The following is a 57671-nucleotide window of genomic DNA, read 5'->3' as shown; positions in this document are numbered from 1 at the left end:
CAGTTCTACCCCAAGCCGCAGCCGACAGCGGTTATCACGCAGCAGACGCTGGGGGAAATCACCCGCTACTTCAATGAAGCCCTGCGTCGTGAAATCGGCAGCGTGATGCCGCTCGCCCAAGGCCCCGGCCCGGGTGTGATCGTGGTGCGCCCGGCAATCACGGCAGTGTCCACCAGTAATGAAGGGCTCAAACCCTACGAAGTGATCCCCATCGCGCTGATCGCGGCAGGCGTGAACACCGCAACGGGCGGCCGTGACCAGGATGTGGATGTGGGGGTGGAGGCAGCGTTCCTCGATGGGGCCAGCCAGAAGGTACTGGCCCAGGTGGTACGCAAAGGTGCGGGCCAGGAGCTGGAGAACGATACCCAGAAGCTGACTCTGAATGACGTCAAACCGGTGCTGGATGGCTGGGCCAAGGACATGCGCGCGAGCTTCCTGGAAGCGAAGCAGAAAGCCCGCTAAGAGTCGGCCGGACGCAGAACCTGTGGGAGCGGGTTCACCCGCGAAAAATCCAACACAGTGTATGGCACCGGCTTCGCCGGTGTTCGCGGCTAAAGACGCTCCCACAGGGTCCGCCCGTCAACGGCTCAGCACTCTACAAAAGCTACTGCCAAACCGCCGCGCGAGGTCTCTTTGTAGTTGGCATGCATATCCGCCCCGGTATCACGCATGGTGCGGATTACCCGGTCGAGCGAGATGAAATGCTCACCATCTCCACGCAACGCCATCTGCACGGCGTTGATCGCCTTCACCGCCGCAATCGCATTGCGCTCGATGCAAGGCACCTGCACCAAGCCACCCACTGGATCGCAGGTCAGCCCAAGGTTGTGTTCCAGAGCAATCTCGGCCGCGTTCTCCAGTTGCGGCGGCGTTGCCCCCAAGAGCTGGGCCAGGCCAGCGGCAGCCATCGAGCAGGCCGAGCCCACTTCACCCTGGCAGCCCACCTCAGCCCCCGAAATCGATGCGTTCTTCTTGCACAGGATGCCAACCGCCGCTGCCGCCAACAGGAAGTCCACTACATCTGCATCGCAAACCGTAGGGTTGAACTTCATGTAGTAGTGCAGCACCGCCGGGATAATGCCAGCCGCACCATTGGTGGGCGCTGTGACCATGCGCCCGCCTGCCGCGTTCTCTTCATTGACCGCCAGGGCGAACAGGTTCACCCACTCCATGGCGCTGAGGGTAGAGCCAATCACGTTGGGCTTGCCCAGCTCCTGCAGGCTGCGGTGCAGCCGAGCGGCGCGGCGTTTGACGTGCAGCCCGCCAGGCAGGATGCCTTCATTGCGCAGGCCGTTATCAACGCACTCACGCATGGCCGCCCAGATGCGCAGCAGGCCTTCACGTACTTCCGCTTCCGGGCGCCAGGCAAGTTCGTTAGCCATCATCAATTGCGCCACGCTCAAGCTGTGGGCTTTGCACAAGGCCAGCAACTGGGCAGCGCTGTCGAACTCATAAGGCAGCTCAATGGCGTTGCTTTCGCCTGCCGGGGCGTCGAGTTCGGCTTGCTCGACGATGAAGCCGCCGCCCACCGAATAGTAGGTCTGGTGCAGCAGGCTGCCTTGGCCGTCCATCGCTTCCAGGCTCATGGCATTGGGGTGGTAAGGCAGGTTCTCGTCGAGCAGCAACATGTCACGGCCATATTCGAATGCCAGCGGGTGGCTGCCATCCAGCATCAGGCAATGCTCCTGCAGTACCTGGCCAATGCGCGACTCGATGGTGGCCGGGTCGACACGGTCCGGCCACTGGCCCATCAGGCCGAGCAGGCAGGCACGATCGGTGGCGTGGCCAACCCCGGTGGCCGACAGTGAGCCATACAACCGCACTTCAACGCGCGTTACCCGCGCCAGCAGCCCCTGCTCACGCAGGGCCTGGGCAAACGTCGCCGCTGCCCGCATCGGGCCGACGGTGTGAGAGCTGGACGGCCCGATGCCGATTTTGAAAAGGTCGAAAACACTGATAGCCATGCTAATGCCTGACCGTGCCCTGATATGAATCCACAGCACGGTTATCTGAAGAAATTGAGCGGTATTGACATTTTGGGCGATACTGACGCGCTGGCTCACGGATGACCAACGAAAATTTCTAAGCAAGCCTTTAGCAGGACTAAACAATGCGACGACAACTCAATGGTCAGATGTTCGTCTGGCTGCATGTATTCGCCTGTGCAGCCCGGCACCTGTCCTTTACCCGCTGCGCCGAAGAGCTGCACATCACCCCAGGCGCGGTCAGCCAGCAGATGCGCCAACTGGAAGAACGCCTGGGTTACCGGCTGTTCCTGCGCCGGGCGCGCGGCGTAGAACTGAGCGCCGAGGGGCAACGCCTGGCCCAGACGGTGGCCGAGGCCTACGGCAGCATCGAGGCTGAACTGCTGCGCCTGGACGCCGGTGAAATTCGCGGCACCTTGCGCGTGCGCTCGATTCCGTCATTCCTGGCCAAATGGCTCACCCCGCGCCTGCCACGCTTCCAGCAGCGTTACCCGGACATCGAACTGCGCCTGGTGGCTGAAGACAGCGCCCAGGCCTTGACTCTGGGCGACTTCGACCTGGCAATCGACCTGAACGATGGCAGCTACCCTGGCATGCTTTCGACACCGTTGCTGGACGAACAGATCTTCCCGGTGTGCTCCCCCACCTTGCTGCGCGGGCGCCCTCCACTGCACGGGCCGGCGGACCTGGTGCACTACCCGCTGCTGCACGACATCACCGCCTGGCGTGGCAGTTCGGAGTATGCGGAGTGGGAGTTCTACCTTGAGGGGATTGGTGCCGCCGGCCTGAATGTGCGACGTGGGCATACCTTCAACCGCAATCACCTGACCATCGAGGCGGCGATAGCCGGTATCGGTGTGGCGATCGCCCGGCGCACGCTGCTGAACGACGAACTGGAGCGCGGCGCGTTGATCGTGCCGTTCGGCGTGCCGATCGCCAACCACAAACGCTACGTGGTGCATTACCCCCCAGGCGGGTTGAACCAGCCGGGTGCGCGGGCGGTGCATGACTGGCTGGTGGAGGAAGCGCGGGGGTTCAGGGAGTTGCATCCGCTGAACAAGGATTAACTTGCTCTCAAGGATAAATGCGATTCCTGTGGGAGCGGGCATGCCCGCGAAGCAAGCGACTCGGTACATGGCACCGGCTGCGCCGGTGTTCGCGGGCATGCCCGCTCCCACAGAGGTTGCGCATGCTGCTCATATTTTCTGCATGCCAGTTACCTGCACATCACAATGAGGCCAGCCGGAGGCCGCTCAATACGCCTGCTTGCCAGTAAAGGCGTTAAGGGTGCGCACCAGTATCACGAAGTCGAGCCACAGCGACCAGTTGTTGATGTACTCGATGTCCGAGTCCACGCGCTGGATCATCTGTTCGATATCCTTGGTCTCTCCCCTGAAACCGCGCACTTGCGCCAGGCCGGTCATGCCCGGTTTGATATTGTGGCGGGCAAAATAATCGACGATGTCCTGTGAGTATAACGTGTCATGTTGCAACGCATGTGGCCGCGGTCCAACCAGTGACATCTCCCCCGTCAGCACATTGAACAATTGCGGCAGTTCATCGAGGCTGGTGCGGCGGATAAACGCACCAATTTTAGTCAAGCGCGGGTCATTCTTCTGCGCCTGTTTGACCACGCCTTGATCCGGTTGGTGAACGTGCATGCTTCTGAACTTCCAGATACGGAACGACTCACCCGTCCAGCCCGTGCGTTCCTGGCGGAAGAATACGGGCCCGCGGCTGGTGAGTTTGATAGCCAGTGCAACGCCCAGCAGTACAGGCGACGCACACAGCAGTATCAATGCCGCCAATACCCGGTCTTCAATGTTCTTCAGGAACAGGCTCATGCCCGTCAGTGGTGTTTCAGACAACGTCAGCACAGGAATGCCGGCAATTTCCCGCACGCTGTGGTTGATCAGGCGTAATGAGAAAATATCCGGCACCCAGTTTACAGCGATGCATTTGTCGAGCAGCTTGAAGTACACATCGTTGATCACCTCTGAGCCCCCCAGCGGTGTCACCAGGTACACCGTGCGAATGCCATGCTGGGCAACGATTTCATCCAGGTCTGCAATGTGCCCGAGCACGGGCAGGCGCTGCTTGCCCTCGGCACTTTCGAGCACCTGCTCGCCTGTTTTGTCCGTCAGCACGCAGCCCAATACCCGTTCGCCAAACCAGGGGTTATTGCTGATTTTCTGATAAAGAAAATTGGCCAGGTCGCCATTGCCAATAATCAGAGCGTTGTCCAGGCGCGCATGCGCGGTAAAGCGCTTTTGCAGTTCACGTACCGCAAAATGCAAGAACAACTGGGCAATATAACCAATGATAAATAACTGCACGACCAACAACCGTGAATAGGTTTCACTCTGCTTGGTCAAAAAAGCCATCACCACAAGAAAGCAGAACGTTGCCGACCACGCCTTGAACAGGCGGAACGCTTTGATCGAAAGGCCAACGTTAGTGCGGTAGATTGCATAATGATCGTAAATGACCGCCAATGCGCCGATCAGCAACAGCAGCATGATTACATAGTCTGAGGTAATGTAACCGAACTGATCATAGATGAGGTACCAGGCAATACCGGTTACTGCAATACCGTCGAGCCCCGCCTGAATGGCGTTACTTACACTGCTTCTTCTTTGGAGTAAGGAACGACTGCTTCTGGGTTCGAAAACCATTTCAGACCTCATCTATTTGAGCGTAGCAAGTGCCGTCCACCAAACATCATGTCTTGAAAACAGCTGGTTCAACGCCAGTGAAGCAGGATCGTGCAGCCCCCAAGCCAATGCTCTCACTGTAGCAGCCACCCGCCATCAGCGCGGATTTTGGCCGATTCATACGGTGCCCCTGGCCGAATCGGCTGCCTTGCGACACAACAAGGTGCGTAGCAAGAACAATGGATTCCCAACCACGTAACGCATGAACAGACGTTTTGGCTCACGTAACAGCCGGTACGCCCACTCGCCACCCAAGTGCCGCAGCCACTGCGGTGCCCGGCTGACCTTGCCACCGAGGAAATCCAGGATCGCCCCGCCGCACACAATCAGGCATGGCCCGCCGACGGCTGCCAGCCTGGCGGCCACCGCTTCCTGCTTGGGCATGCCCATCCCCAGCACGATCAGTTCCGGTTGCTGCTCGCTGGCCAGTTGCAGGTAGGTGTCGATGCTGGCAAAGCCGTCGTGGACCGACACTGGCACCACGCCAAACAAGGCTTCGCTGCGCTGCACGGCCTGGTTCAGGTACGGCTGCTGAGTACCCCAGAACGCTACCCGTCGCCCGCGGTACGCTTCCATGAGGCTGGGGATGAAGTCGGTGCCATTCATGTTGAGACCAGGCTCCAGCCCCAACCGGCGATACAGGATCGCCATGCCAGAGCCGTCGCGCAACAGCACATCGGCCGCCGACAACGCCTGGCAATACGCGCCGTCGCGCACCACCAGGTTCATGGCGTGGGCATTGACGAAGCCCAGCACGGTTGCACAGGTCGGTGTGGCAAGCCTGTCGAGCAGGTGCTGCGCCGCGGCGTTGTCAGGCACCACTTCAAGGGTGTCAATAATACGCTTCCAGCGTTTCTGCCATTGCCATTGGGCCATCAGTCATCATCCCGTTTGGAGCGCACCCATTCGACCTGGCGCTTGATCAGGAACCCCAGGTACAGGGGGATCTTCCTGGCGGCGTAAAAAGGCGCATACAGCAGCACTGAAAACGGGACGAGTTCACGGCAGAAGCGTGCCCACGCCAGCAGCACGGCAAGGCCGAGCATGACCAGCGCAGCAAGCGCGATCCACGCAGGCGTCCCATGGCCTGTCAGCAGGTACGCCAGCCAGGTCACCAGATTCAGCCCGAGCAACGTCAGCACCAACAACGCCAAGGGTGGCACCAGCAAATCCAGCGTCATGGCCAGCAGGCTGCCGTTGCGCTGGCTGATAGCGACCAGCGCACGCTTGGGCGCATCGGCCAGCATCAATCCCAGGTGGCCATGTTCCCAGCGGGTGCGCTGGCTGTTCATGCCTTGCTGGCTGGCAGGAAACTGGCTGGTAACCAGCGCTTCAGGGCAAAAAAGCGGCGGCTTGCCTTGCTGGCACAGGTCCAGGCCCAGCTTTACATCTTCCACCAAGTGCCCATTGGCCAGGTTGATCAAGGCCAGGTCGTGCCAACCGAACGCCATGCCTGCCCCCATCAGCTGGCATGGTAGCCCCAGCCGCGCCCAGCCACGCGGGCGCACCAGGTTCTTGACCCGCCAGGCAAACTCGGCCACCTGCACCTTCAGCCCGCTACCGGCAGGAGCGCGCATCAGGTACAGCGCTTGTACCGGGCGCTGGGCCTGATGGTATCGACGCGCCAGGCAGTCAATCGCCCCTTCGCTTACCTGGCAGTCGGCATCCACCACAATCACCACCTCGGGCGGCAACTCGGCCAGGTGGCGTACGCCGAAGTCCAGGGCGTAGCCTTTGCCACGCAGCACCGTATCAAAGCGCTCCACCACCTCGGCGCCGGCCTCGCGGGCCAGCTGCGCCGTGTCATCAGTGCAGTTGTCGGCCACCACCAGCAAGCGGTCACCTGCCAGTAACTGCGGGGTAATGCTCGCCAGCGTTGCACGAATGATTGCAGCCTCATCATGTGCCGGGACCAGCACAGCCACCCGAGGGCGCACACTGATGCCCAAGGGCCGGGTGCGCGGCGGCAGGCAAGCCAGCAGCATCTGCAGGAAAAATACCGACACAGGCACAAGGGCGATCACCGCCAACAGGCCCAGTAACCAACTCAATACACTCATCATGCGGATGCCTTGAAGTAACCGGCCAGCTTGGCTGCCTCGGTGTCGATATCATGCCGTTGCAGCACGCGCTGGTAGGCCGCCTCGCCCATGCGCTGCAGTTCTTCGGCGGGTTGCGCAAGGCATTCGGCCATGGCCTGCGCCAGTTCGTCCACGGCGCCAGCGGGGAACAGCCAGCCGTTCTCGCCCGGGCGCACCAGCTCCGGGATACCAGCCACATAGGTGGTCAGCACCGGCCGACGCAAGGCCATGGCCTCCATGATCACCACCGGCAAGCCCTCGGCGAAGCTGGGCAATACCAGTGCACGAGCGGCAAGTATTTCCTCGCGCACCTGCGCGCTGCTGATCCAGCCGGTGATGCGAACGTGCTGCTGCAAACCGTGCCGGGTAATCAGCGCCTCGATCTGCTCGCGCATCTCACCATCCCCCGCCAGAACCAGCTCGAAGGCGATCGACTGTGCCGCAAGCTGACGCGCCCCCTCCAGCAGCAACAGCTGGCCTTTCTGTTCACAGAGCCTCCCGACGCACACCAGCCGTGGAGTTGCCGGCAGATTGACCGGCGCTACCTCATGGAAACCTGGTTCCAGGCCGCAATGCACCACTTTCACCTTGGCCCAATGCTCGTGTGCCACCCAGCGAAACAGCTGGCTGCGCCCGTAAGAACTCACCGCTGCAACAAAGGCCGCACGCCGCACTTTCTCGCCCAAGTGCAAAAACTGCGGTTTATCGAACTCTTCCGGCCCATGCACGGTAAAGCTGTACGCTGGGCCACCCAGCAAATTGGCCAGCATCACCACCTCGGTAGAGTTGGTGCCAAAATGGGCATGCACGTGTCTGGCCTCACCAGCCTGCAGCCACTGCAATACCTGGCAAGCTTCGGCCAGGTAGACCAGGTGGTAGGGCCACGCGCGATCAGCGCGCAGGCCAAGGCGCAGGGCCAGTCTCAAGGCCTGGAAAAAGCGCTGCGGTTGCGCGCGCAGCACCTGCAATGTAGGCGTCAGCAACCCCTTGATGCCGCCTTGCAACACATAACGGGTCTTGGCCCGCTCGGCTGTGTCCTCGGGGTCCTGCAACTCGGCGTCCCACCCCCGCAGCGCAATGCGTTGTACCGCGACGCCCTGGCGCTCCAGCGCCAGTATCTCGCGGCGGATGAAACTGTGGCTGACCTTCGGGTACTGATTGATGAAGTAAGCGATGCGCATACGTATCCAGATCCAAACCCGCTTGATGACCTACCTCCCCTGCCAACCTTCACTTCAGGCTGTCGACTATGGGCGGTCTGTCTACTGCCGATGCACTCACAGCAAATGCATCCCCCTGTTTTCCTTGTAGTCCAAGGTTGTGACTGCTGCTTGGCAATGCGGCCTGCAAGTGCGCGAAAACATCGTCGAGCATTGCCTGGCGACGTCGGTACATCGCCCGTTTCTTCGCTGGAATGTCGGTTTCCGCCCGCTGCGCCGGGGCCAGCGGGAGGGTGAAAAAATCTGCATGATTCGATGCACTGGCGCCGTGTTCCTGCCAGATGACGTCATAGTTGGCCGCAAGGTCCTGCCCCTTGTCGTTGCCAAAATACGCATGCCGATGGTGCCGGCACTCATCGCTGACCGCGTACAGGTGCGCGACGCCCAGCGCTCGGGCAAGGTATTTCAGTGCTTCGAGCACCAGGCTGCGTGGGCGTAGGCCCTCAAAGTCCTTGGTCAGGTCGCGGTAGATCGCCAGCGAGGTTTCGCTGTCGATGCCTTTGTGAATACCCTGCACGGCCCCGATGAACATGGACAGTTCGCCTTGGCTGCGGCACAGGGTGAACGCCAGTGACGCCACGCGCAGGTCGCCTTGAAACAGGTTCAGTACCAACTCGCCTTCTCGCTTGAACCAGATCGGCCGGTCCAGCACCAGGCGGCAGCCGGGTGAATGACTGGACAGCTCGCACAGCGTCAGGCTTTCGTCCCGCCCTAGCAGCAACAGCGTAGGGAACTGACCGGCCAGCACCTCGAAGTGCGAAGCTACCACCGCCAGGCGCTGCGGGGCTTCCCAGCATTTGCTGAGATAAGGCCACTGCACGACACCAATGCAGTCCACGCCCAGCCGCTGCATCCCTTGCTCGCCAAGCGCTGCCGTCATGCGCTGCATGAAACCATTCAGCTCAGGCCATTGCCTGGCAATCTGCCGTGTCAACTTGTACTTGTTGTTCAACGCCCGCAACGAGTAGCCCGGTTGCAAGGTAAACACGCTTTTCACGAGGGTGCCGAGCATCATGGTCATCTCTCACTTGTACTCGATCAAAGCCGATTTGCCGGCCGCGAAGCGGTGGCGCAAGAACTTCAGCTGGCCGAGCATCTCCGGGAACTTGCCCAACACCAGGAACACTGCCTGCAGCCAGTTTTCCCGCGCCGACTTGCCACCGCGGCGTGCCAGGCGCACAGCCTGCAGCGGGTAGATCAGCAGCAGCAGCAGGCCCCAGCTACCCAGCAGCAGGCAGGCCAGCGCGATCACCAAGGGTATGCCCAAACCCCATAACCAGGCCCGACGCGACTCGCGCAACCAGTGTTGCTCGGGCGGCTGGCCATGCAGGTAGGCGCCTTCGGCATAGGCATGGCCGGCACGCAGGCTACGCCGCCACCATTGGCTGAAACGGGTCATGGCGGCGTCGTGCAGGGTCATCTCGGCGGCCAGGCGCCAGACCTTCCAGCCCTTGGCCCGCAAGCGCACGCACAGTTCAGGCTCCTCGCCGGCAATCAGATCGGCGCGAAAGCCCCCGACAGCGGCAAAAGCGTCTGCCCGCATCAGCGCATCGCCACCGCACGCCTTGGCCTCACCAATGGGGGTATCCCACTCCAGGTCGCACAACAGGTTGTACACCGACCGTTCCGGGAAGCGCTCCCGCCGGCGGCCACACACCACCGCCACCTCGGGATGGTGCTCGAGAAACAGCTGCGCCGTGGCCAGCCAGTGGGCATCCACCTCGCAATCGCCATCAACAAACTGCACCAGCTGCATCGCAGGCATTAGCTGCTGCAAGGCGCTGAAGCCTTCGTTACGGGCGCGCGCGGCGGTGAACGGAATGGTCATGTCCAGCGCCAGTACTGCCACCCCCAAGCTGCGGGCCAACTGCAGCGAGCTGTCGGTGGAGCCCGAGTCGACATACATGACCTTGCCCGCACCGTTTACCAGCGAACGCAGGCAGCGCTCCAGGCGCGGGCCCTCGTTGCGGCCAATGACCACCACACCGATTGCTGTCGCCATGGGCCTCACTCGACGGGCGCCGTAGCGGCTGGCTGCCTGGACTTGATGGTGGCCGGCACCCCTACTGCCAGGGAGTTGTCCGGCACATCTACCAGCACCACAGCATTGGCGCCGATGATCACGTTGTTGCCAATCCGGATGCTGCCCAGCACCTTGGCCCCTGTTCCAATATCAACGTTGTTGCCAAACACCGGGGCGATCGGCTCGTCGACATTCTTCAAACCCACCACCACACCGTTGCGGATACGGCAGTCATCGCCAAACCGGGCATAGCCACTGATGACGATGCCGCCAAAATGGTCGATGACGAAGTTGCGGCCGATCACCACTTCGCACGGCAGTTCGATACCGGTGATGATCTGCACGAACTTGAACAGCACCTTGTAGATCAGCGAGAGGATTTTGCGCAGCAGTGCCGGGCGCACGGTGTAGCGCCAGCGGCCAAAGCGGTACACCAGCAATACCCAGAAACCCTGGGCGCCCCAATCTCCGCCATGGGCCCGCAGATCGGCACGAATATTCTCGAACATGGCTCTACCTACCTTGTCGGTTGGCTGGCGTAGCGGGTCTTGAACAACAGAGACCAGGTCGCCCGGCAATGACGCCAGCAGGCGTTAATCGCGCCCCAGCCGCGTCGCTTCAACAGCGCCTTGAGTGCCAGCACCATGTCCCCCAGGGTGACCAGCAGCATGTGCAGGGCAAGCCCCGCTGCTCCGTGGTGTTTGCGGAAATACAACAGCTCGCTTTCAATCTGGTAGGACGATATCTGCCGGCTGGCCGCCTCCAGCTCCGCCACAGACTTGGAGCTTTCACCACCGATGTGCACGACCGTGGTATGCGGGTAGTACACCACTTTCCACCCCGCCTCCTTCACCCGCTTGCAGTGGTCCACCTCTTCGTAATAAAGGAAGTAGCGCGGGTCAAACAGGCCAACCTTGTCGAGTACTTCGCGGCGAACCAGGTAGAAGCAACCCGGCAACCAGTCGCACTCGCGCACCGAGGCGTGGTCCCAGGTCATTTCATCGACCATCTTCAACCCCGGGAAGAACCGCCCCAACCCGGTACGCCCGACGAAGACATTGAGCGGCGTAGGGAAGTAGCGGCAGCTGGGCTGCAGATCGCCGTCGCGGCCCTCCAGGCGCACCCCCAGCACGCCGCACTCCGGGTGCGCGTCCATGTAGTCGAGGGTTTTTTGCAGGGAGTCGACGGCAACGAAGGCATCGGTATTGAGCAGCAAGGCGTACTTGCCCTTGAGGTGCGCCAGCAACTGGTTGTTGGCCCGGCCAAAACCCACGTTTTGTTTATTGCTCAGCAGCAGTGCTTCGGGGCACACCTGCGCCATGCGCTGCACCGAATCATCGCGCGAGGCGTTGTCCACCACCAGATAGCTGGCCAGCCGCTCGCTGTCGGCCCGGCGCAGCGCATCGAACATCGGCTGCAGCAGCCCGGCGGTATTGAAGTTGACCACCATGACATCCACCGGTTTGCTAGCCATTTTTGCTGTCCCCGAAGAAGTATTGGCGCCTTTGCGCCATCAGCTGCGGTTCCACTTCCGGGTCGTAGGCGCCATTGCGCTGCTTGACCAGGTCGATCCATGGGTAGGATTCACAACGTGCCTCGACCCGCTGGATCAGCTGTTCGGTGGTACAGATGAACACGGCCGGGTTACCACCATAGACAGTGCCGGGGGGCACGTCCTTGGTCACCACTGCACCTGCAGCCACGATGGATTCAGGCCCGATGGTCACCCGGGGCATCACGATCGCACCATGGCCGATGAAGCAGTTGTCCTTGATATCGATAAAACCGACCGAATCAAGGTGCTTGCCGAAGCGGTGCTCGATCAGCAGTACCACCCCGTCATGACCAATCAGCGTGCAGTCAGACAAGCCTACGCTGTTACCGATGCGTACCAGCGAGGGGTCGAGAAACTTGCAGCCTGTATTGACGAAAAAGTTGCTGCCGACCGAGTGAAAATTACCCCAACGGGCGAGGTAGGCGCCCCATTCAAGCCCTGAAGGCTTGCAGAACCTCCTGTAGAAGGTGCCCCACCGCCCTGTTGCATGGGCATAGTGCGCCACTGCCTTGCGTATCCATCCCTTCATACTCCCTGGCCTCGCGATCTGAACAATCTTAAGTGTCCTGAGGCGTTCCGGTCTCGTTCTTTTAGGTGCTGACCGCAGCGCACTCTCCATGTACAACCTGCATCACGCAGCGGCGCCGCTGGCCGCTCTCATCTTGGTATCGAGGTGGTCGGCCAGCCGCACGGCAAACTGCAACAGCGGCATGGTCGGGTTGGAGGCGCCGCCTTTGGCGAAGATACTGCTGCCGGCGACATACAGGTTTTCGGTACCGAACACCTTGCAGTTGGCATCGACAACGCCGAACTGCGGCGAAGCAGCCATGCGTGTGGTGCCCATGTGGTGGGCGTGCGGTGCCATCTTCAGTGGGATCGAAGTGTCGTAGACAAAGTCGTTCAGCTTGATGAACCCCAGGTCCATGTCAGCGAACTGCTTGGCCAGCTCGCTGCCAATGCACTTGATGGTGTGCCGGTCATCGGCGGTCAGCGCCCAGTTGACATTGACCTTGGCCACGCCCAGCGCGTCCTTCTCGCCCAGCAGCGAAATACGGCTGTGCAGGTTGGGGAATTGCTCGATCATGGTGCTGATCACGCCGTCACCGGGGCAACTGAACTTGGCCACGAACGCCACCTTGCTGGCAAAGCCCCAGTCACAGGCCAGGTTTTCGAGAAAATGCTTTACCTCGGCAGTGCGCCCATAGGTTTGCACGTCGGCCAGCAAGGCGGCGGTGACGTTGCCTTTACCCGCCTTGTACTCGTCGACGAACGCATCGGTCGTGTAGTACTGGCGTGGCTCCGGATCCTGCCCTGACTTGAGGATGAACGTGCCCAGGTCGATGTTCAGGTGCTCCATGAAACATCCGCCAGTCAGGCCGTCCTTGCTCACAAGCCCCGCCGCTTGCAATGACTCGCTGTTGAGCAGTTGCCGGGCATTCTCGATTGCGCCCGTGGCCAGAATGAATTGCCGGGCAACCAGGCGCTGGCGATTACGCTCATAGTCAGACAACACCACCGCAGTGAGGTGCCCGGACCTCTTGTCGAACTCCAGGTCCACGCAGTTGCAGTTGATGAATACGTCCAGGCCTTTGGTCTGCTCCAGGGCGGTGGCGTATTTCTGGGCAAATCGCGTGGGCGTGCTGAGCAGGAAGCGGTCAGGCTCGAAATCACCGCCGTTGAGGCCGGTGTTCATCGCATGAAAGTCCGACCCGGGCGGCAAGTCGACGATGTCCATGGCGGCCGGCAGGTAGCCTTCGATCTCCGAGTAAGGGATCGGCCAACCCGGCAGGTCTCCCGGGGGAGCGATGGTGAAATCGGAAGGGGTAAAGGGCCGGCAGCGGCCTGCCCAGTGGTTCGAGGTGCCCCCCAGATAACGCAGGCGGGTTTCCTCGGCATATAGCTCCAGGCCGGTAGAAGCACAGGCATACAGGCCTTGCGAGTGCGGCGAGTACTCACGCCCCCCGCCTTCGGCGAGCAATACGCTCCAGCCGGCAGCGGCCAGTCGCAGGCCAAGGGTAATCCCGGCCGGCCCTGCACCAATGATGCAGAAATCATAGTGGTCACGAAGGGTTTGGTGCTGCTGATAATCCTTGATCATGCGTGCTCGTTCCGAAAGTAGCGGGACGGCAATACCCAGCCGTTGATCACCACGTACCCGGTCTTTTCGGCAGGCTTGCCCGCAATAGCCGTGGCAGCGCTGAACACCGCGCTACCCACGCCCAGCAAGACACAACTCTGGAGAAAGCCTCTACGCCCCAACTGCCCAGAACAAAAAGTGAGCTTCCCCATGATTCCGTGCCCTGTCCCCGTAAATGTTTCACTCAGCCGGCCTGTCACAGCCAGTTGAAAAAGCTTGTCAGCAATGCCCCGCACAGCGCCCCGACCGCCAACATCGGCAATACCACCAGCTCACGCTTGAGGCTGAAGATATCCAGCTTGCAATTGACGTACACGATCAGCACCAGCGTCGGCACGGTATGCAGGGCAACCCCCCAGATCGCCCAATCAACGCCGCCCATCGCCTGCAACAGCGGTAGCAACGCCCACAGCGAGACCAGGCGGATAATGTTGTCCATGGCCTGGTACTTGGTCAGCCCCAGGGCAATCCACACCTGATGTGCCAATGTATAGCGCAATGTGAGGAACGACAGCGAAAGAATTGCCAGCATCGGGCCAGCTTCACTGTAACGTTCGTCGTACATCCAGCCGATCAGCAGAGGGCTGGCGGTCAAAAAACCGCCGCAGATGAACAACACCAGCAGGTCGACCAGCAAACGGAAGCGATGATAAAGCGCCTTAAGGCGCTCCTTGTCGTCGGCACGGGCTGCTTCGCTGAAGGCGGGCAGCGCCACGGCCCCGACGATTTTCATCAGTGCCGTCTGCACCGCGCCAAGGATCAGCACGGCAATCGAGTACACGCCCAGCTGCGCCGCCGACATGCTGGCGCCAAACAGGATACGGTCACCGTACATGGCCAGCACACCCACCATCGACGACAACAGGATCCAGCGGCCGAACACAATCAGTTCAGTCAGCGCCGTGCGGTCCCAGCGCAGATGGTTATTCGGCCCTTCAAGGGCGGTATGGCCCAACACGGTCCACGCCACGGCCGAAACCACACCGGCGATCACCAGCGCCCAGATCGAGTGAGTGAGCAAACCGAGCACCAGCATCACCACCAGGCCGGCCACTTGCGACGCAAGGTCCACCAGCACCACGCGCTTCTGTTGGAAAGTTCGTACAGCCACATCTATCTTGGTGGACTGGAAACCCCAGATCACCGCCGACAGCCCGGTCACCGCCAGCACCATCGGTAATACAGGAGCGGCATAGGTGGAGTCTGCCGGCCACAGTTCGGCCACTTGGGCCAGCCATGCACCGAGGGCCAGCAGCAAGGTCAGGCCGAACAGCAGGAAGCCGCGGATGATCTGCACGGTCCATGCGGTATTGAGAAAGTCCGGGTCGTCACCCCGGTGGCTCTGGATGATGTTCTGCCGCAGCCCGACGTCTGACAGCAAATGCAGGAGTACCGAAACGGTGGTGGCGATGACCATCACCCCGAACATTTCCGGTAACAGCAAACGGGCCATGATCAGGTTGCCGCCAAGGCGCATGACCTGTGATGCCACCTGCGATACCAGGTTCCACGACCCGGCCCTCATGGCCCGCTGGCGCAGGCTTGCGGAGGCTGACACATCAATCGACGGCATGACTTCAATCTCTGACTGATTGGCTAAAAGTCACTATAGTTTCAATTAGCCACGATGCTAGCCGTTGCCCACCAAGGGAAAGGTGTACATAGCTGATGCCTGAACATTTTCGTGCGTTGATCGTCATCCTGTTTCTGGCAAGCGTGGTGTTTCTGCTGGCACGGCGGCCTGCCACCGACCTGATCCCGCTGGGCGACTTCAAGCGCCGGCGCAATTTGTGGTTCCTGCTCACCGTGCTGGCCTTCGTCTCGCACAGCTTCTGGCTGTACCTGGGCGCGGGCGCTGTGATCCTGTTCATTACCGGGCGCCGCGAGCATAACCCCATGGCGCTGTTCTACATGCTGCTGTTCCTGATCCCGCCGGCGTCGGTACAGGTGCCCGGGTTTGGCGTGGTCAACTACCTGGTCGACCTCAACCACATCCGCCTGCTGACCCTGTGCGTACTGTTACCCGCGGCGCTGGAGCTGCGCCGGCAACCCGACACGCTGCGCTTCGGCCGCACCTGGGCCGACAAACTGCTGGCAGCCGGCCTGCTGCTGATGAGCGTGCTGTACCTGCGCGAAACCACCCTCACCGACACGCTGCGCCAGGCGCTGTACCTGTATGTCGACGTATTCCTGCCGTATTACGTCGCCAGCCGTGGCCTGCGCCAGATCAGCGACTTCAAGGACACCCTGCTGGCGTTCGTGCTCGCCTCCTTCGTGCTGGCCTTGATCGCCGTAGCCGAATATGTGCGCCACTGGCTGCTTTACAGTGCCCTGGTAGACGCCATGGGGGTGCCGTGGAGCATGTCGGGCTACCTGAGCCGTGGCGGCGCGCTGCGTGCCAGCGCCACCACCGGGCAGGCCATTGCCCTGGGCTATGTGATGAGCGTGGCCATTGGCCTGTTCCTGTTCGTTCAGGGTTATGTTCGCCGGCCCCTGCAGCGGGCGATGGGCGGCCTGCTGCTGGCCGCCGGGCTGTTCGCGCCCTTGTCCCGTGGCCCGTGGATCGGCGTCGTGGTCATCGTGGTAGTGTTCATCGCCCTGGGCAAAGGCGCCGTCAAGCGCCTGACGCTGCTGGCGGCTGCCGGGATGCTCGCCCTACCCTTGCTGACTATCGTGCCTGGCGGCGAAAAGGTGCTGGACCTGCTGCCATTCATTGGCAACCTGGAGAAAGAAAACATCACCTACCGCGAGCGGCTGATGGACAACTCGTGGATCGTCATTCAGCAGAATCCCCTGTTCGGCTCGTTCGACTTCCGCAATACCCCGGAAATGCAGTCGATGATCCAGGGCGAAGGCATCATCGATATCGTCAACACCTACATCAACCTCGCACTGCGGGTCGGGCTGGTCGGGCTTGGCCTGTTCGTGGCGTTTTTCGCCGTGGTGCTGTTGGGTATCCGCAAAGCCATGCGCAGCTTCACCGACAAGGACGACGAGCGACGGCAGCTTGGGCGGGTGTTGCTGGCAACACTGATCGGCATTCTGGTGATCATCTTCACCGTCAGCAGCATCACCTTCATCCCGGTGGTGTACTGGTCAATCGCAGGCCTTGGCGTTGCCTACATCCAGATGGTTCGCCGGCTTGACGACAACCCGGCCACCGAGCTGGCCGACAGCGGCCTTCAACCCAGGTAAAGTCAATGAACGTGCTCACCCTGCGTCACCTTGTGCAGGCTTCGGCCATGGCTGGCCTGGCGTTGCTGCCATTAGCCGGCTGGGCTTCGCAGTGGCAGGCCAGTGTCGATGAGCAGAATGGCCTGCCTATGGTGACAATCGGCGGCGGGCCGGTGATGAAAGCCAAGTTCGACTTCTGGGCGGGTAACTGGAGCTGGACCGGCTTTTATACCCAGTTCAAGGTCAATGGCCCTTACCAGTACACGTTGCAGGGCAAGAACAAGGAGCTGGACTTCGACCTGACGGCGGATATCCGTAAGGAACAGGCACAAACCCTGAGTTGGGCCTTCGACCTCACCGCACACAGCCGCCAGGCAGGGGTGATGGGCGGCGGCATGGTGTTCCAGTTCGACCCGGCGCAAATCGCAGGCGACATGGGCGCCCCGCAATTGCTGCCCGACAACCGCGGCTGGTCGTGGGGCAAGGCAGACCAGGGCCGGCGCGTCGAGATGCGCTTCGACCCGCCATTGGCCAAGGTCTATTTCGAGCGCGGCAACCCGTCCGAGCTGCGGGCGTTCCTCTACAAAGACCCGATCAATGCCGGCCGCCAACAGATCAAGGCGGTGCTCAACGTTACCGGCGACATCGAGCTGGGGCCCACCCCCACCGAGCGTTTCGGTCTTGCCGACCCCGCCAGCTGGCCCGATGACCAGCTGGACTGGCGCACCTCGCCGGTGGACCTGTCGTTCCTCAACGCGGCGGAAAAGCCCGCTGGCAAGCGCGGCTTCGTCAAGGCGGTCGGTGAGCAGTTGATGTTCGAAGACAACACCCCGGTGCGCTTCTGGGGTACCAACCTGTCTGCCTATTCCTTGTTCAAGAGCCCCGACGAAGAAATCCGCCAACAGGCCAAGCGCCTGTCGGCACTGGGCTTCAACCTGGTGCGCCTGCACCATCACGATTCGCCGTGGGTTAGCCCGAACGTGTTCGGCGACGCTACCCTGGTACGCGATACCCGGCAGCTCAGCGCCGAGTCGTTGCGCAAGCTCGACCTGTGGATCAAGGCACTCAAGGACGAGGGCCTCTACATCTGGCTGGACATGCACGTGCAGCGTGCCTTTACCGCCAACGACAATATTGAAGACTTCGATGAGCTACCCGAGAAAGAAGGTCGCGCTGACCTGAAGGGTTATGCCTACGTAAACGACAGTATCCAGAAAGCAATGAAGCGCTTCGCCGAACAGTATCTGACCCATGTGAACGAATACACCGGCCTGGCCTACAAGGACGACCCGGCCATCGCCGCCGTGCTGATCACCAACGAAAACGACCTCACCCAGCACTACGGTAACGCGCTGCTGCCGGACAAGGATGTACCGCACCATAGCGAGCGCTACATGGCAGCAGCCAAGGCGTTCGCCAGGCAGCATGACTTGACTGCCGACCTCACCTGGCGCGCCTGGGAGCATGGCCCGTCGAAGCTGTTCCTCAACGACCTGGAACAGCGTTTCAACGCCGACATGATCGCCCACCTGCGTGGTCTGGGGGTGAAAGTGCCGATTGCCACCACCAGCACCTGGGGCGGCAACGGCTTGAGCGCACTGCCGGCGCTGACCGCAGGCGATGTAGTCGATGCCCACAGCTACGGCGCCATTGGCCAGTTGGAGAAAAATCCGTTGACCAGCGACGGCATGATCGACTGGATCGCCGCCGCCCAGGTGGTCGGCAAACCGCTGACCGTCACCGAGTGGAACGCCGAGCCCTTCCCGCTGCCCGACCGCCACTCATTGCCGCTGTATGTAGCCGGCACCGCCAGCCACCAGGGCTGGGATGCCATGATGCAGTACGCCTACAGCCAGCAAGGTTTCAACCCGGGCTGGCGCACGGCGGACAACTGGCACGCCTACAACGACCCGGCCATGATCGCCACCCTGCCCGCTGCCGCCCTGCTCTATCGCCGTGCGGACGTGAAACCGGCAACTACCCGCTATGTGTTCGCGCCAACGCCCGCCACCCTCTACAACCAGGAGATCACCCCGCGCAATTCAGTACTGTTGCGCACCGCCATGGAAAAGGGCCAACTGCAGATCGCCCTGCCACCCACACCGGAGCTACCCTGGCTGAAACCTGCCGCCATCCCGCCTGGAGCGCAAGTGTTGCAGGACCCAGGGCAATCGCTGCTGGCCAGCGATGCCACAGAGTCGGTCACCGACACCGGCGAGCTCAAGCGCAACTGGCAACAAGGCATTTACACCATCGACACGCCACTGACCCAGGCCGCCACCGGCTGGCTGGGTGGCCGCTCGATCAGCCTGGGTGCCGTGCAGTTGCAGACCAAAACGCCTTACGCCAGCGTCGCAGTACAGAGCCTGGACGGCAAACCCTTGGGCCAGTCGCGGGACCTGCTGCTGTCACTGGGCACGCGTGCCATGCCCAAGGCCGATGACAAGACCCCCTTCAACGTCGAACCCCTTGAAGGCAGCTTGACCATCAAGGCGCCCGCCGGCCTGAAACTGTTCGCCCGCGATGCACAGGCACAACTAAAAGCACTGCCGGTGGCCTACAAGGATGGGTATTACAGCATTACGCTCGATAACAACTACATGTCCAACTGGCTGTTCTTGAAATAGGGTAATTGGCCATCTACGCTCAGGTCACCGGTAGCTGATCATCCCGCCTGCACGTTTCAGGGACGGTTCACTGCGTCTGTAAACAGCAGATTCCAGGAGGTGCGGATGAAATTTCTGGTAGTGGGTGGCGCGGGCTACATTGGCTCGCACATGGTCAAGCACCTGCTCGGTGCCGGCCATGAGGTGGTGGTGGCGGACCTGGTTTCGCCTGGCCCCGGCATACAGTGGGCCAAGCTCGATATTGCCGACGAAGCTGCTTTGGATGTGCTGTTCGGAGTCTGTCACTTCGATGCAGTGTTCCACTTTGCCTCGTTCATTCAGGTGGGTGAGTCCGTCAGCGCTCCCGGCAAGTACTACCAGAACAACGTCGCAGCCACCCTTGCCCTGCTGCAGGCCATGGTGAATGCAGGTATCAAGCACCTGGTGTTTTCTTCCAGTGCAGCCGTTTACGGCAACCCACAGTACGTGCCAATCGATGAAGCGCATGCCAAAGGGCCGATCAACCCTTACGGGCTGAGCAAATGGATGGTCGAGCAGATTCTTGAGGACTTCGACCGGGCTTATGGTTTGAAATCCGTATGCCTGCGTTACTTCAATGCCGCCGGGGCTGACCCCGATGGCCAGTTGGGTGAGCGCCACGAACCGGAAACCCACCTGATCCCGCTGATCCTGCAGGCCGCATCAGGCCGCCGCGAGGCGGTAACGGTGTTTGGCCGGGATTACGATACGCCGGATGGCACCTGTATCCGTGACTACGTGCATGTGGCCGATCTGGCCACTGCGCATGCATTGGCGGTGGATTACCTGCTGGCAGGTGGCGAGCGGACTGCCTTCAACCTGGGCAATGGCCTGGGCTTTTCGGTGCAGCAGGTAATCGATACGGCCCGCGCGGTGACCGAGCGGCAGATCAATGTCCTGGATGCCCCGCGCCGCGCTGGCGACCCGCCCCGGTTGGTGGCGGACGCGAGCAAGGCGTTGCAGGTGCTGGGCTGGCGGCCGGAGTTTGCTTCGCTGGAGCAGATTGTACGGCATGCGTGGCAGTGGGAATTGCAGTATCCCTGGGCCCTGCATCAGAGCTGAGATCTTTGGGGGCGCTTTGCGCCCCATCGCCGGCAAGCCAGGCTCCCACAGGTACAGCCTAGACCTCAAGTATTGCGCGGTCCCTGTGGGAGCCTGGCTTTCCGGCGATGGGCTGCGAAGCAGCCCCAATGGCTAACGGCTTAATAATAGGTTCGCGGCTGCTCGTCAGCCTTGTTCAGCACCGTCCCGATCAGGTTCACCGTGGCCAGGTGATGCAGGCAGTCCTCGATTTCCTTCTTGTTGTTCATGCCGTTGGCCACCACCAGCAGCACACAATCAAACTTGGGGATGACGGTGATCGCATCGTCAGAGCTGAGCAACGGCGGCAAATCGAAAATGCAGATGCGCGACTCGTAGCGGTTGCGCAAATCGCTGATCAGGTTGTTCACCTTGGGCGACGACAGCATCTCGGTCGACAACGGTACCGGTACCCTCGTCGGCAGCACCACGAAGCGGGGCAACGTCGGGTTGACCAGGCATTCCTGAAGCTCGGCCTTGTCCGTCAAAAACTCGTTCAGTGCCTGCTCCATCGGCAGGCCAAGGGTGCTGCCGACCTTGGGCCGGCGCAGGTCGAAGTCCACCAGCAACGCAGTCTTGGTGGTATGGTGAGCAATACTCATCGCCAGGTTGACCGCCAGCACCGTCTTGCCCGCTTCCGGCGTTGGCGAGGTGATGGCCAAGGTACGCCAGCCGTTCTCCTCCATGGTCCTGAGCACCTGTGTGCGCAGCAGGTCGATCGGCCCGTTCATGTTGGAGTTCTTGTTGTACGCCACGATACGGTGGCGCTCCAGATGGTCCGCCCGCAGAGGCACCACTTTGGTGTTCACATAATCGAACTGCCCAGGCACTTCGGCCAGCGCCGTGCCTGGGGCGGGTGACAATACCTGGGGGGTGCCTGGGGTAACCTGATGAATGTTATTGCCAACAGCCGGCTTGGTCCTGTCCATCACTGCTTTCCCTATGCAAACCGCGATATGAGCTTGAACAACAGCACATCCAGTGGCATGTAGAACACGTGCACCAGCACTACCATGATAGCCGCCAACGCCAGTGCTGCCAGGATCAGCCAGTTACGCCAGCGTTTGCGCCTGGCCACATCCGCCCTGGTATCGATGTAGGGCAGCGCCACCAGTACCCGTTTGCCCAGCAGGTTTTCCAGAGCGCCAACGCCGCGTACGCGCTGGTTGAGCATCTCCAGCAGCATTACCAGGGCGCCACCGCCTGCCGGTGCCAGCACCAGGCCCAACGCAGCGATCTTCTTGCGGTTAGGCTTGATCGGTTTCTCTGGCATCAGCGGTGGTTCCAGCAGTACAAAGCGCTCGGCCTTGTTCTCCTGCTCCAGGCTCTCGGTAATTTTCGCACCCATTTCCTTGGCACGGATTTCTTCGTATTTCTTGCGCGCATTATCGTGGTCACGCATCAAGGTCACCAGGCCACGCTCGACCTGCGGTGCCTCGAGGATTTCGGCCTCGTAGCCGTCCATCTTTTTGGTCAGCTCGCGCTTCTGATCGGCCAGCGAACTGATACGGTCCTGGGCCGCGCTCATCTTGGCCCGAACGCGCGCCACATCAAGGCTGACCGTAGACGCTGCGGCCGTGCGACCACCGCTGGCTTCAAGCGCCTGGATCTTGCGCTTCACCGCCACCACATCAGGGTGGGCATCCTTGTAGCGGGTCAGCAAGCGGGCGTATTCGGCCTTCAGGCTTGGCAAGTCCTGAGGCTGGTCGGGACTGGTTGGCTTGCTGCCTTCGGTAGCGTTGGTAGCCAGACCGGCATTGGCAGCAGACAACTCCAGCTCCAGGTAGCGCAGCTCTTCCTGGGCGGCCTTGTAGTCACGGTCGACTTCGCGGAACTCCAGCTCCGAACGCGAGAGCATGTTCATGCGCAGCGTCTGGTGCTCTGGCAAAGCATTGGCGTGGGCCTGTTTGAAGTCGGCCAGCTGGTTTTCCAGGCTGGCCAGTTCGGCACCCAGCTTGTTGGCTTCCTGGGTCAGAAACTCGGTGGTTTCGTTGGCCCGTTCGGTGCGCTGCTTGAGGTTTTCGTTAAGGAACAGGGTGACCAGTTCGTCGGCCACTTCCTTGGCGACTTCTGCCTGCTTGTGTTCGAAGGACACATTGAACGCAACTGTCGCCTCGCCCCGCCCGCGCACAAACGTGGTGAGGGTTTCGACCACGATGGCATTGCGCATCTGGTCGATCTTGTCGGACTCGCTCAAGCGCTTGTCGGCGAACAGGTTGTACTTACCGATGATGCGCAGCAGGTTCTCGCGCGTCATGACCCGCTGGCGAATCACCTCGATGCGCTCATCGGCAAAGCTGGTGGTGTTGGTCGACACCAACTCGGGAGAAATCTGTTGCGACTCCACGAGGATGGTGCCGGTCGACTGGTAGATCGGCGGCACCATCAACGCCACAGCCACGGTCGCGGCAAGAATGACTACGGCACTCACCCCTAACACCAGGGCCCTGTCCTTGATAATGGCGATGTAATCTCTGATGGAGAGTTCGTAGTCAGACTTCATGGGGCCACCTGCCTGAAGTTCAGATGTCGGGGTACCTGTACGTCAACGTCAAACCAACGATCGTAGCGGTTGCATCGGGGGTTCGGTCCTGTTGCCGTTCCTTGTACATGAGCGAAAGGCGCAGGTCCCAGTACGGTGAAAACTGGCGGCCGGCCCAAACGCTGTAAGTCTGCAGTGTGTTCGGGCTCTGCCCTTTGCTGTCTTGCCAGGCGGCATCAGCGCCCACCCGTGTGAGTTCGGTAACCGCGTAACTCCACACGCCACGCACCTGGTCCAGCTCGGCGAAGCCGCCTTCGGCACTGGCCACCGTGCTGCGCTCGGCGGTCAGGCTGGCATCGGCACGTGTGCCGGTGTACAGCAACGCCACCCCACCCTCCCCGCGCCGGCCGCCGTCATCGCCAGACACCTGGTTGACGCCAATGTGGGCGTCGGCGCTCAGGCCTTCGGCGAGCTGGTACTTGATGCCGACTGCCGGGGTATAGCTATTGGAAGCGGTCGCAGTAAGGTCCTGCTCAGGCTCATAACGCCGGGCGCCAAAACGGCTGTATACATCAGCCCGCTCGCTCCAGGCGTAGGTCCAGGTAAATACGTTTGCCAGTTCGTCGTAGCCCGTCAGCGTACTGATGTCATAACGGGCGCGGTTGAAGGTGGTTTCGTTGCTCAGGGTGCTGCGCTCGGTCACCGCCTGGCTCCAGTTGCCGGTCAAGGTGTAGAGCTTTTGCGTACCGTCGGTGGTGATCACCCCGGTATCCAGCACCGTCCCCGACAGCGTCGAGCTTTCGTTGTAACGCGCCACCAAGCCGAAACGCCCGCGCTCGGTGGTGCGCTGCCAGCCAAGGCTGATATCAGGGTCTTCACGGTCATCGACCACATCCGTGTCGGACGAGCGCAACACATGCATGCCCAGCCCCAACCTCAATTCGTCCTGGTCGAAGGTACCGATCAGGGTGTAATCCGGCGCGATGATCGTGCGCGTTACGCCCTTTTCGCCCGACGTCAGCAACAAGGGGTTGCTGTCATACTCGACGGATGTCGGTACCACCACCGTAGACTGCCAATTTGCCGCCAGGACCGCGTCCGTGAACGGCAAAACCAAGATTGCCGTTGCAATGCGAGTTGTTCTAAGAAGAGGCATTAAGTGTTCTTATTAAAGGCAAGATCAAGGAACGACCAGCGTATCGCCAGCCTGAAGTTGGATGTTGGTGGACATGTCCCGCCCAGACACCAGGTCCTTATATCGCACGGGCAGGATCTTTTGGGAAGCGCCAGTACCGCGGACCACCTTGATATCGCTTTCGTCAGCAAACTTGTCCAGTCCGCCCGACATGCTCAGCGCCTGAAGCACTGCGGTAGGGCCTGCCATCTGCACGGCGCCCGGCTTGATCACTTTGCCTTGGACATAGACCAGATTGCCGGCGATGCTCTTGACGACAACGCTGACGTTCGGGTCAGGGAGGAATTTTTCGAGTTTGGCGGCCACTTGCTTTTCAACCGCCGTTACATCCAGCCCGGCAACGTTGATGCGCCCGGCCAAGGGGAAGGTAATACTGCCATCAGGTAGTACGGTGGCTTCTTGACGCAGGCTGTCTTCCTGCCACACCGAAACCATCACCACATCACCGGGGCTGAGCAGGTAGGCCGCACCATTCTGGTCGGCGTTGCCGGCACTGGACCACACGGTCAGCACGCAGAATGCGGCAATCAATGAACGCATCATGAGGGTCCCTCCGGCCAAATGGCCCGACAAAGAGCACTGAATGAGAACAGCACACCAACTCTCGCTCCGCTTCGCGGTGTAAACCCGCCGCGATGGCCTCGACCTTCCTGGAGGCCCCAACCTTGACGGTTTATACGAAGGCTGCAGTGTTCTGCAACCAAGGCCTCTGAAGGGCTACTGGGAATATAGCAACGGTTGGGAAATTCACAAGCCAGGCCCTGGGCTTGCAACAACCTGGGCCCGCTTTGAAAAGGGGCCGATCTGCCTCAGACCTTTCTTCTGTTTGCTACCAGCACGAAGCCGACTACCGCGAATGCCAACAACCAGCCGGCGGTTGAAACAGGAATGATACTGTTTTGATTTACATACGAATCTGCGGCACGCGCAGCCCCACTCAACAACACCATCAAGAACATCGATTTGATAATCAGAGTCGTGCGCATACGCCCCTCCTAAAATTAGGAAAATCAATCAGTTATTTGCATGGTGTGGCGGGATTTGTTTCGCTTCTGACTTGAGCTTATGGGCACAATGACACTACGTCAATGATCCGACACCATAATAAAAATCAATGGGAGATGGGCGCATTCGTCAAAATATCGACATGCAAAATATGCAAAGGGATACTGCTGTGATGGGGGCTGCGTTTCACGGATGAGAACAGGTGGGGGCGTGCCCTGCCCCCCTGTCGATTCAGTCGTCTGTGTGGTGAACCACTACCAGCAATTGCGCCGGTCGGGCACCAACCGAGCGTAGTCGATGCGGTGTCTGGGCGTTGAAATGCAGGGCGTCACCCTGCTCCAGCAGCACCCGCTCGCTCATGAAGTCCACCTCCACCTGGCCTGCGTGCACGAACAGAAACTCCTCGCCCTGATGCTCCTTGAACGTGGGGTCGCTGAATTCGGACGGCGGCTGGATCAGGAACGGCAACAGGCTGCGCTGCCCGACCTGGCTGGTGAGGGCGGCATAGCCTGGCCCTTGCCCGTCACCTACCAAAGCCTGGCGCTCGCCATGGCGCACCAGGCTGTAGCGGCTCTGGCCTGTCTGCTCTTCGGCGAACAGTTCTTCGACATTGACGTTCAACGCCCGTGCCAGCTTTAACGCGGCAGCAATCGAGGGTGTATTCAGGTTGCGCTCGACCTTGGACAGGTAGCTTTTGGTCATGCCGGTCTTCTCGGCAAGCATTTCCAGGGTCATGCCCAGTTTCTTACGCAGCAGTTTCAATCGGATAGACATGTGACGCGGGTTTCCCAGGCGAAGGCAGCCTGGCAATGATACGTGGACTGCCGAGGAAATGCTGGGCAACACAAAAACCTGTGGGAGCGGGCGTGCCCGCGAATACGCCGGTAAATTCACCGCAGCATTCGCGGGCACGCCCGCTCCCACAGGGTAGGATCGCGTGATGCCTTAGAAGGTCATTTCCTTGACATCATCCGGCACGATCAGTTTGCCGGCGGTTTTCGCGATGATTTCTTCAACGCTTACCCCCGGCGCGGTCTCGCGCAGGATGAAAGCGCCGTCTTCGATTTCCAGGTAGGCCAGGTCGGTCAGCACCTTGCGGATGCAGCCGGCACCGGTCAGCGGCAGGCTGCATTGCGCCAGCAACTTGGATTCGCCGTCCTTGGAGGCGTGGGTCATGGTCACGATGATGTTCTCGGCACCCGCCACCAGGTCCATGGCACCGCCCATGCCCTTGACCAGCTTGCCGGGGATCATCCACGAGGCGATGTTGCCCTGTACGTCCACCTCGAACGCGCCAAGCACGGTAAGGTCGACGTGGCCGCCACGGATCATGGCGAACGACTGTGCCGAATCGAAAATCGAGGCGCCGCGGCGGGCGGTGACGGTTTGCTTGCCGGCGTTGATCATGTCGGCATCAAGGGTGCTTTCGGTAGGGAATTCGCCCATGCCGAGCAGGCCGTTCTCCGATTGCAGCATCACATCCATATCGGCGGGTACATAGTTGGCCACCAGGGTTGGAATGCCGATGCCGAGGTTGACGTAGTAGCCGTCCTTCAGTTCACGTGCGACGCGTTGCGCCATCTGTTCGCGGGTAAGTGCCATGGTCAGGGTCTCTTTGTTGTTCTGGTGGATGGCGCTCAGGCCTTGACGGTGCGCTTTTCGATACGCTTTTCAAAGGTGCCGACGATGACGCGATCCACATAAATGCCCGGGGTGTGGATTTCGCTGGGCAACAGCACGCCGGGTTCGACGATCTCTTCCACTTCGACCACAGTGATCTTGCCGGCGGTGGCCGCCAGCGGGTTGAAGTTTTGCGCGGTGTTGCGATACACCACGTTGCCGTAGTGGTCGGCCTTCCAGCCTTTGACAATGGCAAAGTCACCGGTGATGGATTCTTCGAGGATGTACTTGCGGCCCTTGAACTCACGCACTTCCTTGCCCTCGGCAATCGGGGTGCCGTAACCAGTGGCAGTGAAGAACGCCGGGATTCCGGCACCGCCTGCGCGCATTTTCTCGGCCAGGGTGCCTTGCGGGGTCAGTTCCACGTCCAGCTCGCCGCTGAGCAACTGGCGTTCGAACTCGGCGTTTTCGCCCACGTAGGAGGCAATCATTTTACGAATCTGCCGGTCTTCCAGCAAAACGCCCAGGCCAAAGCCGTCAACGCCGCAGTTGTTCGACACAACGGTCAAGCCTTTGACGCCGCGCCGCTTGATTTCGCTGATGAGGTTTTCCGGGATGCCGCACAAGCCGAAACCACCGGCCAGTACTGTCATGTTGTCGGTCAGGCCTTCAAGGGCCTGTTCATAGGTTGCAACGCGCTTGTCCAGTCCGGCCATGCTGATCCGCCTTTTGTAGTTGTAGAACCGACGAGGCTGTCGGTGAGCGTGTGAATACATCTTCACCGCACGTGACTGATTTGTTAATTTTGTTTTCTTCATCGATTGATAACTTTTACAAAACAGACAATAGGCCTGTCATGAACGTCAAGCAACTGCGTGCCTTTGTCGCCGTGGCCAAGTACCAGAGCTTCGCCCAGGCCGGTGAACACCTGCATATCTCGCAACCTGCCCTGAGCCTGACCATCAAGGCCCTGGAAGAAAAACTCGGCGGCGCCCTGCTCAGCCGCACCACGCGCAGCGTCAGCCTGACCGCCGAGGGCGAAGTGCTGCTGCCGCTTGCGCGGCGCCTGTTGGCAGACTGGGACGACACTGAAGAGATGCTGCGCCAACGCTTCACGCTGCAACTGGGCCGCGTGTCGGTGGCGGCAATGCCGGCCTTTGCCGGCAATCTGCTGCCCCACTCGCTCAAGGTGTTTCGCCAGCGCTACCCCAAGGTCAACGTCACGGTGCATGACGTGATCAATGAACAGGTGCTGGAACTGGTACGCCATCGCCGCGTCGAACTGGGCATCGGCTTCGAACCGGACAACACCGACGGGCTGGATTTCCACCCGTTGTACCTGGACCGCTTCGTTGCGGTGGTGCCCGCCGATTCACCCTTGGCGCTGCTGCCCCAGGTCAGTTGGGCACAGCTGATGGCCGAGGACTTTGTAGCCCTGCAACGGCCCTCGGCGGTGCGCCTGCTGATGGAGCAGAATGTGGCGGCCCACCACGGCAAACTGGCAGTGGCTTTCGAGAGCCACCAGCTGGCAACCATCGGCCGCATGGTAGCCAGCGGCCTGGGGGTCAGTGCCGTACCGGCGCTGTGCATCAACCAGATGCAGGAGCTCGGCGCCCGCTGCATCACTTTGGTGGAGCCAACGGTCGAGCGACGCATCGGCGTTATTGCCCTCAGCGAACACAAGCTTTCCACGGCGGCGCAAGCGCTGCTTGAGGTGCTGCTTTCCAATACCCGGATCCCGGAGGTGACATGCGTTACGTGAAACTGGCAGGTTCGAGCGTGCCGGCCATCGGCCAAGGCACTTGGTACATGGGTGAAGACCCAGGCCGCAAGGCCGACGAAGTGGCGGCCTTGCAACAGGGCATCGAGCTGGGCCTGACTCTGATCGACACCGCCGAAATGTATGCCGAGGGCGGGGCGGAAGAGGTGGTTGGCCAGGCCATTGCCGGGCGCCGCGACCAAGTGTTTCTGGTCAGCAAGGTATACCCGCACAATGCCAGCCGCAGCAGTACGGCGGCAGCCTGCGAGCGCAGCCTCACCCGCCTGGGTACTGACTGCATCGACCTGTACCTGCTGCACTGGCGTGGCCAACACCCGCTGGAAGAAACCGTCGAAGCCTTCGAGCGTTTGCGCGAGCAAGGCAAGATCAAGCGCTGGGGCGTGTCCAACTTCGACGTCGACGACCTGCGCGAACTGCACAACCCTGACTGCGCCACTAACCAGGTGCTGTACAACCCGGCCCAGCGTGGCATCGAGTTCGACCTGCTGCCCTGGTGCGAAAAGCGCACGTTGCCGACCATGGCCTACTGCCCGCTGGCCCAGGCCGGGCGCTTGCTGCAGCACCCGGTACTGGCAGAAATCGCCGAGCGCCATGGCGCCACGCCGGCTCAGGTCAGCCTGGCCTGGGTGACCCGCAGTGATGGGGTGATTGCCATCCCGAAAGCCGCGGCGCCAGAGCATGTACGGCTGAATGCGGCCGCAGGCGCACTGACCTTGAACAGCGAGGACCTTCGAGCGATCGACCGGGCGTTCCCGGCGCCGACGCGCAAGCAGCGGTTGGCGATGGTGTAATCAACAACATCCCTTGTAGGAGCGCAGCATGTGGATTTTTCAATGGAAATCCCGGCTGCGCACATCCAGCCCGTGCAGCAGCGGGCTTACATCCTCCAACCGCCGCGCAATCAGGTGCCGCACGCCATCCTTCTGCTCCAGCCGCCCACTGACCTTGAGCAACTGCGACCCCACGAGCGCCCGCCGCTGCCGTTCGGCAATGTCCCGCCACACCACCACGTTGACCATCCCGTGCTCATCTTCCAGGGTGACGAAGGTCACACCACTGGCGGTCTGGGGCCGTTGGCGGCCTACTACCAGTCCGGCCACGGCAATGCTGTCGCCATGCTCGACACCTTGCAGCTCATTTGAGCTGCGACACCCCAGCGCCCTCAGGCGTGAGCGCAACAGGGCCAACGGATGTGGGCCCAGCGTAGTGCCCAAGGCCTGGTAATCGGCCATCAGGTCTTCACCTACGGTTGGCGCAGGCAAATCCACGGGTGTTTCAGGTGCCGCTTGTACATCAGCGAACAGGGGCAGCTGCGGCTGCACCGCCGCTACCTGCCAGCGTGCCTGGTGCCGGTCGCTGGCCAAGGCACGTAATGCCCCGCTATCGGCCAGGCGGGCACGGGCGCGTGAGCCGAGCGCGGCACGCAGGCACAGGTCTTCGACATCGCGCCATGGCCGTTGCGCCCTCGCCTGCTCCAGGCACCTGGCATCGGCCTCGGCCAAACCGCGCACCAGACGCAAGCCCATGCGAATAGCCAATGTGCCTTCAGCATCAGGCTCAAGGGTGCAGTCCCACTCGCTGTGGCAGACATCTACCGGCCGCACTTCGATACTCTGTCGCCGGGCCTCTTGAAACAGCTGGTCAGGGCTATAGAAGCCCATGGGCCAGCTGTTGACCAGCGCGCAGGTAAAGATTGCCGGTTCATGGCACTTCAGCCAACTGCTGGCGTAACACAGCAAGGCAAAGCTGGCCGCGTGCGACTCAGGGAAGCCATAGCTGCCAAAACCTTTGATCTGCTCGAAAATGCGCTCGGCAAACGCCAGGTCGTAACCATTGCGCAGCATGCCTTGCACCAGCCGCTCGCGGTGCGGTTCCAGGCCACCGTGGCGCTTCCAGGCTGCCATGCTGCGGCGTAGCTGGTCGGCCTCGCCTGGTGTGTAGTCGGCAGCGACCATGGCCAGTTCCATCACCTGCTCCTGAAACAACGGCACGCCCAAGGTGCGCTCGAACACCTCCTTGAGCTGCGGCGATGGGTAGGTCACGGGTTCCTGCTTCAAGCGCCGGCGCAGGTACGGGTGCACCATGTCGCCCTGAATTGGCCCGGGGCGGACAATCGCCACCTCGATGACCAGGTCATAGAACGTTTTGGGCCGCAGCCGGGGCAGCATGGCCATTTGCGCGCGCGACTCGATCTGGAACACCCCCATGGTCTCTGCGCGGCTGATCATCGCGTAGGTCGCCGGGTCTTCGTCGGGGATGGTGGCCAAGGTCAGCTGCTGGCCACGATGGCGCTGCAGCAGGTCGAAGCAGCGGCGCAAGGCACTGAGCATGCCCAGCGCCAGCACGTCGACCTTGAGCAACCCGACCATGTCCAGGTCGTCCTTGTCCCACTGGATCACCGTGCGCTCGGCCATCGCGGCATTCTCCACCGGCACCAGCTGGTCGAGTGGTTGCTGGGAGATGACAAAACCACCCGGGTGCTGCGACAGGTGCCGGGGGAAGCCGATCAGCTCGCCCGCCAGCACCAGTACCCGCCGCAGTGAAGGGCTGTTGGCCTCAAAGCCGGCTTCGGCCAGGCGCTGGTCATCGGGAATGCGGTCGCTCCAGCGACCACAGCATTTGGCCAGCGCATCCACCTGGTCTGCCGGCAACCCCAATACCCGCGCCACATCGCGCACCGCCCCCGCCGCATGGTAGGTATTGACCACCGCCGTCAGTGCCGCACGGTGCCGGCCGTAGCGGCGAAACACGTACTGGATCACTTCTTCGCGCCGGTCGTGCTCAAAGTCCACGTCGATATCAGGCGGCTCGTTGCGTTCACGCGACAGGAAGCGCTCGAACAGCAGGCGATGCTGCATGGGGTCCAGTTCAGTAATGCCCAGCACGAAACACACCACCGAGTTGGCCGCCGAGCCGCGCCCCTGGCACAGAATGCGTTGGCTGCGGGCGAAGGCGACGATGTCGTGCACGGTCAGGAAGTAGCTGTCGTAACCGAGCTCCTCAATCAGCGCCAACTCCGTGGCCAGCACATCACGCACCTTGTCACTCGGCCCGCCTGGCCAGCGTAACGGCAAGCCCTGCTCGCACAGTTCACGTAACCAGCTTGCCGGGGTATGACCCTGGGGCACCAGTTCGCGCGGGTATTGGTATTTCAGCTCGCTCAGCTCAAATTGGCAGCGCTCGGCAATGGCCAGGGTCTCGGCCAGCAGGTCGGCAGGGTAGAGTTCGCCCAACTGTGCCTGGCTGCGCAGGTGGCGTTCGCCATTGGCAAACAGAAAGCGCCCGGCCTCGGCCACCTGGCAATGCTGGCGGATGGCGGTCATGCAGTCCTGCAAGGCACGGCGACCGCGCACATGCATGTGCACATCGCCACAGGCCGCGGCGCGGATACCCACTTCAGCCGCCAGGCCTCGCAAGCGTTGCAGGCGCAGGGCATCGTCACTGCCTCGGTGCAGGTGCACGGCCAGCCAAAGGCGTTCGCCGAATAAACTACGTAACCACTCACCCGTGGCCACATCGGCGAAGTCATCGGCTACCCACAACGCCAGCAGGCCTTGATGGTGCTGCTGCAGGTCGTCGCGAAACAGCTGGTACTCGCCCTTTTGCGCCCGCCGGCGGGCACGCGTGATCAGCGCGCACAAACTCTGGTAACCCGCGAGGTTTTCAACCAGCAGCACCAGCTTGGGGCCGTCCTGCAGACGCACTTCACTACCCACGATCAACCGGAGCTGATGCTCTTTGGCGGCCTGCCAGGCCCGAACGATGCCAGCCAGGGTGCATTCGTCAGTGATCGCAAGGGCCTGGTAGCCCTGCTCACGCGCGCGCCGGAACAGCTCGTCGGCGCTCGACGCGCCGCGCTGGAAGCTGAAGTTGGACAGGCAATGCAGCTCGGCATAACCCGGCCTGCTCATGCGAACCAGCCTTGCAGCCACAGCGGGCCGGCCTGGCCCAGATCACGGTAGGCCCAGCCGCGCAGGCCGTCACGGGTTTCGATGCGGTAATAATCGCGACGCACATCGCCACCATCCCACCACCCCGACTCAATGCGTTCGGCCTGGCCTTGTACCTGGTAGCGGGTGGCGTCCAGCGCCATCGGGGCTGACAGCAGCCAGCCCGGGCGGCTGCCCGGAGCAACCGGCATACTGCCTTGGGCGCCTTGTTCTGCCAGCTGCCAGGCGCATTCGGGCCGGTGATCGGCAGCCGCGCTCACCCCCTTCACGGCCTCATCCCCCAGGCGAGCGCGCAGCCGTTCACGCAATTGGTCCCAGGGTTGCGCCTGCTGGGCACGGGGGTCGAACAATGCCTGGTGCTGTGGCACGAAGGGTGGCAGGTCGTCGGCAACCAGGCGCAGGTTGCGAACGGGTGCCGGGATGCGCAGCGGCTCCAGGCGCCCACGGGCCAGTTCGAACAGCACGGCGCCATCGCGCTCGGCAGCCAGCAGGCCCACCTTGAGCAGGGTGTCTGGCCCCTCGGCATGTTCAAGGTGCAGGCAGAAACGCTGCACGCCACAGTCTCGCCCGGCCAGGAACGCGGCAAGGTCGTGGAGCATGCGCCGCAGCGGAAACAACAGCGCCTGATGCGACTCGACGTCAAAGTTCAGCTCCAGCCGGGTTTCGAAACGGTCCGGTGGCTGGTAGAAGTCCAGCCCTGGAGTGCGCAGGCCAAGCAGTTGGTCGATGTGCAGCTGCACCTGGGCTGCAAATCGCCTAGCCAATGTATCGCGCGGCAAGGCCAATACCTGGCCGAGCTGGCGTAAGCCCATGCCGGCAAAGGCTTCAGCGGCGTCTGCCGGCAGGCCGATACGGGTGATGGGCATGCCTAGCAAGGCCGCACGGGTAGCATCGGCATCGCCCACGGCCAAGCCATCATGACCATTGGCAAGCATGCGAGCCGCCACCGGGTTGCTGGCCAGAACGATGCGTTGGCGCAGGCCCAGATCTGCCAGCTCCTGGCGCAGGCGGGCCTCGAACAAGGGCCAGGGGCCGAACAGCTGCAGGCTGGAGCCTACTTCCAGTAGTAACGCCCGCGGGTAATGCAGGCTGACCTGAGCACTGAAGCGATAGGCCCAGGCGGCCAGCAACTGCTGGACCTGCTCGATACGCCTGGGGTCGGCTTCGACGCAGGTGAAACCATCCGCCAGGGCACGTGCCGCCGTCAGGGTCTGCCCTGCCCGCAACCCGAGTGCGGCCGCAGCCGGGCTGACCGCTTGCAATACCCGACGCTGGGTAGGCCCGCCAAGCAGCACCAAGGGTGTGTCGGGGTTGTCACGCTCACGCAGGACCGTGTCCAGCGCCAGCTGCGGGAGCAGAATGCAGGCCCAAAGCATGGTGCATCAGCCCCGCCCAGGGCAGGCGATGGGCAGAGCCGGCGGCATGCCACCCCGGCTTTTCAGCACACGCCACTGCGCCGGACGGGTGTCGACGGCAACCCGCAGCGCTGCTGGCGATGGGTTGTGTGCTGCCTGCTGCGGCCGGCAGGCGAAGGCCAGCGCCTGACCGGTTTCCGCAGCCACCTGCAAACGCCGCAGGGCCCGGTCATCGGCACGTTCAGGCCAGCACAGCACCGCCGCGCAACTGCCCGAGCGCAGGCACTGCTCGGCCGCCCACAGGGCATCTGCAGGGGCGGCATCCACCTGCACCAGCCAGCGCAGGTCCACCCCCGCGGCCTGCCAGGCCGGTGCGTAAGGAATGAAAGGCGGCGCCACCAGCACCACTCGGCTTCCTTCAGCACTCAGCCGCGCCAGGGTGGGCCACAGCAATTGCAATTCGCCGCAACCGGGGCTGGCCAGCAGCAACTCACTGAGTGCCGCCGCCGGCCAGCCGCCTTCGGGCAGGCGCTCGTCAAGGGCAGCATGGCCGGTCGGCTGCAAACCGAGTGGCCGTGCCTGGGCGTGTCGGCCGCGCCATACACGGCGCTGGTCGAGCAGCCTGTCGAGGTCGACCACCGCGCCCATCAGTCACGCCTCAGCAAGCCGCAGAAGACGCCTTCGATGAAAAATTCCTGTTCAGGCTTCACATCGATGGGGGCATAGGCCGGGTTGCGTGGCAACAGCCGGTAACTGCTGCCCTGGCGTTGCAGGCGCTTGATGGTCACCTCGCCGTCCAGGCGCGCAACCACGATCTGGCCATCGCGGGCGTCGGCCTGTTGAAGGATGCCGACCAGGTCACCGTCGAAGATGCCGTCGTCGATCATCGAATCGCCACGCACTTTAAGCAGGTAGTCAGGGGTGCGACGGAACAGGCTGGGGTCGAGCAGCAGCTGTTCGTGGATGCCCAGGTCCGGGCCGATAGGTGCGCCCGCCGCCACCTGGCCCAGCACTGGCACTTCGAGGATTTCCGGCCGGCGCAGCGGTTCGGCCAGGCGAATGCCCCGTGCCTGGTTGGGTGTGACATCTATATAACCGGCCTGGCACAGGGCGGTGATGTGCTTGCGTGCGACGCTGCGCGAGGCGAAACCGAAGCGCGTGGCAATGTCGGCCAGACTGGGTGGCTGACCATGATCGGCGATGCGCTCACGGATGAAGTCGAAGATGGCGCGGCGTTTTGGGGTGAGGTTGTCCATAGAGCACATTTGTACTCTTTTCAGGGCGCGCTGAACAGCCCCCTTTGTCGCCAGCTTTGGTTATGATCCCCTGGCTTGTGTTTTCTCGATCTGGATATCCCATGCTGACCGCCCTGCTGTTCGACCTCGACGGAACCCTCACCGACACTGATACCCTGCACCTGCAGGCCTTTCGCCAACTGCTGCGTAAGCACGACGGCCGCGAGCTGAGCCAGGCGCAGTTCGATGCCCAGGTCAGCGGCCGTGCCAACGGTGAGCTGTTCGCCGAACTGTTCAGCGGCGCGAGCGTCGAACAGTGCCGTGCGCTGGCCGACCACAAGGAAGCCTTGTTCCGCGACCTGTCGCCGTCTCTTGAACCAATGCCAGGCCTGTTGCGCCTGCTGGAACATGCCCAGGCCCATGACATCGGCATGTGCGTGGTAACCAACGCACCGCGGCTGAACGCCGAACACATGCTGAACGCCATGGGGCTTGGCCATCAGTTCGAGCATGTGCTGGTGGCCGAGGAACTGGCGCGGCCCAAGCCAGACCCGCTGCCTTACCTCACCGGCCTGCAGCGGCTGGGCGCCAAGGCCGCGCAGGCGCTGGCCTTCGAGGATTCACTGCCAGGGGTGGCGGCAGCCAGTGGCGCAGGGATCTTCACGGTGGGCGTGGCCACCACGCAGACGCCGGAGCGGTTGCTGCAGGCGGGTGCCAGGCTGGTAGTGAATGACTTCAATGACCCGGCATTGTGGGTGTTGATCGAGTCCATGCAATGACCATTCAAGGCCACCCATGCTCATCGACGAAGAACTGACGCTCAAAAAGCTGGAAACCTTTCTCGCCTTCATGCGCACCGGCAACCTCGGCCGCGCGGCGGTCGAGTTGTCTACCAGCGCCGTCAGCGTGCACCGCGCCATCCACTCGCTGGAAAGCGCCCTGCGCTGCCCGTTGTTCAAGCACGAAGGCCGCCAGCTGATTCCGCTGGAAAGCGCCTATGTGCTGGAAAAGAAAGCCCGCCAGTTGATCCAGGACGCCGAGCAGATGGTGCGCCAAACCCGCGAGGCCGCCGGCTTCTACGCCGAGCGTTTCCGCCTGGGTGCGCTCTACTCGTTGACGGTAAAAACCGTGCCCAAACTGGTCATGGGCCTGAAATTGCGCCGCAGTGAGCTGAACATCGACCTCACCCTGGGCTCCAACGTCGACTTGCTGCAGCGCCTGAAAAACCACGAGCTCGAAGCCATCCTGGTGTCACTCGACGAAAGCGTCAGCGACCCAGGCTGCGAGCAACTGCCGCTGTTCTCCGACGATATCTTCCTTGCTGTGCCCACCGACTCACCCTTCGCCGAACAGGCCGAGGTGGACCTGGCGGACCTTGCCGACTCCACCTTCATCACCCTGACCCAAGGCTTCGCCACCCACCGTGATGGCGCGCGGGTGTTCCAGCAGGCCGGCTTTGAACCCAAGGTGGCCATGCAGGTGAACGATATCTTCACCCTGCTGAGCATGGTCAGCTCGGGTGTGGGTTTTGCCCTGCTGCCCGGGCGCATCGCGGCGGTGTACGAAAACCGCGTCAGGCTGATTGCCTTGAAGCCGCAATACCGATTGAAGCAGCACATAGGTGTAGTGTTTTTGAAGGCGCGGGAGCGGGAGCCCAACTTGCTGGCACTCCTTGCAGAGTGCCGGATGTACAGCCGGGATAACTGAAGCTGCGCCAGCACCGGCCGGCGCAGCTTCAATGGGGCTCAAAGGTCGTAACGCAACGCCAGGCCCACGGTGCGCGGTGCGCCCACATCGAGGATGTCGCCGCTGCGGTTGTTGGTGATGTATTCCTTGTCGAAGGCGTTCTTCACAAAACCGGACACGGCAATGTTGCGGGTGATCTTGTACTCGGTATTGAAGTTGACCAGCCAGTAATTGTCGCTGCGACGCTCGTCGGTGACCTGCCCGGCGTCATCAAACTCATACTCGGACGGCGACGTACTCTGGTAGACGACGTCGGTATTGAGGGTAAGGCGCTCGTTCCAGCGGTAGGTGGCGCCCAGCGCCATCTTGTACTTGGGTGAATAGAGGAACGCTTCCCCACTCATGTCGCGGCCGTCGCCGGTGACAAAGTCCTTGTACTTGCCGTCGGTCACCGAGGCTGCGGCATTGAGGGTCAGCTGTTCGCCGAAGTCCTTCTCGACAGACACTTCCAGGCCTTTGATGTCACTGCTGCCGGCGTTGAACACATGGACGAACTCGGTGTTCGGGTCCAGCACGCTGACCTGCTGGTCTTTCCAGTCGGTGTAGTACAGGTTGGCGCGGGTGCGCAGCGTATCGTCGTAGAACGAGCCACGGTAGGAGAACTCGTAGTTGGTGGTGTATTCCGGGTCATAAGCCTCATGCCCGCCACCGGCACGCATGTTCACGCCGCCGCCGCGATAACCCTTCTGCACCATGAAGCCCAGGTACTGCCCATCAGCCAGTTCATAGTCCAGGCCGAGCTTGGGCAACACCGCGTCAAACGATTTGCTGACCTTGCCGGGGCTGGAGAAGTCGTCCTGGTCAATGTCGGTGTCGTTGGTTTCGTGGTCGTAGCGCAGGCCGGTGATCAGCGTCCAGCGCGGGATGAAGGTCCAGTTGATCTCGCCGAACAGCGCCTGGTTTTCAATGGTGGTATCGCCCTTGGCAGTGCCGAACAGGCTATCGTCGAACAACAGGCGGTCATGGAAATTGTTGGTGTTGTGCCCGTAGTAGGCACCGACGAAGCTCTTCAAGGTGTCGCCGTTGTAATTCAGGCGCAGCTCCTGGCTGAACAGGTTGCCGTCCTGCTTGCGCAACACCACCTGGTTGGCATCGGCCGACTGGTCGAAGTCCAGGCGAGCGTCGTAGTCCGAGCTGGTGTTGGCGGTAAGGCTGGTCAGCGACCAGTAATCGTCCAGCCGGTAGTCGACCTTGGCGCTGACCGTATCCTGCTCCAGCTTATCGAAGGCCTTGGTGTTGGACGTCATCTTGTAATAGCGGACCTTGCCGTTTTCGCGCATGACCGTGTTGTCGCCCTTACGGCTTTCACCGTGGGCATAGGTCAGGAGGATGTCGAGGTCGTCGCTGGGCAGGATCAGCAACTTGCCGCGGGCATTGGCGGTACGGGTGGGGTTGGCATCGTCATGCAGGGTGGTGTTGTCAATGTAGCCATCACCTTGCTGGTAGTCCACGGCAATCCGGCCGGCGACCTTGTTGTCGACCAGCGCACCGCCACCGGCCACGGCCGCCCCGCGCTCGCCGTAGTTGCCCACGTTGGTCTGCGCCGAAAAGCTGGGGTCGAAGGTCGGGTTACGGGTCTGGATCACCACCGCACCCGCCAGCGAGTTGCGGCCCTGGGTAGTGGATTGCGGGCCGAGGAATACCTCGACCTGTTCGGTATCCCAGAGCTGCATGGGGCTCAAGGTCAAGGCGCGGTTGGGTTGTACGGCGCCGTCGACGAACACCGAGACCGCACCATTGAGTGTGGCCGGCCCCTGATCCTCGAACCCGGACACGGGTACGCCACGGATACCCCAGTTCTCATTGCCGGACTGGTTGTACACACCGGGCGTGCGGGCAAATACATCGACCAGGTTGTGGTCTTCCTTCTCGCGCAGTTGCTTCTCGGTGACCACGACCACGCTCGACTGGGTCTGCTCCAGGGTACGGTTGATCTTTTCCCCGGTCACCGTGATCTGTTCCAGCTCCACCGCCCCGACCGGTGCCGCTGCCCAGGCATTGTTTGCCAGGCACAAGGCCGAGCCCACTGCCAGTGCCAGTGTACTTTTCTTGACGTCCACGCCCCGCTCCTTCGACAGATTGCTTTTGTTATTGCCGTATGCACGCACGCTCTTCGGTGCAGGCGGAGCGGATTCTGGGGGAAATGTAACGTTAAGTAAATACTATTGATAACGTATCTCATTCGTGACATGAGCAGCCCTGCTCGCGTGCCACCCTTGCAGCAAAACGGTCAACGCTGCCAGCCCTGCAGGGATCAGCAATGATGCAAACACTTGCGCAAAGCTCCAGCCCAACGCCAGCATCTGAGCCCCGGCGAACGCGCTGAGCACGGCGCCAATGCGCCCGATGCCGCTCATCCAACTGGCCCCGGTCGCCCGTGCTTCTGTGGGGTAAAAGCCCGCCGCCAATGCATTCATGCCAACGCTCGCGCCATTCAGGCCAAAGCCCACGGCGCAGGCAATGGCGCACAGCCAGGCGAAATCCCCCACCATCTGGCCAATCGTGAAGATAACCGCGCCACTGAACAGAAACGTCAGCATCAGTACGCGCTGCGGGTTACAGCGGTCCATGGCCCAGCCTACCGAAATCGCCCCTACCGGGCCGCCAATCTGGAAGCAGGCCGTGACAATGGCGGCTTGCGACACCGAAAAACCACCACCCTCCTTCACCAGCGTCGGCAGCCAGCCGCTGAACAGGTAGACCAGAAACAGCGCCAGCACGTAGCCGGCCCAGAGCATGCAGGTACCAAAGCGATAGCGCGGCGAAAGGATAATGCCAACCGAACCGCCAGTGCCCTGCGTTTTGGCGGGCATGACGAATGCAGTGTCGGCGCTGACATGCTCAGGGGCCAGGCGGCGGACAATGGTCAGAATGCGCTGGCGGTCTGCGCCTTTGCTGACCAGGAAGGTGACCGATTCCGGCAGGCGCCAGTACAGCAGCGGCAAGACCAGCAGCGGCAACACCCCGCCCAGCACCAGAACACTGCGCCAGCCCAGGTTGGGTATCATCCAGGCGCTGACGAAACCACCCATCGCAGCACCCAGGGAGAACCCGCAGAACGCCAGGGTAATCAGCAGCGAGCGGCTGCGCGCCGGGGCGTATTCGCTGACCAGGGTGCTGGCATTGGGCATGGCAGCACCCAGGCCAAGGCCGGTAAGAAAGCGCAGCGCGACCAAGGTTTCCAGATTTGGGGAAAAGGCCGAGGCCAGGGTCCAGATGCCGAACAGCAGCACGCTGCACAGCAACACCGCCTTGCGCCCGTAGCGGTCAGCCAGGGGGCCGGCAACCAGAGCGCCAATGGCCAGGCCGATCAGTGCTGCGCTCAATACCGGGCCCAGGCTTTGCGCACCCAGGCCCCAGTCGCTTTTCAGTTGTGGGGCAATGAAGCCGATAATGGCCACGTCCAGGCCGTCGAGGGCGATGATCAGGAAGCCGAGGAAAACCACCCATTTCTGGTAGCGGCCGATGGGTTGCTGGTCGATCAGTTGGCGCACGTCGAGCGTGTTGTTCATGGGTATCACCTGTTGTTGTTTTTATAGAGCCCGCGTTTCAACCCAGGCTGCGAAAGCGCACTGGCCTGATGATCCGTGTTTCCTGCGCCACCACCAGGTCGCGGGTGGCGTGCAGGTAAGCGGCAAAGTCCGGGTCGGCATCGCGCGCCGCGCTGCGTGCTTCAAAGTCATCGAGGCTGTCATACCCCCACAGATGCACCACCTGGTTCAGCGGCCCGATGCTGCTGGTGTAGAACGCCAGCGGTGCGCCAAGGTGGCGCAGCAATATCGGCATCGCCAACTGGTCGAAGGCTTCAAGAAAGGCCGCCATGCAGCGCGGGCGAATGGTGTAGATGCGGTGATCGACCACAGCCTTGTCCATCACGCCACCTCCCGCGCATTGCCCGACGCCGCCAGCCCCTGTTCGACGCCTGCCAGATGGCGACCGGTGATGTAGCCAAACGTCATGATCGGCCCCAGGGTAATGCCGGCACCGGGGTAGTTGCCGCCCATGATGCTGGCGCGGTCGTTACCCACCGCATACAGCCCCTCGATGACCTGCCCGTCGGCGGCCAACACTTCACCGACCACACTGGTGCGCAGCCCGTCGAAGGTGCCCAGATCGCCCATGATCACCTTCACGGCAAAATACGGCCCCTCGCCCACTGGCGCTACGCACGGGTTGGGCTGTTGCTGCGGGTCGGCCAGGTAGCGGTTGAAGCTGGTGGTGCCGCGGCCGTACTGGCGGTCCTCGCCCTGCACTGCTCCAAGGTTGTAATCGCGCACGGTCCGCTCCAGCCCTTGCGCATCGATACCGGCCTTGCCTGCCAGCTCGGCCAGGGTCTTGCCCTTGAGCAGGTAGCCATTACGCAACAGTGGCCCTGTCGGCATCGGTGCTGGCTTGGCGAAACCCAGGCCGTACTTCGCCAGGGTGCGGCGGTCGCACACCAGCCACATGGCGGTTTCAGTCTGCCCGGCGCAAGCCTCGATCAAGGCAGCACCCACGTCATGGTAAGAGTTCGACTCGTTGGTGAAACGTTGGCCCGAATGCAGCACCCCGATCACACCCGGCTTGTAGCGGTCGAGCAAATGCGGAAAAGCGCTGTAGCGCCCGGCACCTACCGGTACCTTCGATACTGGCATCCAGGCTGCTGGCGCTTGCAGGCGGATATCGACCTTGGCACCCAGCGCCTCTGCCATGCGCGCACCATCGCCAGTATTACCCGCAGGCACCGGTGAAAAATGCTCACCACCACGACGTACATGCGGGTAGGCCTGGCGCAACCGTTGCAGGTCGTGAGAGAACCCACCACAGGCCAGCACCACCCCACGCCGGGCCTGAATACGCAGTTCGCTGTCGCCTTGCCCGGCCAGCGCACCCACAACCCGGCCACCTTCGCGCAGCAACTGCCGCGCCGGGGTGCCGGTGAGGATCGGGATACCCAGGTCGAGGGCCGAGCGCACCAGGCGCGCCGCCAAGGCATTGCCGCTGGTGACCTGGGTACCGCGCCGATACAGGGCCAGCTCCTTCAGGTGGGTCAACAGGCGCTTGGCCACATACACGAACGATGTCAGCGAGCGGGTAACGTTGAAGAAGTGCTTGAGGTCGGCATTCGACGAGTTGAACATCATGCCGATGAAGGTGATGGTTTTCAGCGGCGGGCGCAGGCGGGCCATGTCCGGCCCAAGGCCACGGATGTCGTAAGGTGCGGCCAGTATCGAGCGGCCCACATCGACGCCACCTTCTACCTGTGGGTGATAGTCGGGGTACAGCGTGGGCACGAACTTCACGGCAGTTTCCCGCTCGAAAAAGTCCACCATTTGCGGCCCGTAGCGCAAGAAGGCCTCAACCCCCGCCGCGTCAAAGCAGGCACCGGTTTCGTTGCGCAGGTAAGTCATGGCCGCCTCGGGGCTGTCGTTGGCGCCGTGCCTGTTGCCAGGCACCCACAGCACACCCCCGGAAAACGCCGTGGTACCACCAAAGCAGTCGTCTTTTTCGATGACGATCACTTCAAGGCCATGCTTCTTCGCAGCAATCGCCGTTGCCAGGCCGCCGGCGCCCGCGCCGACCACCAGCACATCGCAGTGTCGTGTGCTCATGAGCGTGCCCCTTCAAAGCCTGGGCGCGGGATCAGCGCCATGGGCATGCTTTCAAGCCCCCCATCCACGGTCAGCTCTGCACCGTTGATGTAGTCGGCGCGCGGGCTGGCCAGGAATAGCACGGCTTCGGCGATATCCTGCGGCTCACCAATGCGCTGGTTGGCCGTCATGGCGCTGCGCTGGCGTTCGATCTGCGGGTCGGCATAAAACGCTGCCGACAAAGGTGTGCGGATCAACCCTGGGCAGACTGCGTTGCTGCGCACACCTCGCGGCCCCCATTCCACGGCAATCTGCCGCGAAAGCATGCTGACCCCGGCCTTGGCCGCACTGTACGCACCGCTGTTGGGTTGCGGGTAATGGGCAGCGATCGAGGCCACGTGCACGATACGGCCCTGCTCCCGGGCCAGCATCGAGCGGCCAAAGGCCTGGGCGCACAGCAGGTAGCCCGTGAGGTTGACCGCCAGTACCTGGTTCCATTGCTCCAGGGTCAGCACGTCCAACGCACCGGGGCGCAGCACGCTGGCATTGTTGACCAGTACATCGCAGCGCCCATGCAGCGCCTGAATCTGGGCAGCGGCCTGCTCCACGCTGGCCGGGTCGGCGATGTCGCAGCCCAGGGCGCTGACCTCACCGACACTGTGTTCACCCAGGGTGGCCGCCAGTTCACGGCATTTGTCCAGGTCACGGTCCAGCAGCACCACATGGGCCTGCTGTTCGACCAGGGCAGCGGCCAGCGCCGCGCCAATACCACCGGCGGCGCCGGTGACCACGCAGACGGCCGAGTCCAGGCCCAGCCATTGAGAGGGGATCTTGTTGTTGTGCATGCTGCTCTCCAGAGTATCGCTTCATCTGGGTCACAGCCTAGGGCGGGCAGGCGCACCGGCAGAATGGACAAAACCTGCAACCAATCCCACATTCCCGACAATTTTCTCCCCGCCACCTGAAGCATTCAGGCAGCTGTGGCACAGTAGCCGGGTACGGAACAGAACAATTACAACAACATGAACAAGATCCCCAACTACGCCCTGTACGGTGAAACCGCACAACCGGTGTGGCATGAAGCCCTGCATGTGGAGCAGATCTCCCAGCGATCTGGCGCCCACAACTGGGAAATTGCCGCACACCGTCATGAAGGCTTGCTGCAACTGCTATATCTGCAGAGCGGCGGCGGTGAAGTGCTGTTCGACAGTGACCGGCTCCAGGTGCAGGCACCATGCGTGGTGTATGTGCCGGCTCAGGTGGTGCATGGTTTCCATTGGGCCGGCCAGGTCGAGGGCCAGGTGATCACCGCCGCTCAGCACCCGCTGGAAAGCATTGCCCAGGTGCTGGCACCCAACCTGCTGGTGCAACTGCGCAAACCGCAGGTGATCGCCCTGCCATCATGGCCAGCCGACGAAGACCCCTTGCTGCCGCTGTGCATGGCCTTGCGCGAGGAGTACCACAACCGCGCCCGCGAGCATGTGGCCAGCAGCATGGCGCTGTTGCTGACGCTGGTGATTCAGGTGCTGCGCCATGAGCCGCAGTTGCCCCACGGTGAGCAACGCCCAGTGTCAAGGCGCAGTCAGCAGCTGACCAGTTTTCGTGAGCAGGTGGACATGCACTACCGCGCGCACTGGCCACTGGCGGACTATGCCGCCGAGCTCGGCATGACCCTGGCTACGCTGGGGCGGTTGTGCCAGGAGCACCTGGGCATGACGCCAATGAGCGTGATCAATGCCCGGCTGGTGCTGGAGGCCAAGCGCATGCTGGGGCATTCGAGCCTTAGCGTGAAAGAGATCGCCCATGAGCTGGGGTTTGCCGATGTGGGGTATTTCAGCCGGTTCTTTCGCAAGCATGCGGGGGTTAGCCCTAGCGGCTTTCGCGAGGGCCAGTAACACCTGCAAGCTTTGCTGTGGCCTGCACCGGCCTCTTCGCGGGCTCGCCCGCTCCCACAGGTTCTGTGCAACCCCATGCAACACGCTTTCCCTGTGGGAGCGGGCATGCCCGCGAAAGGGCCAGTGCAGGATGACCTCAGGCCAAGGCCCGCTGCACATCGCCCACGGTACTCGCCAGGCTGCTCAGGTGCAGGTTCAACACCCGCTCCACAGGGGCCCGATCCAGCGGCCAGTGCAAGGCGATGCTCCCGGCCAGGCGCCCGTCGGCATGCACCGGCAAAGCAATGGCGCGGATCAGGAATGGCAAGCGCACCGGGTACTCCCAGTACCCTTCAGTGCGCTGGCCAAAGCCTTTGTGGGCGTCTTCTTCGATGTTGCGCAGCACCGCGTCATCGCGCAGCCGTTCATGGGCCGCCAGGCGCTGCACTTCATCGACTGCCAGCTCACCCAGGCACGCCCGCCCCATGGCCGAGTGAAACAGGCTGGCATGGTGCCCGACGATCTGGCAGGTATGCGGGTAGCGCTTGCGCAGTACCTGAGGGATGGCGCTCTCCATCACCTCCAGCCGCTCGCCGTCGAAGCACGACAAGTCCACTACCAGCCCGGTGCGCTCGCTCAGTTCCAGCAGCATCGGTGCGGCACTTTCCACCAGGCGCCGCTTGAAACGCATCTGCCGGTCACCGAACAGCCGCCGCGCGCACAGGCGATAACGCCGGTCGCTCAGGCCACGGTAGACCCAGCCCTGCTCCTGCAGCGTGGCGAGCATACGCGACGCCGTGGCCTTGGGCAGGCCGGTAAGGTAATGCAGTTCTTCCAGGCCCAGGGCCTGGTGCTCGCCCAACAGGTCGACAATGGCCAGCGCACGCTCCACCGAACGTACGCCGCCGCTGTCTGCCGTAATGCCCATGAGTATGACCTCCCTGTAGCTGGATGGTCAGCATAGCCAGCAAGAACCGCGCCTGCCCAGTGCTTTCATCAGGCCAACAGGCACGGTGGCGGTCGTCGTTCAACCCAGCGGGTCAGCTGTTCATGGGCGTAGGCCAGTTGCAATACGGCATGGTCGGCCTGGGCTGGCCCAATGATCTGCAGGCCCATTGGCAAACCGGCGCTGTTGAAGCCGACCGGTACGCTGATGCTCGGCAAACCGGCCAGGGTCGGCCCGATCACCACCTCCATCCAGCGATGGTAGGTGTCCATCGCCCGCCCACCGACGACCTGCGGCCATGCCAGCGTTGCCTCGAAAGGGAACACCTGGGCAGACGGCAACAGCAAGTAGTCGTAACATTCGAACAGGCTGGCCAAGGCGCGATACCAATCGCTGCGCTCCAGTGAAGCCTGGTACAGCGATGCCGCGCTCAGCTGCAAGGCACCCTCCACTTCCCATTGCGCTTCAGGCTTGAGCAAGGCGCGCCTGGCTGGGTCGGCATAGGCCGCGCCAAGGTTGCCGTGCACCAGGAAGTGGCGGTGGGTCAGCCAGCATTGCCACAAACGCGCCGGGTCGAATGCTGGTTGGCAAGCCTCTACCCGGCAGCCCAGCTCGGCAAAATCGGCCAACGCTGCCTCGCACAGGCCCATCACTCCGTCATCCATCGGCAGGTAGCCGTTGTAGTCACCCAGCCAGCCAACCCGCACGCCACGGAAATCGCGCTGCAGCCCTGCGGCGAAATCGCGGCGGCCCTCGCTCAACGACAGCGGCACCTGTGCATCAACGCCCGCCTGGGTCGACAACAGCCGCGCCACATCCACCACGCTGCGCCCCATCGGCCCTTCGGTCGCCAGTTGCTGCACGAACAGTTCAAGCGCCGGGCCATGGGGCACACGGCCCTGCGACGGGCGCAGGCCGAACACATTGTTGAACGCCGCCGGGTTGCGCAGCGAACCCATCATGTCGCTGCCGTCAGCCACTGGCAGCAGGCGCATGGCCAGCGCCGCTGCCGCCCCGCCACTGCTGCCGCCGGCCACCCGCTGCGGGTCGTAGGCATTGGTGGTGGTACCGAACAGGGTGTTGTAGGTTTGCGAACCGAGGCCGAACTCGGGCACGTTGCTTTTGCCAACAATCAGCGCCCCGCTCGCCCGCACCCTCGCCACGCTGATCGCATCATGCTCGGGTACCTGTTCGGCGAACAACGGCGAGCCCAGGGTGGTGCGCAGCCCGGCAGTGGCAGCCAGGTCCTTGATTGCCTGGGGCATGCCGTGCATCCAGCCGCGGGAATGGCCTTGCTGCAGCTCACGATCACGCTCATCGGCCTCGGCCAACACCGCCTCGCCCGGGCGCAGCGACACCAGTGCGTTGACCTGCGGGTTGCAACGTTCGATATGGGCCAGATAGGCCTGCATCACCTCCCGGCACGATACCTGGCGGGCATGGATGGCCTGGGACAACGCCTCGGCATCGAGGGCAACGATAGGGTCGATCGCTAGCGGCTTCACGGTTTTACTCCAAGGTTGAAGGCGACAGGCTTGCCCGCTCGGGGGGCTTCTTTCAGGCAGTAGGTGCCCAGCAACGTCAGCAGGCAGGCGAACAGCACGTAGAACGACGGTGCCACCGGCGTACCGAGTGCCTTGGTCAGCCAGGTGACGATCAACGGGGCAAAGCCGCCGAACACCATCACCGCCACGTTGTAAGCCACCGAGACGCCAGTGGAACGCACCTCCACCGGGAACTGTTCGGCCAGGGCAGTAGGTGCCGGCCCGAAGAAGCCGCCGATGGCCGTGCACAACAGCAGTTGCATCACCAGCAGGCGCTCCAGCGAAGGCGCGGCGGCCACCCACACATACAGCGGGTAGACCATCACGAAAAAGGCCAGGGTGAAAGCCATCAGCACCGGGCGCCGCCCCACCCGGTCAGACAACGCCCCGGCCAGCGGAATGACCACGGTCATCAGCCCCACCGCCAGCATCTGCACCAGCAGCACCTGGTCCAGCGGCAACCCGAGGCTCTTGTGGGCGAAGGTCGGCATGTTCACCAGCACCACGTAGAACGACACCGTCGCACCACAGGCCAGGCCCATTGACACCAGCAGGCTACGCCGGTGTTCACGCAATACCTGCCACAAGGTGGGCGACGGGCCCTTGGCCTGCCGGCGCGCCTCGACGAACTCCTCGGGCTCTTCCATGTGCTTGCGTATCCACAACCCGACCGGGCCGATCAGCAGGCCGAGCACGAACGGGATGCGCCAGCCCCAGCTGTCCAGCGCCTCAGGCGAACACAAGTGCGTCACCAGGGCCACCATCGCCGCCCCGGAAAACACCGCCAGGCACTGCCCCACCAATTGCCACGAACCGTACAGGCCCTTGCGGTGGGCCGGCGCGCTCTCTACAAGAAACGCCGTGGCACTGGCGTATTCACCACCGGTTGCAAAGCCCTGAAGCATACGCGCCACCACGATCAGCAGCGGCGCAGCCATGCCGATAGCCAGGTAATCTGGGGCAAAGGCGATCATGGCAATCGACACGGTCATCAGGCGGATGATCATCTGCATCGCCGCTTTGCGCCCCTTGCGGTCGGAATACATGCCCAGCAACACGCCGCCCACCGGGCGCATGAAAAAGCCGACGCCGAAAGTGGCCAAGGCCATCAGCAGCGAGGCGTATTCGTCATCGGACGGGAAAAACTGCCGGGCAATAATGCTGGCCAGAAAGCCGTACACGATAAAGTCGTACCACTCCAGGGCGTTGCCGATAACGGCGGCGACCACTTGCCGGGTACGCGACACGCCGGTGCTCGAAGTCTGCATAGGAAACACTCCACATAATGATTGGGTGATCGCCCAGGCGCGGTCGCGCCCGGGTTCGTTCCAGCGGCAGTCGTCAAAAAGGAGGGTCAGGCGGGCGCGAGCCAGCGCTCTGCCAGCGCGCCCCAGTAGGCGGCGCCGGTCAGCAGGATGTCGTCGTTGAAGTCGTAGGCCGGGTTGTGCACCATCGGCCGCCCAACGCCGTTGCCGATGAACAGGTAGGCGCCCGGGCAGCGTTGCAGCATCCAGGCAAAGTCTTCGCTGCCCATCAGCTTGCGGGTATTGCCATCTACCGCGTCGGCGCCGAGCAATTCGACCCCTACCTGCGTGGCAAAGGTGTTTTCTGCAGCATGGTTGACCAGCACCGGGTAGGCCGGACGGTGTTCGATACTGGCGCGGCAGCCAAAGCTTTCAGCCTGGCTGACGATGATCGCCCGCACCCGCTCCAGGGTCTGCGCCCGCACTTCAGCATTGAGCGCGCGCAGGCTCAGGCGCAGCAGCGCCTGTTGCGGGATCACATTGGCTGCTTCGCCGGCCTGCAAGGCGCCGACAGTAACCACGGCAGCTTCCTGTGCATCGATATTGCGCGCCACCACGGTTTGCAGCGCCATCACCACACTGGCCGCCGCCACTAGCGGATCCACGGTCAAGTGGGGCATTGAGCCGTGCCCGCCAACCCCGTCGAGGGTAACAGTGAGCAAGTCTTGTGAGGCCATCATCGGGCCTTCGCGAAAGCCTAGGTGCCCGGCCGGCAGCCCGGGCATGTTGTGCATGCCGAACAGTGCATCGCATGGGAAGCGTTCCAGCAGGCCGTCGGCCAGCATGGCCTCGGCGCCGCCCTGGCCCTCTTCGGCTGGCTGGAAGATCAGCGTCAGCGTGCCATCGAATTGTCGGGTTGCCGCCAGATAGCGGGCAGCCCCCAGCAACATGGTGGTGTGCCCGTCATGGCCACAGGCGTGCATGCAGCCTTGGTGTTGGCTACTGTACGCCGCACCGGTCGCCTCGTGGATGGGCAGCGCGTCCATGTCGGCACGCAGGCCCAGGCGGCGTTTGCTGCTGCCGCTGCGTAGCACACCGACCACACCGGTCTTACCGATGCGGGTGTGCACTTCATAGCCCCACTCCTCCAGCAATCGGGCGACCAGCGCCGAGGTGCGGCTTTCTTCAAAACCCAGTTCCGGGTGAGCGTGGATATCGTGACGGATCGCGTGCAGGTCGCTGGCCACATCGTCGAGCCAGGCCAGGATGTGCTGATGTCGGGACATGTGGAATCTCCTCGCGCGGGTGGTTTCCCGGTCTTGTTGTTTGCCTTGAGATCACGACGGGTGAGGCAGGTCGTGCCTGGCACAGCTAAACGCGAGGAGCCTTGCAGCACAATCTAATCTGGTTTCACACGGTGGAACCTAATTTGCCCGCTCTGGCAGAACGGCTATTCGACGCTTGGGTTCGCGCAGTGTAAGGCCATCTCACCAGCAATACTTTCTCCGGCAACGGCTCAAGGATGGCGGACTCCTGGCCACGCAGTCGGTTCCACCCGGTGGCTTCCTTCAGTGACTCTACTGCCAGTTTGCCCAATGGAATTCTGTTTACCCTGGCTTCTGCAAGGGTCGCTTTCATATCGGTCACCAGTTGCCGCATTTTAAACACGCCGGCAGTCGACGCTGCCCCCATCCCTAATACACAGACAATTTCACTTGCCAACCCGACCGTTGGATATCCGAAGGCCATCACTACACCAGGTATTTTCGTAACGGTACTGGCCAGGCCTCCATTGAAGATCATTGCATTGTTGGTACGGCTCGCAGCGTCGAACTCCTTGGGTACAGGCTGCCCATTCGTCTTGGCAACCGACCTTTTGACAATCGTTTTGGAGGCCTTGTTGAGCGAAGACAGCATGCCGACCGTCCCCCAGACCAACCCCGTACTTTGCCCTGCTATGCGTGTGGGTGAATGACCATCACGATCCACATTGTTTACCGGGTCGCCCAGGCAATAGGCGTAGGCATTGACCCCTCCGCGGTCGAACGGGCTGAACACATCCGGGCTGTGAAATCGCATCAGCCCTATGTCATAGACTCGTTTGCCACTGCCAAGCAGATAGCCGCGTGGCAATGGTCCATCCAGCTCGCCGGCAAAGCCCAGTGACGGGCGAGCCGGGGCGGCGTGAAAGCCGTAAGGCGTATACGACCGGGCAGCAAGGCTAAAATCCGGATGAACAGGGACTTGCTGATAAATCGCTTGTGACGCTGGGGCTTGCATGATTGAACCTCTTGGTAGCTATAGTCTGCTGGCCACACTAGCGATGTGCGCGTCACTCCGTAACTATCTGACTTGATGGTCAACAACACTGCCATCACTGCAGCGGCATTTGCTGTTACCTTGGACGCACTGTTCTGCTACAAGGTCTGCGTCATGCCTCCAAGCCCTAGTGCCGCAAGCGGCTTCGTCCGCGTCCGTGGTGCCCGCGAGCACAATCTGAAAAACATCGATGTCGATATCCCACGCGACGCTTTGGTGGTGTTCACGGGCGTATCCGGTTCGGGCAAGTCCTCCCTGGCTTTCTCCACGATCTATGCCGAAGCCCAGCGCCGCTATTTCGAATCGGTGGCGCCCTATGCCAGGCGCCTGATCGACCAGGTTGGGGTGCCGGATGTGGATGCCATCGAAGGCCTGCCGCCAGCCGTGGCCCTTCAGCAGCAACGCGGCACGCCAAGTGCCCGTTCCTCGGTGGGCAGCGTGACCACCTTGTCCAGCTCCATCCGCATGCTCTACTCGCGTGCCGGCCACTACCCGGCCGGGCAAGCGATGCTGTACGCCGAAGACTTTTCAGCGAATACGCCCCAGGGCGCCTGCCCCGAGTGCCACGGCATGGGCCGGGTCTACGAGGTGAACGAGGCAACCATGGTCCCCGACCCGTCGCTGACCATCCGCGAGCGCGCGGTGGCGTCCTGGCCAATGGCCTGGCAAGGGCAAAACCAGCGCGACATCTTGGTAACCCTGGGTTATGACGTCGATATTCCCTGGCGCGACCTGCCCCAGGCGCAGCGCGACTGGATCCTGTTCACAGAGGAAACGCCCACCGCACCGGTGTATGCCGGCCTGACCCCGGCACAGACCCGCGAAGCACTCAAGCGCAAGCAGGAACCCAGCTACCAGGGTACTTTCATGGGCGCCCGCCGCTACGTGCTGCATACGTTCATGCACTCGCAAAGCGCGCAAATGCGCAAGCGCGTGGCCCAGTTCATGCGTCCCAGCCCCTGCCCTCAGTGCCAGGGCAAGCGTCTGAAGCGCGAGGCGCTGGGTGTGACCTTCGCCGGCCTGGACATCGCCGAGCTGTCGAACCTGTCTTTGCAGGCGTTGGCCGAGGTGTTCCGCAAGGTGGCGGCAGCGGACTACCTTACACAGCAACAGGACGATCTGACCCTGGAAAAACGCCTGGCCGCCCAACGTATCGCCAATGAGTTGCTGGAGCGCATCGACACCCTGCTCGACCTGGGCCTCGGTTACCTGGCGCTTGAACGCAGCACTCCGACCTTGTCTTCCGGTGAGCTGCAACGCCTGCGCCTTGCCACCCAACTGAACTCGCAGCTGTTTGGCGTGATCTACGTGCTCGACGAACCATCGGCCGGTTTGCACCCGGCCGACAGCGAAGCGTTGTTCGAAGCTTTGCAGCGCCTGAAACACGCAGGCAATTCGGTGTATGTGGTGGAGCACGACCTGGACACCATGCGCCGCGCCGACTGGCTGGTGGATGTGGGGCCCGCTGCCGGCGAGCATGGCGGCACCATCCTCTACAACGGGCCGCCCGAAGGCCTGGCCGAGGTCGAGCCATCACGCACCCGCGCCTACCTGTTCAATGCCCAGGCCCAGACCACGCGTGAGCCCCGGCAGGCCCGCGACTGGCTGAAACTTGAGGGCATCACCCGCAACAATCTTGATAACCTCAGCGCCGCATTCCCGCTAGGCTGCTTTACGGCCGTTACCGGTATATCCGGCTCAGGCAAGTCCAGCCTGGTCAGCCAGGCCCTGCTGGAGCTGGTAGGCGCGCACCTGGGCCATGCCGAGCAACGTGGCGAGCCTGATGAGCAGAGCCTGGAAGACGAACCTGAACAGGCCAGCAGCGGCCATGTGAGTGCGGGCCTTGGTAGCATCAAGCGCCTGGTGCAGGTCGACCAGAAACCGATCGGCCGCACGCCGCGCTCCAACCTGGCCACCTACGCCGGCCTGTTCGACCATGTGCGCAAGCTGTTCGCGGCCACCGACCAGGCCAGGGCGCAGGGCTTCGACGCCGGGCGCTTTTCCTTCAACGTTGCCAAGGGCCGTTGTGCCAACTGCGAGGGCGAAGGGTTTGTCAGCGTCGAGTTGCTGTTCATGCCCAGTGTCTATGCGCCTTGCCCAACCTGCCACGGCGCCCGCTACAACCCCGAAACCCTGGCGGTGAGCTGGCAAGGCATGAACATCGCGCAAGTGCTGCAGCTGACGGTAGACCAGGCCCTGCAGGTATTTGCCGACCAGCCACCGGCGCGCCGTTGCCTGCAAGTGCTGCAGGATATCGGCCTGGGCTACCTGCGCCTGGGTCAACCCGCCACCGAACTGTCCGGTGGCGAAGCGCAGCGGATCAAGCTGGCGACCGAACTGCAGCGCATGGCCCGTGGGGCAACCCTGTATGTGCTGGATGAGCCCACCACCGGCTTGCACCCGCAGGATATCGACCGGTTGCTGGTGCAACTGAACCGCCTGGTCGAGGGTGGGCACAGCGTGGTGGTGGTCGAGCACGACATGCGCGTGGTGGCGCAGAGCGACTGGGTGATCGATATCGGGCCGGGGGCCGGGGATGCCGGAGGCAAGGTGGTGGTCAGTGGGCCGCCACAGAGGGTGGCAGGGTGTGCCGACAGCCGCACAGCGGCGTTTTTGGCCAAGGTCTTGTAGCGCATGCGCATTGCCAGGTTTCGTGGCGGCGCATAGAATGCGATCAATTCTTAATTACACCCTTTTGCCCGGAATCTCGCGCCCACCATGCCGCCCGCCGACCCTACTCTCAACCTGCAGGTTCAAGCGCTGTACACCGAGCACCATGGCTGGTTGCAAGGCTGGCTGGGGCGCAAGCTGGGCAATGCCTGCGATGCCGCCGACCTGGCCCACGACACCTTCGTGCGCCTGCTCAGCCGCCAGGGCAATAGCTACTTTGGCAGCGAACCCAGGGCCTTGCTCACCCATATCGCCAAAGGCCTGGTGGTCGACCGCTGGCGCCGTCAGGATGTGGAACGGGCCTACCTGGAAGCCATCGCTCATTTACCCGAACCCGAGGTCCCCTCTCCGGAAACGCGCTGGCTGATCCTTGAAACCCTCTACCGCGTCGACGCCATGCTGCGCGAAATGCCGGCGCGGGTGCGCCAGGTATTCCTGCTCTCGCAGCTTGACGGGCTGACTTACCCACAAATCGCCGACCAGCTGCAGGTTTCGCTGATAACCATCAAGCGCGACATGCGCACCGCTTTCCTCGCTTGCCTGAGCATCGACTGATGGCACAGCCAATCGACCCGCTGATTCTCGGTGAGGCAGCCGACTGGCTGGTACAACTGCAATCAGGCACCGCCTCCGAAGACGATCAGCGCGCTGTTCAGGCCTGGTGCCAACGCAGCGCACAGCACGCCCAGGCCTGGCAGCGGGCCGAAGCCATTCTGGGTGATTTCCGCCGCCTGCCCACACCGGTTACCGGCGAAACCTTGCGCCGGCTCAGCCGCAACGGTGCCGTCAGCCGCCGCCAGGCCCTGCACCGGCTTGGGTTGTGGCTGCTGGCTACACCTGCGGCCTGGCTGGCCTGGCGTGAAACACCCTGGCAGCAATGGACTGCCGATGCCCGCACAGCGGTCGGCGAGCAACGCGCGTTAACGCTCGCCGACGGCAGCCAGGTACTGCTGAACACCGATACCGCCATCGATATCACGTTCGATGCCCGACAGCGTCGCATCGACCTGCTGGCAGGCGAAATTCTGCTCACCAGCGCCAAAGACCCTGCCACCCCGGCCCGCCCACTGCTTGTACGCACCCTGCATGGCCAGGCCACTGCGCTGGGCACCCGCTTCAGCGTGCGTATCGATGGCGGGCTGACCCGGGTGGCCGTACTTGAAGGCGCAGTCGATACCCGTCCGCTGCACGCCGGCGGCCTGTTGCTCAAGGCTGGCGAGCGCAGCGCTTTCGATGCCGACCGCGTACTGCCCGCCTCTACGCTGGAAACCGGTGACCTGGCTTGGGAGCACGGCATGCTGCTGGCCCGTGACATGCGCCTGGCCGACCTGCTACTGGAGCTGGGACGCTATCGCCCCGGCGTGCTGCGCTGCCACCCGGCCGTGCGTGAGCTGAAAGTATCTGGCGCTTTCCCCCTGGCCGACACCGATGCCAGCCTGCGGCTGCTGAGCGACACCCTGCCGGTGAATATCCAGGGTATGACCCGCTACTGGGTGACTGTGGAGCCACAAGCGTAAAAGCCAAGCGCAGAAAAATTGATACCTTTTCCTGCGTCGTCCGGTGATGAGTGCAGAACCCTCATCTTCTGCCTTCACAGGACCCTCGCATGACGCCTCGCCAGCCCTATCGCTTCCGCCTCAAGGCCCTGTGCCTTGCCATCGCCATGGCCACCTTGGCCCCCCTGGCGATGGCGGCCGATACCACCGCGCACACCTACCACCTGGCGCCTGGCCCTCTGGCTGACGTGCTGGCACGCTTCGCCGCCAGCGCCGGCGTCCCCCTGTCGTTTGACCCGGCGCTGCTCAAAGGCGTGCAAAGCCAGGGCCTTGAAGGTGACTACAGCGTGCCGGAAGGCTTCGCCCGCCTGCTCGATGGCAGCGGCTACAGCCTGATCAGCACCGACAGCGGCGGCTTCACCCTGGCGCCAAGGGTGGACTTGGGCAATGCCCTGGAACTGGGCGCAACAACCATCAACAGTGACCTGGCGGCCAGCAGCGATACCTGGCAAGGCGGCCAGGTGGCCCGCAGCGCGCGCCTGGGCGTGCTCGGCGACCAACCGATCAGCGATGTCCCGTTCAGTGTCACCAGCTTCACCGCCAAGACCATCGCCGACCAGCAGGCACGCACCCTGGGCGACGTCTTGCTGAATGATGCCGCCGTGCGCCAGTCGGCGGGCTTCGGCAATTTCTCCCAGGTATTCACCATACGCGGCCTACCGCTGAACACTGACGACATCAGCTACAACGGCTTGTACGGCGTGCTGCCCCGGCAGATCGTCACCACCGAAGCGCTGCAACGGGTGGAGGTGTTCAAGGGCCCGAATGCCTTCCTCAACGGTGTCGCCCCCCAGGGCAGCGGCATCGGTGGCGCGGTCAATCTGGTACCCAAGCGCGCCGAGGACACCCCTACCCGCCATGTCACCCTCGACTACGCCACCGGCGCCAATATCGGCGGGCATCTGGACCTGGGCAAACGTTTTGGAGAGGACAACCGCTTCGGTGCACGTATCAACCTGGCCCAGCATGACGGCGGCACCGGCGTCCACGACGAGGCGCAGCATTCCACCCTGGTGGCCGTGGCGCTGGACTACCGCGGCGAACGCCTGCGCCTGTCCACCGACCTGGGTTACCAGAAAGAGCGTATCAACCAGGGCCGTGCGGTGATCTACCCCACCGGCAGCAAGGTACCGCGCGCGCCGTCCGCCCGCGACAACTATTCCCAACCCTGGACCTGGTCGCAGCTCGAAGACACCTATGGCATGGTCAACGCCGAGTACGACCTGAACGACAACTGGATGCTGTATGCCGGCGCAGGTGCCAAGCACACCCGTGAGAACGGCGAGTATTCCTCGCTGTATGTGAGCGACGAGAACGGTACAGCCCGCGGCGGCTACCTTTACCCGCCCCACGATGAGGACAACAAGAGCGCCATGGCCGGTATCAATGGCCGCTTCGCCACCGGGCCGGTGAGCCACCGGGTCAACTTCGGCCTCTCGGGCATGTGGGGCGAACAGCGCTCTGCCTATGCGGCGGTGACTTCCGCCAACCGCTATGACACCAACCTGTACCACCCTGTCACGGTGCCCCGGCCGACCAATACCTACACCGGCAGCGACCTGCACGACCCGCGCATCGTCGGCAAGAACCGCGTCAAGAGCGCGGCGGTGTCCGACACCCTGGGCTTTTTCGACGACCGCGTGCTGCTGACCGTTGGCGTGCGCAAACAGTCGATCGGTGTTGACGGCTGGGCCACGGCTACGGGTGTGCGCAACGCCAACTACGAAGAATCGGTGACCACGCCGGTATATGGCCTGGTGCTCAAGCCCTGGCAGCATGTGTCGTTCTACGCCAACCGCATCGAAGGCCTGGCGCAGGGCCCGACTGCGCCGTCAAGCGTGACCAATGCCAACGAAGTGTTCCCGCCCAAGCGCAGCAAGCAGGTGGAGGCCGGGGTCAAGCTCGATTGGGACAGTTTTGGTGCAACGCTTGGTGTGTACCGCATCGAACAGCCCAGCACCACCACCTACCGCGCTGCAGGTGCAACCCAGGACACCTTCAGCATGGATGGCGAGCAGGTCAACAAAGGCGTCGAGCTGAACCTGTTTGGCGAGCCGGTGGACGGCTTGCGTCTGCTGACCGGTGCAGTGTTCATGCGCACCGAGCTGAAAAACACGGCCAATGGTACCAACGACGGTAACCGTGCCCCTGGCGTGCCGCGTTTCCAGTACAACCTTGGCGCCGACTGGGACGTGCCCGGTATCGCCGGTGCCGCGCTCAATGCACGGCTGCTGCGCACCGGCGGCCAGTACGTCAACGCCAGCAACAGCCTGAACATCCCGGCCTGGACCCGGGTTGATCTGGGCGGGCGCTACCGTTTCAAGATGGATGACAATTGGGTGACCTTGCGCGCCAATGTGGAGAACGTGGCGAACAAGGCTTACTGGGCGTCGGCGTCGACTTCGAACAACTACCTGACCCAAGGTACACCGCGCGTGCTGCGCTTATCGGCCAGTGTTGATTTCTGAGCCTGGCGCCCGAGTCTCTGGTTAACCTGAACCGGCCTCTTCGCGGGCTCGCCCGCTCCCACAGGTACTGCACTGATCTCAGCTGTTGTGCGATTCCTGTGGGAGCGGGCAAGCCCGCGAAGAGGCCGGTGCAGGGGTAGACTGTTTTCAACTCCATGCAGCCTCAAGTACAGTCTGCCCCATGGAAAAATACGCCCCCCGCCAGTGGCTTCCCCACGAAAAACCCAGCCTGCCGGGCTCGCCCTCCACGCCTTTGCATTCGCCAGCCAAGCGCCTGGCCTATGGGGTGGTCGGCCTGCTGGTGGCAATCACCGGTGGCCTGGGCAACGCACTGGTCACCGCCAACCTGGTGTTCCTGCAGGGCGCCCTGGGCGCGACTACAGCGGAAATGGCCTGGCTGCCAGCCGCCTACGTGATGACCAACGTGTCCATCAACCTGCTGCTGGTGAAGTTTCGGCAACAGTTTGGCCTGCGCGCGTTCACCGAGGTGTTCCTGGT

49 protein-coding genes (2 of these 49 running past the window's edge) are annotated in these 57671 nt (G+C 62.5%); 15 read left to right on the top strand and 34 right to left on the bottom strand.

The genetic code is table 11. The features are described 5' to 3' along the window. Positions 1 to 462, top strand: the 3' portion of a protein-coding gene (locus tag P0Y58_15915; protein ID WEK28395.1) for a DUF3313 domain-containing protein. 216 nt of this gene lie to the left of the window's left edge; the window shows 462 of its 678 coding nt (coding positions 217-678); the start codon falls outside the window, past its left edge; it ends in the stop codon at positions 460 to 462. Between the two features lie 125 nt (positions 463 to 587). Here the strand turns inward: P0Y58_15915 and P0Y58_15910 are convergent, their stop codons facing one another. Then, a complete protein-coding gene (locus P0Y58_15910) occupies positions 588 to 1964 on the bottom strand; it encodes an L-serine ammonia-lyase (GenBank protein ID WEK28394.1) in 1377 nt (458 codons plus the stop codon). Positions 1965 to 2110: 146 nt separating this feature from the next. On the opposite strand from P0Y58_15910, the gene P0Y58_15905 reads away from it, so the two are divergent. Then, positions 2111 to 3052, top strand: coding sequence for a LysR substrate-binding domain-containing protein (locus P0Y58_15905; protein WEK28393.1), 942 nt, complete (start codon positions 2111 to 2113; stop codon positions 3050 to 3052). A gap of 186 nt (positions 3053 to 3238) precedes the next feature. Here P0Y58_15905 and P0Y58_15900 read toward each other — a convergent pair whose 3' ends face one another. The 11 genes from P0Y58_15900 to P0Y58_15850 all read right to left on the bottom strand — a co-directional run bounded on the left by P0Y58_15900 (position 3239) and on the right by P0Y58_15850 (position 15288). After that, a complete protein-coding gene (locus tag P0Y58_15900; protein WEK28392.1) occupies positions 3239 to 4660 on the bottom strand; it encodes an undecaprenyl-phosphate glucose phosphotransferase in 1422 nt (473 codons plus the stop codon). Between the two features lie 156 nt (positions 4661 to 4816). After that, the gene (locus P0Y58_15895; GenBank protein WEK28391.1) at positions 4817 to 5575 is read right to left on the bottom strand and encodes a WecB/TagA/CpsF family glycosyltransferase; all 759 of its coding nucleotides are present in this window, start codon (positions 5573 to 5575) and stop codon (positions 4817 to 4819) included. Next, positions 5575 to 6762, bottom strand: a complete 1188-nt coding sequence (locus P0Y58_15890; GenBank protein WEK28390.1) for a glycosyltransferase family 2 protein — start codon at positions 6760 to 6762, stop codon at positions 5575 to 5577. Before P0Y58_15890 ends, P0Y58_15895 begins: the two co-directional genes overlap by 1 nt. After that, entirely contained in the window at positions 6759 to 7961 is a 1203-nt protein-coding gene (locus P0Y58_15885) for a glycosyltransferase family 4 protein (protein ID WEK28389.1), read from the bottom strand. Before P0Y58_15885 ends, P0Y58_15890 begins: the two co-directional genes overlap by 4 nt. A gap of 49 nt (positions 7962 to 8010) precedes the next feature. Further along, entirely contained in the window at positions 8011 to 9015 is a 1005-nt protein-coding gene (locus tag P0Y58_15880) for a VirK/YbjX family protein (protein WEK33340.1), read from the bottom strand. Between the two features lie 9 nt (positions 9016 to 9024). After that, the gene (locus tag P0Y58_15875) at positions 9025 to 10002 is read right to left on the bottom strand and encodes a glycosyltransferase family A protein (GenBank protein ID WEK28388.1); all 978 of its coding nucleotides are present in this window, start codon (positions 10000 to 10002) and stop codon (positions 9025 to 9027) included. Positions 10003 to 10007: 5 nt separating this feature from the next. Further along, entirely contained in the window at positions 10008 to 10532 is a 525-nt protein-coding gene (locus P0Y58_15870; protein ID WEK28387.1) for a serine acetyltransferase, read from the bottom strand. An 8-nt stretch (positions 10533 to 10540) separates the two neighbouring features. Next, entirely contained in the window at positions 10541 to 11497 is a 957-nt protein-coding gene (locus P0Y58_15865; protein WEK28386.1) for a glycosyltransferase family 2 protein, read from the bottom strand. Beyond that, positions 11490 to 12107 (bottom strand): acyltransferase, encoded by a 618-nt coding sequence (locus P0Y58_15860; protein ID WEK28385.1) that lies wholly within the window; start codon positions 12105 to 12107, stop codon positions 11490 to 11492. The genes P0Y58_15865 and P0Y58_15860 overlap by 8 nt, the downstream gene beginning before the upstream one ends. A gap of 102 nt (positions 12108 to 12209) precedes the next feature. Continuing rightward, positions 12210 to 13676 carry a GMC family oxidoreductase gene (locus P0Y58_15855; GenBank protein ID WEK28384.1) on the bottom strand — a complete coding sequence of 489 codons (1467 nt, stop codon included), beginning with the start codon at positions 13674 to 13676 and terminating at the stop codon, positions 12210 to 12212. Positions 13677 to 13911: 235 nt separating this feature from the next. Further along, positions 13912 to 15288, bottom strand: coding sequence for an oligosaccharide flippase family protein (locus P0Y58_15850; protein ID WEK28383.1), 1377 nt, complete (start codon positions 15286 to 15288; stop codon positions 13912 to 13914). 95 nt (positions 15289 to 15383) lie between these two features. Here P0Y58_15850 and P0Y58_15845 point away from each other — a divergent pair, with 95 nt between their 5' ends. The 3 genes from P0Y58_15845 to galE all read left to right on the top strand — a co-directional run bounded on the left by P0Y58_15845 (position 15384) and on the right by galE (position 20596). Then, positions 15384 to 16910, top strand: a complete 1527-nt coding sequence (locus P0Y58_15845; GenBank protein ID WEK28382.1) for an O-antigen ligase family protein — start codon at positions 15384 to 15386, stop codon at positions 16908 to 16910. A gap of 5 nt (positions 16911 to 16915) precedes the next feature. Further along, on the top strand, positions 16916 to 19516 hold the full coding sequence (locus P0Y58_15840; protein WEK28381.1) for a cellulase family glycosylhydrolase: 2601 nt from the start codon (positions 16916 to 16918) through the stop codon (positions 19514 to 19516). A gap of 105 nt (positions 19517 to 19621) precedes the next feature. Further along, positions 19622 to 20596 (top strand): UDP-glucose 4-epimerase GalE, encoded by a 975-nt coding sequence (gene galE, locus P0Y58_15835; protein WEK28380.1) that lies wholly within the window; start codon positions 19622 to 19624, stop codon positions 20594 to 20596. A 140-nt stretch (positions 20597 to 20736) separates the two neighbouring features. Here galE and P0Y58_15830 read toward each other — a convergent pair whose 3' ends face one another. The 8 genes from P0Y58_15830 to P0Y58_15795 form a co-directional block, all read right to left on the bottom strand. Next, entirely contained in the window at positions 20737 to 21543 is an 807-nt protein-coding gene (locus P0Y58_15830) for a CpsD/CapB family tyrosine-protein kinase (GenBank protein ID WEK28379.1), read from the bottom strand. Positions 21544 to 21554: 11 nt separating this feature from the next. Continuing rightward, positions 21555 to 23117 (bottom strand): Wzz/FepE/Etk N-terminal domain-containing protein, encoded by a 1563-nt coding sequence (locus P0Y58_15825; protein WEK28378.1) that lies wholly within the window; start codon positions 23115 to 23117, stop codon positions 21555 to 21557. Positions 23118 to 23136: 19 nt separating this feature from the next. After that, positions 23137 to 24252, bottom strand: coding sequence for a hypothetical protein (locus P0Y58_15820; GenBank protein ID WEK28377.1), 1116 nt, complete (start codon positions 24250 to 24252; stop codon positions 23137 to 23139). A 24-nt stretch (positions 24253 to 24276) separates the two neighbouring features. Then, a complete protein-coding gene (locus tag P0Y58_15815; GenBank protein WEK28376.1) occupies positions 24277 to 24834 on the bottom strand; it encodes a polysaccharide biosynthesis/export family protein in 558 nt (185 codons plus the stop codon). A gap of 266 nt (positions 24835 to 25100) precedes the next feature. Next, positions 25101 to 25277, bottom strand: a complete 177-nt coding sequence (locus tag P0Y58_15810) for a hypothetical protein (GenBank protein ID WEK28375.1) — start codon at positions 25275 to 25277, stop codon at positions 25101 to 25103. 250 nt (positions 25278 to 25527) lie between these two features. Beyond that, the gene (locus tag P0Y58_15805) at positions 25528 to 26070 is read right to left on the bottom strand and encodes an XRE family transcriptional regulator (protein WEK28374.1); all 543 of its coding nucleotides are present in this window, start codon (positions 26068 to 26070) and stop codon (positions 25528 to 25530) included. Positions 26071 to 26241: 171 nt separating this feature from the next. Then, positions 26242 to 26898 (bottom strand): CoA transferase subunit B, encoded by a 657-nt coding sequence (locus P0Y58_15800; GenBank protein ID WEK28373.1) that lies wholly within the window; start codon positions 26896 to 26898, stop codon positions 26242 to 26244. A 35-nt stretch (positions 26899 to 26933) separates the two neighbouring features. Next, positions 26934 to 27632: a CoA transferase subunit A gene (locus tag P0Y58_15795; GenBank protein ID WEK28372.1), complete on the bottom strand. Its 699-nt coding sequence runs from the start codon at positions 27630 to 27632 to the stop codon at positions 26934 to 26936. Between the two features lie 140 nt (positions 27633 to 27772). Between P0Y58_15795 and P0Y58_15790 the strand changes: the two genes are divergently transcribed. Both P0Y58_15790 and P0Y58_15785 read left to right on the top strand, forming a co-directional pair. After that, the gene (locus P0Y58_15790; protein ID WEK28371.1) at positions 27773 to 28678 is read left to right on the top strand and encodes a LysR family transcriptional regulator; all 906 of its coding nucleotides are present in this window, start codon (positions 27773 to 27775) and stop codon (positions 28676 to 28678) included. After that, the gene (locus tag P0Y58_15785) at positions 28666 to 29487 is read left to right on the top strand and encodes an aldo/keto reductase (GenBank protein ID WEK28370.1); all 822 of its coding nucleotides are present in this window, start codon (positions 28666 to 28668) and stop codon (positions 29485 to 29487) included. Before P0Y58_15790 ends, P0Y58_15785 begins: the two co-directional genes overlap by 13 nt. Positions 29488 to 29526: 39 nt before the next feature. Here P0Y58_15785 and P0Y58_15780 read toward each other — a convergent pair whose 3' ends face one another. From P0Y58_15780 to lexA, 4 genes are read right to left on the bottom strand one after another with little or no spacing between them, the layout of a single operon-like run. Then, a complete protein-coding gene (locus tag P0Y58_15780) occupies positions 29527 to 32607 on the bottom strand; it encodes an error-prone DNA polymerase (protein ID WEK28369.1) in 3081 nt (1026 codons plus the stop codon). After that, a complete protein-coding gene (locus P0Y58_15775) occupies positions 32604 to 34022 on the bottom strand; it encodes a DNA polymerase Y family protein (protein ID WEK28368.1) in 1419 nt (472 codons plus the stop codon). Before P0Y58_15775 ends, P0Y58_15780 begins: the two co-directional genes overlap by 4 nt. A gap of 6 nt (positions 34023 to 34028) precedes the next feature. Beyond that, positions 34029 to 34649, bottom strand: coding sequence for a translesion DNA synthesis-associated protein ImuA (imuA, locus tag P0Y58_15770; GenBank protein WEK28367.1), 621 nt, complete (start codon positions 34647 to 34649; stop codon positions 34029 to 34031). Further along, positions 34649 to 35266: a transcriptional repressor LexA gene (lexA, locus tag P0Y58_15765; GenBank protein WEK28366.1), complete on the bottom strand. Its 618-nt coding sequence runs from the start codon at positions 35264 to 35266 to the stop codon at positions 34649 to 34651. Before lexA ends, imuA begins: the two co-directional genes overlap by 1 nt. 92 nt (positions 35267 to 35358) lie before the next feature. Here lexA and P0Y58_15760 point away from each other — a divergent pair, with 92 nt between their 5' ends. Together P0Y58_15760 and P0Y58_15755 are read left to right on the top strand one after the other, a co-directional pair. Continuing rightward, positions 35359 to 36015 (top strand): HAD family phosphatase, encoded by a 657-nt coding sequence (locus P0Y58_15760; GenBank protein ID WEK28365.1) that lies wholly within the window; start codon positions 35359 to 35361, stop codon positions 36013 to 36015. Positions 36016 to 36031: 16 nt separating this feature from the next. Continuing rightward, positions 36032 to 36943, top strand: coding sequence for a LysR substrate-binding domain-containing protein (locus tag P0Y58_15755; protein ID WEK28364.1), 912 nt, complete (start codon positions 36032 to 36034; stop codon positions 36941 to 36943). A 38-nt stretch (positions 36944 to 36981) separates the two neighbouring features. Here the strand turns inward: P0Y58_15755 and P0Y58_15750 are convergent, their stop codons facing one another. The 5 genes from P0Y58_15750 to P0Y58_15730 all read right to left on the bottom strand — a co-directional run bounded on the left by P0Y58_15750 (position 36982) and on the right by P0Y58_15730 (position 43397). Beyond that, complete coding sequence (locus P0Y58_15750) at positions 36982 to 39042, bottom strand: TonB-dependent receptor (GenBank protein ID WEK28363.1); 2061 nt, start codon at positions 39040 to 39042, stop codon at positions 36982 to 36984. 102 nt (positions 39043 to 39144) lie between these two features. Next, complete coding sequence (locus P0Y58_15745) at positions 39145 to 40494, bottom strand: aromatic acid/H+ symport family MFS transporter (protein WEK28362.1); 1350 nt, start codon at positions 40492 to 40494, stop codon at positions 39145 to 39147. A gap of 37 nt (positions 40495 to 40531) precedes the next feature. Beyond that, a complete protein-coding gene (locus tag P0Y58_15740) occupies positions 40532 to 40855 on the bottom strand; it encodes an NIPSNAP family protein (GenBank protein WEK33339.1) in 324 nt (107 codons plus the stop codon). After that, positions 40855 to 42573: an FAD-dependent oxidoreductase gene (locus tag P0Y58_15735; GenBank protein ID WEK28361.1), complete on the bottom strand. Its 1719-nt coding sequence runs from the start codon at positions 42571 to 42573 to the stop codon at positions 40855 to 40857. The genes P0Y58_15740 and P0Y58_15735 overlap by 1 nt, the downstream gene beginning before the upstream one ends. Beyond that, entirely contained in the window at positions 42570 to 43397 is an 828-nt protein-coding gene (locus P0Y58_15730) for an SDR family NAD(P)-dependent oxidoreductase (GenBank protein ID WEK28360.1), read from the bottom strand. The genes P0Y58_15735 and P0Y58_15730 overlap by 4 nt, the downstream gene beginning before the upstream one ends. A gap of 177 nt (positions 43398 to 43574) precedes the next feature. On the opposite strand from P0Y58_15730, the gene P0Y58_15725 reads away from it, so the two are divergent. Then, positions 43575 to 44447 (top strand): helix-turn-helix domain-containing protein, encoded by an 873-nt coding sequence (locus P0Y58_15725; GenBank protein WEK28359.1) that lies wholly within the window; start codon positions 43575 to 43577, stop codon positions 44445 to 44447. Positions 44448 to 44583: 136 nt separating this feature from the next. Here the strand turns inward: P0Y58_15725 and P0Y58_15720 are convergent, their stop codons facing one another. The 5 genes from P0Y58_15720 to P0Y58_15700 all read right to left on the bottom strand — a co-directional run bounded on the left by P0Y58_15720 (position 44584) and on the right by P0Y58_15700 (position 50440). Next, a complete protein-coding gene (locus P0Y58_15720) occupies positions 44584 to 45354 on the bottom strand; it encodes an IclR family transcriptional regulator (GenBank protein ID WEK28358.1) in 771 nt (256 codons plus the stop codon). A gap of 68 nt (positions 45355 to 45422) precedes the next feature. Beyond that, positions 45423 to 46877 carry an amidase gene (locus P0Y58_15715; protein ID WEK28357.1) on the bottom strand — a complete coding sequence of 485 codons (1455 nt, stop codon included), beginning with the start codon at positions 46875 to 46877 and terminating at the stop codon, positions 45423 to 45425. Then, positions 46874 to 48184: a citrate-proton symporter gene (locus tag P0Y58_15710; protein WEK28356.1), complete on the bottom strand. Its 1311-nt coding sequence runs from the start codon at positions 48182 to 48184 to the stop codon at positions 46874 to 46876. Before P0Y58_15710 ends, P0Y58_15715 begins: the two co-directional genes overlap by 4 nt. A gap of 86 nt (positions 48185 to 48270) precedes the next feature. Beyond that, entirely contained in the window at positions 48271 to 49446 is a 1176-nt protein-coding gene (locus P0Y58_15705; protein ID WEK28355.1) for a M20 family metallopeptidase, read from the bottom strand. Positions 49447 to 49570: 124 nt separating this feature from the next. Continuing rightward, a complete protein-coding gene (locus tag P0Y58_15700) occupies positions 49571 to 50440 on the bottom strand; it encodes an RHS repeat-associated core domain-containing protein (GenBank protein ID WEK28354.1) in 870 nt (289 codons plus the stop codon). Between the two features lie 153 nt (positions 50441 to 50593). On the opposite strand from P0Y58_15700, the gene P0Y58_15695 reads away from it, so the two are divergent. The 5 genes from P0Y58_15695 to P0Y58_15675 all read left to right on the top strand — a co-directional run. Continuing rightward, positions 50594 to 53110 carry an excinuclease ABC subunit UvrA gene (locus P0Y58_15695; GenBank protein ID WEK28353.1) on the top strand — a complete coding sequence of 839 codons (2517 nt, stop codon included), beginning with the start codon at positions 50594 to 50596 and terminating at the stop codon, positions 53108 to 53110. Positions 53111 to 53197: 87 nt separating this feature from the next. Next, positions 53198 to 53704, top strand: coding sequence for a sigma-70 family RNA polymerase sigma factor (locus tag P0Y58_15690; GenBank protein WEK28352.1), 507 nt, complete (start codon positions 53198 to 53200; stop codon positions 53702 to 53704). Continuing rightward, positions 53704 to 54666, top strand: a complete 963-nt coding sequence (locus P0Y58_15685; GenBank protein WEK28351.1) for a FecR domain-containing protein — start codon at positions 53704 to 53706, stop codon at positions 54664 to 54666. Before P0Y58_15690 ends, P0Y58_15685 begins: the two co-directional genes overlap by 1 nt. 89 nt (positions 54667 to 54755) lie before the next feature. Then, positions 54756 to 57173: a TonB-dependent receptor gene (locus P0Y58_15680; GenBank protein ID WEK28350.1), complete on the top strand. Its 2418-nt coding sequence runs from the start codon at positions 54756 to 54758 to the stop codon at positions 57171 to 57173. Between the two features lie 181 nt (positions 57174 to 57354). After that, positions 57355 to 57671, top strand: the 5' end (the start) of a protein-coding gene (locus P0Y58_15675) for an MFS transporter (protein WEK28349.1). 1333 nt of this gene lie beyond the right edge of the window; the window shows 317 of its 1650 coding nt (coding positions 1-317); its start codon is at positions 57355 to 57357; its stop codon lies beyond the right edge, outside the window.

Source organism: Candidatus Pseudomonas phytovorans, from assembly GCA_029202525.1.
Lineage (GTDB): Bacteria > Pseudomonadota > Gammaproteobacteria > Pseudomonadales > Pseudomonadaceae > Aquipseudomonas > Aquipseudomonas phytovorans.
This window is presented reverse-complemented; position numbering and strand designations above follow the sequence as displayed.

What these genes read in the sequence shown, in the direction of transcription:
- P0Y58_15910 (WEK28394.1), bottom strand. Translation starts at nt 1,964, where the DNA reads ATGGCTATCAGTGTTTTCGACCTTTTCAAAATCGGCATCGGGCCGTCC.
- P0Y58_15905 (WEK28393.1), top strand. Translation starts at nt 2,111, where the DNA reads ATGCGACGACAACTCAATGGTCAGATGTTCGTCTGGCTGCATGTATTC.
- P0Y58_15900 (WEK28392.1), bottom strand. Translation starts at nt 4,660, where the DNA reads ATGGTTTTCGAACCCAGAAGCAGTCGTTCCTTACTCCAAAGAAGAAGC.
- P0Y58_15895 (WEK28391.1), bottom strand. Translation starts at nt 5,575, where the DNA reads ATGGCCCAATGGCAATGGCAGAAACGCTGGAAGCGTATTATTGACACC.
- P0Y58_15890 (WEK28390.1), bottom strand. Translation starts at nt 6,762, where the DNA reads ATGATGAGTGTATTGAGTTGGTTACTGGGCCTGTTGGCGGTGATCGCC.
- P0Y58_15885 (WEK28389.1), bottom strand. Translation starts at nt 7,961, where the DNA reads ATGCGCATCGCTTACTTCATCAATCAGTACCCGAAGGTCAGCCACAGT.
- P0Y58_15880 (WEK33340.1), bottom strand. Translation starts at nt 9,015, where the DNA reads ATGATGCTCGGCACCCTCGTGAAAAGCGTGTTTACCTTGCAACCGGGC.
- P0Y58_15875 (WEK28388.1), bottom strand. Translation starts at nt 10,002, where the DNA reads ATGGCGACAGCAATCGGTGTGGTGGTCATTGGCCGCAACGAGGGCCCG.
- P0Y58_15870 (WEK28387.1), bottom strand. Translation starts at nt 10,532, where the DNA reads ATGTTCGAGAATATTCGTGCCGATCTGCGGGCCCATGGCGGAGATTGG.
- P0Y58_15865 (WEK28386.1), bottom strand. Translation starts at nt 11,497, where the DNA reads ATGGCTAGCAAACCGGTGGATGTCATGGTGGTCAACTTCAATACCGCC.
- P0Y58_15860 (WEK28385.1), bottom strand. Translation starts at nt 12,107, where the DNA reads ATGAAGGGATGGATACGCAAGGCAGTGGCGCACTATGCCCATGCAACA.
- P0Y58_15855 (WEK28384.1), bottom strand. Translation starts at nt 13,676, where the DNA reads ATGATCAAGGATTATCAGCAGCACCAAACCCTTCGTGACCACTATGAT.
- P0Y58_15850 (WEK28383.1), bottom strand. Translation starts at nt 15,288, where the DNA reads ATGCCGTCGATTGATGTGTCAGCCTCCGCAAGCCTGCGCCAGCGGGCC.
- P0Y58_15845 (WEK28382.1), top strand. Translation starts at nt 15,384, where the DNA reads ATGCCTGAACATTTTCGTGCGTTGATCGTCATCCTGTTTCTGGCAAGC.
- P0Y58_15840 (WEK28381.1), top strand. Translation starts at nt 16,916, where the DNA reads ATGAACGTGCTCACCCTGCGTCACCTTGTGCAGGCTTCGGCCATGGCT.
- galE (WEK28380.1), top strand. Translation starts at nt 19,622, where the DNA reads ATGAAATTTCTGGTAGTGGGTGGCGCGGGCTACATTGGCTCGCACATG.
- P0Y58_15830 (WEK28379.1), bottom strand. Translation starts at nt 21,543, where the DNA reads ATGGACAGGACCAAGCCGGCTGTTGGCAATAACATTCATCAGGTTACC.
- P0Y58_15825 (WEK28378.1), bottom strand. Translation starts at nt 23,117, where the DNA reads ATGAAGTCTGACTACGAACTCTCCATCAGAGATTACATCGCCATTATC.
- P0Y58_15820 (WEK28377.1), bottom strand. Translation starts at nt 24,252, where the DNA reads ATGCCTCTTCTTAGAACAACTCGCATTGCAACGGCAATCTTGGTTTTG.
- P0Y58_15815 (WEK28376.1), bottom strand. Translation starts at nt 24,834, where the DNA reads ATGATGCGTTCATTGATTGCCGCATTCTGCGTGCTGACCGTGTGGTCC.
- P0Y58_15810 (WEK28375.1), bottom strand. Translation starts at nt 25,277, where the DNA reads ATGCGCACGACTCTGATTATCAAATCGATGTTCTTGATGGTGTTGTTG.
- P0Y58_15805 (WEK28374.1), bottom strand. Translation starts at nt 26,070, where the DNA reads ATGTCTATCCGATTGAAACTGCTGCGTAAGAAACTGGGCATGACCCTG.
- P0Y58_15800 (WEK28373.1), bottom strand. Translation starts at nt 26,898, where the DNA reads ATGGCACTTACCCGCGAACAGATGGCGCAACGCGTCGCACGTGAACTG.
- P0Y58_15795 (WEK28372.1), bottom strand. Translation starts at nt 27,632, where the DNA reads ATGGCCGGACTGGACAAGCGCGTTGCAACCTATGAACAGGCCCTTGAA.
- P0Y58_15790 (WEK28371.1), top strand. Translation starts at nt 27,773, where the DNA reads ATGAACGTCAAGCAACTGCGTGCCTTTGTCGCCGTGGCCAAGTACCAG.
- P0Y58_15785 (WEK28370.1), top strand. Translation starts at nt 28,666, where the DNA reads ATGCGTTACGTGAAACTGGCAGGTTCGAGCGTGCCGGCCATCGGCCAA.
- P0Y58_15780 (WEK28369.1), bottom strand. Translation starts at nt 32,607, where the DNA reads ATGAGCAGGCCGGGTTATGCCGAGCTGCATTGCCTGTCCAACTTCAGC.
- P0Y58_15775 (WEK28368.1), bottom strand. Translation starts at nt 34,022, where the DNA reads ATGCTTTGGGCCTGCATTCTGCTCCCGCAGCTGGCGCTGGACACGGTC.
- imuA (WEK28367.1), bottom strand. Translation starts at nt 34,649, where the DNA reads ATGGGCGCGGTGGTCGACCTCGACAGGCTGCTCGACCAGCGCCGTGTA.
- lexA (WEK28366.1), bottom strand. Translation starts at nt 35,266, where the DNA reads ATGTGCTCTATGGACAACCTCACCCCAAAACGCCGCGCCATCTTCGAC.
- P0Y58_15760 (WEK28365.1), top strand. Translation starts at nt 35,359, where the DNA reads ATGCTGACCGCCCTGCTGTTCGACCTCGACGGAACCCTCACCGACACT.
- P0Y58_15755 (WEK28364.1), top strand. Translation starts at nt 36,032, where the DNA reads ATGCTCATCGACGAAGAACTGACGCTCAAAAAGCTGGAAACCTTTCTC.
- P0Y58_15745 (WEK28362.1), bottom strand. Translation starts at nt 40,494, where the DNA reads ATGAACAACACGCTCGACGTGCGCCAACTGATCGACCAGCAACCCATC.
- P0Y58_15740 (WEK33339.1), bottom strand. Translation starts at nt 40,855, where the DNA reads ATGGACAAGGCTGTGGTCGATCACCGCATCTACACCATTCGCCCGCGC.
- P0Y58_15735 (WEK28361.1), bottom strand. Translation starts at nt 42,573, where the DNA reads ATGAGCACACGACACTGCGATGTGCTGGTGGTCGGCGCGGGCGCCGGC.
- P0Y58_15730 (WEK28360.1), bottom strand. Translation starts at nt 43,397, where the DNA reads ATGCACAACAACAAGATCCCCTCTCAATGGCTGGGCCTGGACTCGGCC.
- P0Y58_15725 (WEK28359.1), top strand. Translation starts at nt 43,575, where the DNA reads ATGAACAAGATCCCCAACTACGCCCTGTACGGTGAAACCGCACAACCG.
- P0Y58_15720 (WEK28358.1), bottom strand. Translation starts at nt 45,354, where the DNA reads ATGGGCATTACGGCAGACAGCGGCGGCGTACGTTCGGTGGAGCGTGCG.
- P0Y58_15710 (WEK28356.1), bottom strand. Translation starts at nt 48,184, where the DNA reads ATGCAGACTTCGAGCACCGGCGTGTCGCGTACCCGGCAAGTGGTCGCC.
- P0Y58_15705 (WEK28355.1), bottom strand. Translation starts at nt 49,446, where the DNA reads ATGTCCCGACATCAGCACATCCTGGCCTGGCTCGACGATGTGGCCAGC.
- P0Y58_15700 (WEK28354.1), bottom strand. Translation starts at nt 50,440, where the DNA reads ATGCAAGCCCCAGCGTCACAAGCGATTTATCAGCAAGTCCCTGTTCAT.
- P0Y58_15695 (WEK28353.1), top strand. Translation starts at nt 50,594, where the DNA reads ATGCCTCCAAGCCCTAGTGCCGCAAGCGGCTTCGTCCGCGTCCGTGGT.
- P0Y58_15690 (WEK28352.1), top strand. Translation starts at nt 53,198, where the DNA reads ATGCCGCCCGCCGACCCTACTCTCAACCTGCAGGTTCAAGCGCTGTAC.
- P0Y58_15685 (WEK28351.1), top strand. Translation starts at nt 53,704, where the DNA reads ATGGCACAGCCAATCGACCCGCTGATTCTCGGTGAGGCAGCCGACTGG.
- P0Y58_15680 (WEK28350.1), top strand. Translation starts at nt 54,756, where the DNA reads ATGACGCCTCGCCAGCCCTATCGCTTCCGCCTCAAGGCCCTGTGCCTT.